This is a genomic window from Streptomyces sp. NPDC086549 (assembly GCF_044746205.1).
GTDB lineage: Bacteria > Actinomycetota > Actinomycetes > Streptomycetales > Streptomycetaceae > Streptomyces.
On the sequence record NZ_JBIVBS010000001.1, the window covers coordinates 901,408 to 959,078 of the forward strand.

The following is a 57,671-nucleotide window of genomic DNA, read 5'->3' on the forward strand; positions in this document are numbered from 1 at the left end:
CGGCAGCACGTTCTGGACCTTGCCCAGGTAGACGTTGCCGACGTACGAGGTCGACTGCTCCTTGTTGACGTAGTGCTCGACGAGCACGCCGTCCTCCAGGACGCCGATCTGCGTACGGTCGCCGTTCTGGCGGACGACCATCACGCGCTCGACGGCCTCGCGGCGGGCCAGGAACTCGGCCTCGGTGATGATCGGAACGCGGCGGCGCCCCTGCTCACGGCCTTCCCGGCGGCGCTGCTTCTTGGCCTCCAGACGGGTCGAGCCCTTGATGGACTGCACCTCGTCGGACGGCTCGGTGGGCTTGCGGGGCTCGCGGACCTTGACGACCGTGCGCTCCGGGTCGCCCTCGCCGGGCTCGGCGTCGGTGGAGGTGTCACCGGCGCGACGGCGACGACGGCGACGACGGCGGCTGCCTGCGGTACCGCCGGCCTCCTCGTCGTGGGCCTCCTCGGCGTCCTCTTCCTCCTGCTCGGCGGTGTCCTCGGTGTCCTGCTCGGCCTGCTCGGCGGCGAGTTCCTCGGACTCGGCGTCCGCGCCCTCGCCGTCGGCGGCCTCGCCACGGCGACGGCGACGGCCGCCACGGCGACGGCGACGACGCGCACCGCTCTCCTCGGCCTCCTCGCCCTCGGCGAAGTCCTCGACCGACTCCTCCGGCTCCTCGGCGTCTTCGGCCTGCTCAGCCTCCTCGGCCTCGGCCTCGGCGGGGGTCACGACGGCCTCGGCCTCCTCGCCGTAGCCGGCACCCCGGCGGCGGCGACGGCGGCGCGCTCCGGCCTGCTCCTCCGGGAACTCCTCGGACTCCACGGCCTCCACGGGCTCCTCGGCCCCTGCCGCCTCGGCGGCGGCTTCGGCGGCGGCCCGCTGCGGCGTCTGGAACATCGGCTCGGTGAACACGGGCGCCTGGAACACGGCCACGGCGGGGCGCGACGGACGCCGGGACTCGGCCTCCGGGGTCTCCTCGGCGGCGGGCTGGCCGGCCTGCGGCGCGGGCTCGGAGAACCCGGACGCGGCCTGCCGCACGACCCGGCGCCGGCTACGACGCGGGGCGCCCTCTTCGGCGGCCGCTTCGACAGCGGGAACCGTCACGGGCGCGGCGGCCTGGGCCTCGGCGGCGACGACCGCCGCGGGCTGGGCGGCCTCGGGCTGCTCGGCCTCCTCGGCAGCGGGCGCACCGGCGGGCGCGGACACACGGCGCGTGGCCCGGCGACGGACGCGACGCGACGCGGCCTCCTCGGTGGTGACCTCGGCGGGAGCCTCGGCGACTTCCGCGACAGGGGCGGTCTCCGCCGCTTCGACGGCCTCCACGGCCTCGGCGGACGCGGGCGCACCGGCGGGAGCGGACGCACGACGGGTCGCACGACGACGCGTACGAGCAACAGGCACGGCCTCTTCGACGACGGCAGGCGCCTCGACGACCTCGGCCTCGGCCTCGGCCTCGGCCTCGACAACCGGAACGACCGTCTCGGCCACCTCGGCAGACACCGGCGCACCGGCAGGCGCCGACGCACGACGCGTCGCACGACGACGCGTACGAGCAACAGGCGCGGCCTCCTCAACCACGGCAGGCGCCTCTAGAACCTCAGCCTCGGCCTCGGTCTCGGCCGCCTCCGCGGACGCGGGCGCACCGGCGGGAGCGGACGCACGACGCGCCGCACGACGACGCGTACGAGCAACAGGCGCGGCCTCTTCGACGACGGCAGGCGCCTCGACGGCCTCGGCCTCGGCCTCCGCGACGTCGGCAGTCTCCCCGGCCGGTATGGCCGGCACGGTGACCTCGGTCGTGGCCTCGGCCTCGGCGGGCGGGCCCGCCGGGCGGGACGCGGCACGACGCCGCCTCCGCGGCGGCAGGGTGTCGCTGGGGGTGTTCAGTTCGGAGCCCGTCAAGGACTCTGCGGATTCGGTCGGTTCGAGCATGCGGGCGTTTCTCCCGTCGGGCTCCCGGGCGCCGCGCCTGGTCCGGCGTCGATCGGGTCGATCGACCGCCGTTGACGTCCGCGGCCCGCGCGATGCGCGATGGCCGCCGTCCGGGGCGCGGGCGCCACACGGGAGCTTTCCGTGTCCTGTCTCGTCGGTTCCGTACGCCATGTCGCGTACGGCCTGGCGAAAGTCTTCTGGTCGGTGCGCTGCCCGACCCAGGTGGCTCCCGAGTACGAGGGCGGCGCTTCGACGCCCGTCCCTACGCGGAACCTTCCGGCACCGGCGCCGTCGCGGCGGCAGTCGCGGCGGCCGGGTGTGGCTCGGTCGCTGCTGCCTCGCGGTCGGGCGCGAGCGGGTCGGTCACCGTGCCGGTCTCTTCATCGAACAGCCCCTGCGCCAGCCTGGTCACCGCTGCGGGGACCGGCGGCGCCAGGTCGGCCACGGCGCGGAGACCGGACAGGACGTCGTCGGGTCGTACGGCAGGCGTCACGTGCCGAACAACCAGCCGCAGTATCGCACAGGGCTGGTCGGTCGGCCTATCAGCCTGCGAACTGTGCTTTTCCTCATTCCGCAGGCTCTCCAGGCTCACGACGGCGGAACGGGCGTCGAAAGTACGGACGCCGTTCTTGGTCGTGCGCTGCACTTCGACGGTCTCGGCCTTGGTGAAGGCCTCAACCGCGCGCTCGGCGTCGGCCGGGTCGACGCCGTCCAGCCGCAGCTCCCACACGGAAGCCGTCAGCCGGTCGGCGAGTCCCGACGTCCGCGCCTCGACCGCGTCGACGATGTCGAGCCCGGCGGGCATCGACTCGTCGAGGAGGACACGCAGCGTCTCCGGGTCGCGGACCGCGGCGAGCCCGATTTCCAGGTACTCCGCCTCACTGCCCGTGCCGGTGGGTGCGGCATTGGCGTACGACACCTTCGGATGCGGCGTGAACCCCGCCGAGTACGCCATAGGCACCTCGGCACGGCGCAGCGCACGCTCGAAGGCGCGCTGGAAGTCACGGTGGCTGGTGAACCGGAGGCGGCCGCGCTTGGTGTAGCGCAGTCGGATGCGCTGCACTGTGGGTGCGGGCGGCGGGCCTTCGGGCTGTCGCTTGCCCAGTGTCCTAGTCCTTCATGAGAGCGGTCGTACTGCTACCAAGAGTACGTGTCTCACGGCCCGTGGGTTCCCGCCGGGCCACCTCCTCCGGTCGCCGGGGTTCCCCGAACAGCATCCGCCGGACGTCGGCCCGTGCCTGCCGTACGGTCTCGCGCGCGGAGGCCAGGGCCTGCCGGGTGGCCTGCCCCACGGCACGCGCGGCCTCGGCCGCGGGCCGCAGCACGACGTCCCGGACGACGTGCCCGACCGGCGTGAGGACGGTCCGGTACACCCACCGCACCGGCTCCACGAACATCCACCGGAAGAGGGTCCCGAGGAACCGCCCGACGGCGAGCGAGACCCGCCCGGCGACCCGCCAGGCGTGCCCGAGCGCCTCCCCGATCTCCCGCGCCACGACGGCGAGGACCCGGCCGACGGGCACGAGCACCCAGCGCCACAGGGCGAGGGCGGGCAGGACGAGGAGGACGCGTGCCGTCCAGTACAGGACGGCGCCGATTCCGGTGACGACGGCGCTCACGAGCCATGCCAGCGCCCGTCCGACGGGTGCGAGGACCCACTCGTACAGCCACTTCGCGGGTACGACGAGCAGGTACCGCACCAGCCAGGCGACGGCGGTGTACGTGCCCGCCCCGACGGCGGCGAGCACGATCCCGATGCCTTTCAGCAGCCAGGCGATGCCGTGCCCGACCGGCGCGAGCACGCGCGCGTACAGCCACTCCAGACCGGCCCCGATCCCGCGCACGACCCAGGCGATGCCGTGCCCGACGGGGGTCAGCACGTACCGGTACAGCCAACCGAGCGGCACGACCACGAGCACGTGCCCGAGCCATCCGAGCGCCTTCGCGACGGGTACGACGAGGTACCGCCACAGCGCCACGAACGGCCATACGAGGACGGCCCGGCCGATCCACAGCAGCGCCCGCCCGAGCGGACGCAGCACGGTGCCGGTCAGAAACCGCCCCGCCACGACGAGCGCGTCCCACGCCATCCGCACGGGCACGACCAGCACGAACACGACGATCCGCAGCGGAATGCGGAGCGCGACGACCAGGCACCCCTCGGGTTCCTCACGCGGTCGTACAGCCCGGTTCTCGGGCGTCTTTTCGAACTCCATGCCCAGGTAGACGCGTCAACCCCCCTGTCCGGATCCAGCAGCGCTGCTTCACGGCCCACGGTGCCGTCCCGGGTGCGTCCCGCGGAGCGGACTCATACGGTGGGAGAGGTGGTCCGGGCCTTCCAGGGGGCGTCCGTTCGGCGTAGCGGGAGCAGCCATGACCCACCGGTTCAGCAAGAACGAGCAGTTCAACTACGAGATCCTGCTCGCCCTGGGCTCGGCGTGGCGGCGGGGCGCCGACGTCGGCGAGGTACTGGCCACCGCCTCCGCCGTGGCGGACGGCGACGGGGAGACCTGGTTCGCGGCCTGGACCGGACTGGCCCGCAGAGTCCGGGAACAGGCCGACAGGAGCGCGGCCGAGGAGCGTACGGTCAGCGCCCGGGACGCCTACCTGAGGGCGGCCGGGTACTACGGCACCGCCCTCGTGGCCGTCGACGCGCTCGCGGACGCCGAGGCGCGGCTGCGCGAGGTGTTCACGGCGCACCGCGACTGCTTCGACCGGTTCCTGCAGGCCTGTGACCCGCCCGCGGAGCGGGTCTCGATCCCGTACGAGACGGGGTGGCTGCCCGGGTACCTCGTCGGCCCGCCCGGCGATCTCGGACCGCTGCCCACGCTGATCGTCAACAACGGCAGCGACGGCCCGATCAGCAGCGCCTGGACGCTGCTCGGGGCCCCGGCGGTGGCCCGCGAGTACCGGGCTCTGCTCTTCGACGGGCCCGGCCAGCAGTCGATGCTGTTCGATCGCGGGGTGACCTTCCGGCCCGACTGGGAGCACGTCATCACCCCGATCGTGGACTTCCTCCTCGAACGCGGCGACGTCGACCCCCGGCGGATCGTGCTGGCCGGCGTCAGCCAGGCCGGCTACTGGGTTCCCCGCGCACTCGCGTTCGAGCACCGGATCGCCGCCGCGGTCGCCGACCCCGGCGTCGTCAGCGTCGCGGACGGCTGGTGGCACAACCTCGGCGGGGACCTGCGCGCCCTGTGGGAGTCCGGCGACCGCGCGGCCTTCGACCGCGTCATGACGGAGGCCCTGGACGGGGACCCGGAACTGGCCGCGATATGGCGCCGACGGGCCAAGCCGTACGGCATCGACTCGCCCTTCGACCTGCTCACCGAGGTCTCCGCGTACGACGTCACGCCGGTCGTCGGACGGATCACCACCCCGCTGCTGATCACCGACCCGGACGGCGAGCAGTTCTGGCCGGGGGCGTCGCAGCGCCTGTACGACGCGCTCCCCGGTCCGAAGCACCTGGTCCGCTTCACCGAGGAGGAGGGCGCGCACCTGCACTGCGAGCCGCTGGGCCGTGCCGTGTTCGAGCAGCGTGTGTTCGACTGGCTGGACGCCCGCCTCGCCTCGGTCCAGCACCCCTAGGGCCTGTTGTCAGCTCCCGAGGTGGCCGAGCACCGTGCGCACGGCCCGGGTCACGGCCTCGCGGGACTCGTCCGTCCGGTTGTAGATCTCGAAGCCGTGGACGCCGTGCGGCACGTCGATGATCTCCATCGGGGCCTTCGCCTCCTCCGCCGCGTTCACGAACCTCTCGACCGTGGCGGCTATCTGCGGCGTCTCCAGACCCGCGCGGGTGAGCACGAGGGGCGGCAGTGTCCCGCCGTCGGCCGGGAGCGCGCCGACCGGGCTGAACCGCTCGTCGACCGCACCCCAGCCCGGAAGCGGCGCCAGGACCGGGTAGTTGAGGGCGAGGCAGCGCAGCCACGCGGGCCGGGCGGCGAACCAGTCCGCGGCGAGCAGTCCCCCGCCGGAGAAGAACCACAGGGCGATCCGGTCCGGATCCACCCGGGGGTCGGCCCGCAGCAGTTCCACGGCCCCGGCCACGTCGTCCGCGGCCCGCGCGTACTCGGTGATGCCGTACAGGCGGTGCTCCACGACGGCACCCACCACCCCCAGGCTCGCCGCGTGACGGGCGTACCCGAGGAAGAACGGCGAGTCGCGCGGTCCGGGGTCGGCGTCGCGCGGCACCGGACCGCCGTGCACGAACAGCACGGCCGGCCTCGGCCCCGCCGCCCGCTGCGGCAGGTGCAGGTCCAGGCGCCCGTTCCGCACCCGCGGCAGCTCCGGTACGTCGAGCAGGAAGGGCTGCGCGGACGGCGGCTCGCACTCGGGCAGGGTCAGCCGTCGCCCCTCCCCCGCCGCCGCGCGGAGCAGCACCTCGGCCAGCTCCTCCGGGCGGGAGAGCATCGGCCAGTGGCCGGTGGCCAGTTCGAAGAAGCCCACGCGCGGATCGGCCAGCTTCCGGAACTGCGGCGGACCGTAGCGCACCAGCGCCTCGACCGTCTCGATGTTCGTCCCGCCCACCGTGCACAGGATTCCGCTGGTCGGCACGGCCTCCGCGGCGCCCGTCAGCCACAGCGGCCGCGTCAGCGTGCGCGGCGGCTGCGGGGCGGACAGGCTGCTCAGCAGCCGCAGCCGCTCCGCCGACAGCCCCTCCGTGCTGCCCCACCGCTGCCACTCCTCCGGCTGCGGCACCGGGACCGGCCCGGGGTCGCCGTCCGCGCGCAGCCGTTCGTGGACCGCCGGGTCGGGCACCAGGGCCAGCGCCGAGTCGCCGTCCTGCGGCAGCCCGGCGTCCAGGTACACGATGCGGGCGACCCGCTCCGGACGGCGGTCGGCCGCGCCCAGCACCGGGTGGATGGCGTAGTCGTGGCCGACCAGCACCACCTCGGGCGCGGCGAGGGAGTCGATCGTCCGGACCACGTCCTCGACATGCGTCTCCAGATCGGCCCCGGGCTCCCGGCTCAGCGACACGGGGTGCGCCTCGGCACCGGACTCCCGCAGCGGGCCGGCCACCTCGCTCCAGATCCGTCCGTCGGTGAACGGGCCGGAGACCAGGATGAACACGGACATCAGCACCTCCAGTGGGTGAGTTCGTCCCGGGTAACCTAGGAACTCCCCCTGAGGGAGGTTCAACTGTTGTCCGCAGACGGCACCCTGAGCATCGGTGAGCTCGCCGCACGGGCGAGGACCACGGTCAAGACCGTCCGCTTCTACTCCGACCAGGGCCTGCTGCCCGAAGCCGGCCGAAGCGGCGGCGGCCACCGCCGTTACGGACCCGAGGCGCTGACCCGGCTGCGCACGATCCGTTCGCTGCGCTCCCTCGGCGTCCCCGTTCCCGAGATCGGGCGCGTGCTCGACTCCGGGGACTCCCTGGAGGCCGTGGTGGCACGTCGGCTGGACGACCTCGGCACCGAACTCGCCGCCCTGCGCTGGCGGGAGGCCGCGCTGCGGGCCCTGCACGAGGGCACCCCGGATCGGCTGGCGGAACGCCTGGACCTGATAGGCGCGGTCAGCGTCCCGCCCAGCACGTCCGCGCTCGCGCACTACTGGCGCCGCCTGCTGCCGGTGCGACTCTCCGCCCGCCTGCGCTCCTCGGTCACCGAGGCGGCCGTGCCGCAGCCGCCCGCCGACCCGACCCCGGACCAGGTCCTCGTCTTCGCCCGCCTGCACGCGCTGGTGACGGACGCCACCGACCACTGCCTCGCGTCCCACCGGCCCGCCGTCCCCGAGCACCCGGACCTGCTCTACGACGGTCTGTACGAGGCCTACCAACTGGTGGAAGTCGCTGTGCGGGCCGGCCGCGCCCCCGGCCCGGGCGAGGCCCTGGACTGCTACGCGGCCGCCCACGCCCGCGCCTCGGGCACCCGGGACGACCCCGCCTTCCGCCGCGCCCTCACCGTCCGCCTGGCCGCGGCGGACCACCCGGTGATGGCCCGTTACTGGCAACTGGCAGGGGAGCTGACGCCCGAACTGACGCTCGGCGCGGCGGACCTCTGGCTGCGCGAGGCACTGAGCGCAAGCACGGCTGCGGGCTGAACCGCACGATCCTCGGCGCACATGGCTCAGCACATGGCTCAGCACATGGCTCAGTCCTCTCCCGGAGGGGAGAGGACTGAGAGGTTCGTCCACGCTCGTCGAGTCAGCGGCCGGTCCGCTTCACGGGCGTTCACGGGAGTTCACGGGCGTGGTGGGGCCCTCACGGCTCGGCACTCCGCCGAGCGTGCGCGCATGCCGTGGCCGGCAGCGGGACGAGACCTGGCCGACGAGTTCCCAGAAACACACCAGGGCGGTGATCGGCGGAAGTCCGACCATCACGACCGCCAGGAGGGAACGCGAGGACTGGCTGACGGACAACGCCACCGCCATGGCCGAGGCCGCCAGCAGGACGGACCAGGACCGCCGTGTGCTCCGGCGCTGAACGGTCGCCCGCAAGATGGACAGACCCGCCACGAACCACGGCCCGTAGACCATGAGCGGCCACCAACGCGCCAATTTCGCGGGCAGCACGGACGCGGCGATGCCGTGCAGCTGGCCGTAGGAGTAGGCGATGGACCATCCCAGCATGCATGCCGCGCACACCACGATCGCCGCGATCAGGATCGTGACGTAGGTGACCCGCTGGCCGCCGTCGAGGTAATGGGAATCCGCCCGGAGTCGCCGTCGGCTGTTCCTGCGGTGCTGTCGGCCCAGCGGGGCCTGCGCGGGTTCCCGGCCGGATGCGGTGGACAGCATCTGGGCCAGCTCTTCGTCCAGGTCCCAGCCGTTCGGCGTGATGTCCGGCCGCGCGGCGTTGTCCCAGGGCTGCGGCGTCGGGAAGGAAACCGTTTCGTAGGACGGCTGGCGCAGCGTGTCGTGGCCGTCCCTCAGGGCGTACTGAAGATCGTAGAAACCACTTTCATCATAATTCCTGTCCATTCTAAAACCCTCCCGCGCCGTCGTTCAGAACGTTCCGTCCAGAGCACGGGGTCCGGGCGACACGGGGACGGCACCGGGTCCGCAATACTGCTCCCGCATCACCTTCATATATTCACTTTCCAAATTCCTGATCTTGTCCAGAAAATCATCCAGTAGATCCGAGCAGTGACCAAGATCCCCATCACTGCCCGTCAGCGTGTGGCCCATGACATACGACGGCTGACCCATGGTTCCGCACCCCTCTCTCCCTGTCACGCTCACTTAACGAGCGCATCCGGCGGTCGGGTATCCGGCATTCGGGGAATCGCATCACCCGGAAGGGTCACCCTGGCCGTCGATGACAACATTTACGGGAGAAGGGTTTGAATTAAAGGGTATGAAGGGAAAGGAGCCTGGCATTACCAGTCTGCTTACCCTACTCTGATCAAGGTCGTGGTCCCGTACGGCCGTGGTCCCGTACGAGCCGCTCCGGACCGCCGTCGGCGAGGGTGCGCGAGCCCGGCCCGAACGGCCGGTGCTACGGGGGGCGCCACGGGCGGCGCCGCTCCGGCCGTGTCGGCGACGCCGTAACAAAACGGCTCTAACCAGCAATCACCGCGTCGTGGCGCCGGAAGTTCCAGGCACACTTTGGCTGTTGCTGTCCCGTCATCAAGAGGATGAATCACGCATGATCACGCTCACGAAGGAAGACGGCCCGGCGGATCTGGACGGAGTGACCCACCTGTCCATCGGGGTGTCCTGGGATCCCACCGCCGGCAGCAGCGGCGGTGTGATGGGTGCGCTCCGCCGCAAGACCGGCACCGACCTCGACCTGATCGCCGTCGCCATGCAGGGCAGGGACCCGGTGCGTCTGGCGGGGCTCGACTCCCTCGACCCCATGGGCAACGGGTCCCTGGTGCACAGCGGTGACAACCAGACCGGGCGCGGGGAAGGCGACGACGAGACCGTGACGGTCGAGTTCGCGCGGATACCGAACCAGATCACGACGATCGTGTTCATCGCCGCCGCCTTCAAGAAGGGGAGCTCCTTCCAGAAGGCCCGCAACATCAGCTTCAAGGTGTACGACGCCACCGGGGGCAGCTCCCAGCAGGTCGCCGACATCTGGCCGAGCCTGCTCACCCAGGACAACGGCTGCGCCGTGGCGAAGGCCGTACGCGTCGGCGACAGTTGGAAGCTCGAAGTGATCAACACGACGGGGAAGATCAAGCAGGGCGACGAACACGCCCTGATGCGCTTCGCCATCAGCAAGTAGCACCCGGCAGCCCACGTCGGTCACGGCAGGGCCCTGTGCGCACAGCCGGACGCACACAGGGCCCACCGGCCGGGACCACCCTGACGACCGGGTGCGGTGGCCGTTCACAGCGGGTCCCTCAAGTCGGCACCGGGGTCAAGACCGCTCCTGACTCGGGATCAGATACCGCTCTGCCGCCCGCTCACGTCGCGAGGAGCATGTAGGTGTTTTCGAGTTCGTCCTGCACGACGTGCGCCTCTCCGGCCACCGGTCGCATGAGCAGGTCCTTGCCGGGCGTGTCGACCTGGTATCGCCATCCCTGGGGGAGGTCCAGCCGCTCGCCGAGGCGGGCGAGGGAATCCATCGTCTGGCCGTCGTCCACGATGTGGGAGTAGGCCTGCATGACGTAGGTCCTGCCGTCCGGGGTGAGCAGGCTGTGCACGGGCCTGCCGGCCAGGTACCGGTACTCGGTGTCCCGCTCCACCACGACGTCGGCATAGGACTTCTTCCCGGTGCCGTGCGCCAGGTCGATTCCCGCGGGGATGCGCACCTTGGCGACCCGTCTGGCCTCGATGTCACCGAACCTGGCGGTCTCGCCGACGTCGAATGCGCGAAGCTCGTCGAACAGCCAGAAGCGGGGGCCGTTGAGATAGACCGCCGGCACCCCGAACTGCCGGGCCAGGGACTGGGCGTCCAGGGCTCTCCACTGCTCGACAGGGCAGTCGTTGAGGCCGATGGTGTTGTAGACGGCGGCTTCCAGACCGCCGTCCTCACCCGGGGAGATGAGGAGGATCTCTCCGTACCGGGCATCGCGCAGATCGCCGCGATGAGCGGCCGTCGGAGTCGTCCGGGACATCACTGGTCCTTTGTTGCGTTCTCGATTATTCTGGCATGCAGGCACAACTTCGCCTCTACGAGTATCGCCCGACAGCACCCGGAATCCCGGGCTCGCCGCGAAGTCACTTTTCGAATGCCGACCTTGGCCCGGCCGGGCTAATTCGCGCCCCCTCCTCATGCATTACCTCTCAAAGAGTCGCCTTTTCCTTGATTAGCGTGTCGGACAACGCCGGCATGATCGCCCTTGTTACTGTGCGCCTCGCGGAAATCATCACAAAAGATCGAATCGCGCCGGCTGGCGGTCGAGAGGAAACGGACCATGAACGACTTTTCCCGTCGCGGACTGCTCAAGGCGACGGCAGCCGCCGGCGCCGGCGCTGTCGTCGTCCCGGGCATTACGGCTGTAGAGGCCCCGGGCGCGAGTGCCGCGGTCGAAGGACCCGAGCACGGGAAATGCCCGCCGGCGGAGCTGACCGGCCGCATCGTCCGGCCCGACGATCCTGGGTACACGAAAGACCGCCTCGGCTGGGACCAGCTCTTCTCCCACTATCCGCTGGTCATCGTCTTCGCCCAGAACACCCAGGACGTGGTCAACGCCCTGACGTGGGCGCGGCAGAACGACGTCGCGGTGCGGGTGCGGAGCGGCCGCCACAGCCTTGAGGGCTGGTCGAACGTGGACAACGGCCTCGTGATCGACATCAGCGAGCTGAAGTCGGTCCACATCGACAGCAACGCTCGTATCGCGACAGTCGGCTCCGGGCTCAACCAGCAGGAAGCCGTGACCACGCTCGCCAAGCAGAACTTCGCGGTGACCACCGGAACGGAGGGCAGCGTAGGCCTGTCCGGTGCCACGCTCGGCGGCGGATTCGGCTTCCTCACCCGCTGGCTCGGCATGGCCTGCGACAGCCTGGTGGGGGCCGAGATCGTCGTCCCGTCGGGTGGCGAGTGCGCCAAGGCGATCCAGGCGGACCTGCGCAACAACTCGGACCTGCTCTGGGCGCTCCGTGGGGCAGGGAACGGCAACTTCGGGATCGTCACGTCACTGACCTACAAACTGGCTCCGCTGAAGAGCGTCGCTTATCTGCAGGCGACGTGGACGGGCATCGAGGACCTCGCTGCCATCTTCGAGGCGTATCAGCGTACGGCACCATTCCTCGACGACCGCCTCGGAACCCAGCTCGAGATCCACAGAAACCAAATCCTCCTGTTCGGGGTGCTCGCCGAAGGAACGCCGGAAGAGGCGAAGCAGTTGCTGGACCCGATCCTGTCGATCGACAGCCCCGACGTCATGACTCAGGTCGGTAACTGGGGCGACGTATACACGGACTTCCAGATTCCGAGCAAGCTCGAACCCGCGAACTGGAAGTTCTTCTCGCAGTTCACCAGAAAGCCGTTCCCAGGTGATGCGATCGGCCTGGTCCGCACGTTCATCGAGAAGGCCCCGACGGATGACAGCAACTTCTTCGTCCAGGCTTTCGGCGGGAACGTCAGGAAGAGCCCCCGTGGCGGCACTGCCTTCCCGCACCGCGACGCGCTCTTCTACTCCGAGCCGGGCGTCGGCTGGGGGACTCGTTCGGACCAGCCAGGCGTCTGCGACCCGCTCACCTCGCAGTGCCAGGCCTGGATCGCCGAGTTCAGCCAGGCGCTGCGGCCCTACGTGAACGGCGCCTACGTCAACGTGCCGAACATCGCGCAGCAGGACTGGGAAACCGCCTACTGGGCAGACAACTTCGACCGGCTCCGCAAGATCAAGGCGAAGTACGACCCCGACAACGTCTTCCAGTACGAGCAGAGCGTCCGGCCCGCGTCCCGCTGACCGAGCCGCTGAGCCCCCCTCCCGGGACCGGGAGGGGGGCTCAGTCGGTCGCGCGGTCGCGCACAAGCCTGCCCGCTCAGGCGAAGTGCCGGATGCGCGCGGCCGTCGCGGGCGCGTACGGCAGCCAGTCGTGCACCGATCCCGTCGTGACGAAGTCGGCGACCGCGCTCGCGAAGGCGCGCCCCAGAGCGCGCTGGGCGTCCGCGGGCCTGCCCAGCATCGGGCTGTCCGGGTACGCGTCGAAGGTGTTGAAGAGGAAAGGCAGTTCGCCGCAGTGGGTGGCGCCCAGGGAGTGCTCGTCCTCGGCCGGCTGGTAGTCGAACTGGTAGACGTAAGTCGTATTGCCGCCGGCCGCGTGGTGGTCGGCGATCTCCAGCGCGCCGTCGCGGAACAGCTCATCGGTCTGCACCGCGGTGAAGATCTGCGCCGGCGTCGCCTGCGGAAGCCGGGCGGCCTGCCGGTGGTAGACCTCGTGGGCCCGTCCGCCTATCTGGCCGGTCAGGACGTCCAGCGCGCCGGCGGTGGTGAGGTTCTGGATGCGCGGGTCGAAGGCGAAGAAGGCCGTCGCCTCGTCCCGGGTGGTGCCGATCAGCAGAGCCTTGCCCTCCAGGGCGCCGGCCGCGAGTGCCCGCTGCCAGGCCCGGGGAACACCAGGGCCGCCGAGCACCGGATACATCGGCGGGGCGGCGTTGCCCTGACGCGCGAGTCGCCCCGCGAGCCGGCCGTAGGCGGCCAGCAGCTGCTCAACGGGCAGTGCCCGCAGGGCCTTTGCGGCGTCGGCAGCACCGGGCACGCCGAGCAGCCGCAGGTACGCCTCGGCGTTCTCGGCCGCGTTCTGCGGGTCCTGCGGCCGCAGGCCGAAGGGGCCGCTTTCCAGCAGCACCCGGTCGACGAGTCCCGTTGTCCGCGGATCGAGGGCCAGCGACAGGGCCGAGTACGCTCCGGCCGACTGCCCGCCGACCGTCACGCTGCGCGGGTCGCCGCCGAACGAGGCGATGTTGTCCCGCACCCAGTGCAGCACGGCGGCCTGGTCCTGGGCGCCGAGGTTGGCGGCACCGATCTCCGGCAGGTACAGATAACCCAGCGGTCCCACCCGGTAGTTCGCGGTCACCACCACCATGTCGCCCAGTGCCGCCAGACGACCCCCGTCGTACCAGTCCCATCCGCCGGAGCCGCTGGTGAAGCCGCCCCCGTGCCACCAGACCAGGACCGGGCGGGGCGCCCCGCCATCGAGCGCCCGCAGCGGACTGAAGACGTTGACGGTCAGGCAACCGTCCTCGTTCCAGTCCGGCGTGCGGTGGCCCATCACCTGCTCCAGCCGGGAGGCCGCCTGCGGCACAGCCGGTCCGGCCTGCTCCGCCTCCCTCACCCCCAGCCATCCGGGGTGCGGCTGCGGCGGCGCGAAACGCAGTTCACCGACCGGCGACGCAGCGTAGGGGATTCCCCGGAAGGAGATCGCCTCACCCTCCGCGACCCCCCTGACCTTGCCCCGGTCCGTGTCCTCTGAATGAAACAGACAGCCGGATCGCGGCCGCGATGCTGGCCGCCCCGCGCGCCTCGTGGCGCACGGTCGGCCACGTCCTGGGCATCTCGGAGCGCACCGTGGTGCGCCGTGCCGCACCGCTGTTCCACGACGGAACGCTGCGTGCCACAGCCGTGCGCAACCCCGCGTGCTTCCCCGATCTGATTCCGCTGGCCCTGCGCATCCGGTGCCGGCCCAACCGGATCAGCGCCATCGCCGCCACCCTGGCCCGCCGCCCCGACACCGTCTGGGTGGACGTCCTCGGCGGCGGCGACGAAATCTGCACCATCCTGTTCCTGGACGGACCGGACGCACGCAACAACCTGCTGCTGCGCGACCTCCCCGCCACCCCCGCGGTCCAGTCGTGGACCTCTCACGTTCTCCTGCGGGTCTTCCCGGCCGCCTTCGACTGGAGCGGCGGCCTGCTCTCGGAAGCCGAGCTGACCGGCCTACGGCCCGGCATGCCTGCGGCCCCCACCCGCCCCGCCTTCCTCCCCGTCGACGACCAGTTGATCGCCGCGCTGGTCGAGGACGGGCGAGCCTCCTACACCGACCTCGCCCGCCGCGCCGACACCACCGCCCTCACCGCCCGCCGCCGGCTGGAGGCACTGGTGGGCGGTCAGGTCCTCCGACTCGCGACCGAAGTCGATCTCGCCCGGCTGGGCATCCGCGCCGAGGCACTCCTGTGGATCACCGTCGCACCCGGTGGGCTGGAGGAGACGGGCCGGCAGCTCAGCCGTCACCCACAGGTCCGTTTCACCTCGGCCACCACCGGCCCGGCCAACCTCCTCGTGGCCGTCGCGGCAGCCGACCTGAACGCGCTCTACCTCTTCCTGAGTGACACGATCGGCGCCCTCAAGCACATCTCCACCATCGAGGTCACCCCCATCCTGACCGGAGTCAAGCGGACCGGTCTGGTCCGTCCGGGCAGCCTCTGAGCCGGCCCGTCCCGGGGTCGGAACCGGGGTCGGAACCGGGGCCACGGGGAGACATGCCTGAGGTGCTGCGGAGCGCCGAGTCCCCCACTCTGGGGACAAGTCCCCCACTCCGGGGATAGGAAGGGGCAACGTCATGCCCAGTACCGGGAGGGTGCCGCCGGAGGGCCTGCTCCGTTCGCGGCGCGGGGACGCCGACGCGGCCCGCCGGCCCGGACGGGCACATCGGCTGGTCACCTCCGCCCGGTCCGCGCACACGCGGGCGGCGACCCGGTTTCCGGTGCTCACCCACCTCGTGGACCGCATGGTGTCGGTGAACATCTTCGACTCCGCCACGCGCCTGGCGGCGCAGTGCTTCCTGACCGCGGTCCCGCTGCTCTTCGTGATCGGGGCGTACGCTCCCCCTCCGGTACGGCACCAGCTCATCACTTCCGTACGTACCGTCTTCGGGGTCACCGGTGCCGCGAACGCCCAGCTCGTACACGCGCTCACTCCCACGACGGGCAGTCTGCGGCAGGCGACCGGCGTGGTGGGCGGACTGATGGTGCTGCTCTCGGCCACCGCGGTCAGCAGGGCGATGCAACGGCTGTGCAAACGGGCCTGGGAGATTCCCCGGGCAGGGACCAGAATCGCCCCCTGGCGCTGGCTGGCCTGGCTCGCACTGTGGCTGGGGGCACTGCTGGTGCAAGGCCCCATGCGCGACGGGTTCGGCGTCGGGGCCTGGCTGGGGATCCCGGTCACACTGCTGGGTCTGACGGGTCTGTGGTGGTGGACCCAGCACCTGCTGCTCGGTGGCCTGATCGGCTGGAAACCCCTGCTGCCCGGCGCGGCGATCACGGCTGTCGCCCTCACCGCGCTGACCGTGACCGCACGGTTGTACCTGCCGCGTGCGCTCAACCACGCCCTCGCCGAGTACGGCCCCCTCGGCTCGGTGTTCATCATGCTGTCGTGGCTGATCGTGGTCTGCGTCGCCGTCGCGATCAGCATCAGCGCGGGCGCCGTCGCGGCCCAGGAACCGCCGCTGGCCCACCGCCTCGGAAGCCCGCTCCCGGTCCGGGACCGGACCGGATGACGGTTACAGGTGCCGGAGTGCGGGCGATGTGAGCGCGGGATACGCTTTTGACGACAAGTTCAGGTTCTCCGGGCGGTTTTACGGACGCCAGTCGCCTTATTCGCGACTTGTTTCCCAAACTTGTTTGCGACTTGTTCGCAACTTGTTCGCGACGGTCAATTCTTTCTGTGGAGACCCGACGAGCGCGGTGCGCCCCCTCGCACTTCACAGGGGTGGGCAACGGCCGAATTCCGTCTCGCGAAGCCTGTCTCACGCTTTGCGCGCCGGAGCAGCGCCGGCTTCCGGGTCCGCAGCTTGCAGTCCCTGTGGAGGTCGGGATGAGAGTTGTCGTTGATCTTTCCCGATGTGAAGGGTATGCGCAGTGCGCGTTCCTGGCTCCGGACGCATTCCGGATGCACGGCGAGGAAGCCCTGATGTACGACCCGAAGCCCGACGACGCCCAGCGCGACCAGGTGCTGCGCGCCGCGGCGGCCTGCCCGGTCCAGGCGATCCTGGTCGACCAGTTGGAGGGACGGGGCGTACCGGCGGAGGCGTCGAAGTCATGACCAGTGCCGACACTTTGCGAGCGTTCAAGCGCGATGGCCGCATCGTGGTCGTAGGGGCGTCACTGGCGGGACTGCGGGCCGCGGAGGCTCTGCGCGGCGAGGGCTTCACCGGATCGTTGACCATGATCGGCGACGAGCTGGGCGAGCCCTACGACCGACCCCCCTTGTCCAAGCAGGTGCTGACCGGGTGGGTGTCCGCCGGGGACACCACGCTGCCACGACGCCGTGACATCAATGCGGAGTGGCTGCTGGGCGTGCCGGCCAGCGGGCTGGACCTCGCGACCAACCACGTCCGGCTCGCCGACGGACGCGAGGTTCCCTTCGACCGGGTGCTGATCTCCACCGGGGTACGGGCCCGGCCGTGGTTCGTGGAGAGCGAGGCGGCCCTGGACGGAGTGTTCGTCGTACGTACCCGCGAGCACGCCGAGAGCCTGCAACGAGCCCTCGCCGCCGGACCCTCCCGCGTACTGGTCATCGGTGCGGGATTCACCGGCTCCGAGATCGCCTCCATCTGCCGGGAGCGGGACATCCCGGTGACCGTCGCCGAACTCGCGCCGGCCCCACTGGTCGGAGCGCTCGGCGCCATGATCGGTGAGATCGCGGCGGACATGCAGCGCGCCCATGGTGTCGACCTGCGGTGTGGCGTCAAGGTCACCCGGCTGGAGGGCGACGCGCAGGGGCACTTCCGCCGTGCCCACTTCGACGACGGCAGCACGATCGACGCCGATGTGGCGGTGGTGGCACTCGGGGGCATCCGCAACACCGAGTGGCTGCGGGGCTCGGGACTGGCGGCGGGTGTCTGGGGAATCGCCTGCGACACGGGCTGCCGCGCCCTCACCCTCGACGGCCTGATCACCGACGACATCTTCGTCGCCGGGGACGTGGCGCGCTGCCCGAATCCGGTCTACGAGTACCGGCTCATCTCGCTGGAGCACTGGGCCAACGCCGTGGAGCAGGCAGAGGTCGCGGCGCACAACATGGTCAGCGGCCAGGCGGACCGCTGGCCGCACCTGTCCATCCCGGTGTTCTGGTCGATCCAGTTCGGCGCCAACATCAAGTCCGTCGGCGTGCCGACCTTCGCCGACGAGGTGGTCGTCACCCAAGGGTCGGTGTCCGACCGCCGTTTCGTCGCCGCGTACGGCTATCGGGGCCGCGTCACCGCGGCGGTGAGCTTCAACAACGCGAAGTGGCTGGACCACTACCGGAAGCTGATCGAGACGGCCGCGCCCTTCCCGCCGCCCTGCCCCACGCCCGACCAGCCAGTCGACATGAAACCGGTGCCCGTCGACTTCCCCGGCCCCACCCTGCTCGCGCGGGGCGCCACAGTGGTCGTCACCGGTCACGACCCTGGTGAGCGGCGGGTCACGGCCGCTCAGTACCACCGGTAGGAGGGAGAGCGAGATGACCACGACCGAGACGCCCGACACGCTGCGCCGGATCCTCGACTACTCCTCCCGGGCCGACCCGTACCCGCTCTACGCCGAACTGCGCGAGACGCCGGTGGCCCGGCAGGAGGACGGCAGCTACGTCATCAGTACCTACCGTGAGCTCACGGACATCCTGCACGACCCGCACCTGAGTTCCGACGTCCGCCATCTGTCGCGTCCGATGCCGCAGGTCGATGCGGAGACCACGCCGGCGTTCATCAACATGGACCCGCCCGAGCACGACCGTCTGCGGCGTATGGCGATGCGTCACTTCGGCCCCCCGCACACCCCGGGGCTGGTGACCGGCATAGAACCCGCTCTGACCGCCACCGTCAGCGGCCTGATCGACGACTTCGCGGGCAAGGAGCAGATCGACATCGTCGACGACTTCGCCTACCCGTTCCCCGTCACGGTGATCTGCCGCCTGCTCGGCGTGCCACGCGAGGACGAACCGAGGTTCCACCTCTGGGTGAACGACATCATCAACTCGATCGACTACGACCCCAGGACCGACCCGAAGGAAAAACTGGACAAGGGCGTACAGGCCCGCAAAGACCTGCGCCAGTACCTCGGCGGGCTGCTGGAGCAACGCCACGGCCGGCCGGGCGACGACCTGTTGACACGGCTGGCCAACGATGACGGGCCGGACGGACGGATGACCGACGCGGAAATCGTCAGCACCGCGAACCTGCTGCTGATCGCCGGCCACGAGACCACCGTCAACCTCATCACCAACGGCATACTGACGCTGCTGCGCCACCCGCAGATGCTGCAGCGACTGCGCGACGAACCGGACCTCGTCGTCCCGCTGGTCGAGGAACTGCTGCGCTACGAGCCGCCCGTGCACATCATTCCCTGGCGGGCGGCGTACAGCGACATCACCGTCGGCGACACCGTCATCCCCAAGGGCTCGCAGATCATGCTCATGCTGGCCTCGGGCAGCCGCGATCCGAACCGTTTCCGCGATCCCGACCGCTTCGACCCCGACCGGACCGACAACCAGCACCTCGGCTTCGGCAGCGGCATCCACCTGTGCTTCGGCGGCCCGCTGGCCCGACGGGAAGCCCAGATCGCGCTGACCGAGCTGGTACGCCGCCTCGACCGCCCCAGGCTGGTCGCCGACCCGCCACCGTACCGGCGAAGCCCCGTTCTTCGGGGTCCGATCCATCTGCACATCGAGCAGAGCGCCGCCTGACCACCCGTCCCGGTCCTGCCCCCCCCGGAGAGGTCAGGCGGCCGAGGGAAGCGCGGCCGACTGGAGCTGCGCGGTGCGGTGCAGGCCCCTGCGATCGTAGAGATGGGTCAGGCCCAGTCCCAGGAGCAGCGAGAACGCGAGCCCCGCGCCGGTCATCGTCCAGGCTCGGGCGAGTCCGGCGTCGAGTCGGCCGCCGAAGTAGAGGATCGACCGGACCCCGTCGAGGACCTGGCGGAACGGTTCGAACTCGGCGAGGAAGCGGTAGAAGGACGGCAGCGCCTGGAGCGGGATGGTGGCACCCGCCGACGGTATGGCGAGGCCGATCAGCACGAGCATCGAGACCAGCGGGCCGGGGGTGCCCAGGACCGCCAGCAGGGCCAGCGCCGTGCAGCCCATCGCCATCGTCACGCAGGCCCCGAAGATCCAGAGCAGCAGCAGGTGCGAGGCGTCGATGCCGATGATCCCGACGGCGGCGCCCATCGCCAGCGCCGAGGTGACCGCGGAGACTCCGGCCATGAGTGCGCAGCCGGCGAGGAAGTGGCGGGTGCGGCTCAGGTGCCGGACGGGCTCGGCACTGCGGAAGGGGCCGAGGTCCTTGGCGACGTAGCCGAGGGCGGTGTCGACCTGCAGGTGGATCACGTTGGCGCCGAGCATGCCGCCGAGCACCAGCACCAGGGTGTAGAAGAAGGAGGTCAGGCCGAAGCCGCCGTGGTCGCCCAGGTGGTACCCCTGGGCGACGACGGCCTTGACCGGGTCCGCGAGCAGCAGCCGCTCGGGGACGCTCGGTGCGGTGACGTGCTTCCCAGCCGCTTCGGCTCGGGCGGCCCGGTGGGCCAGTTGCTGCCCCAGCTTCTTGCCCAGGGCGACCGAGGCGTTGTGTGCGGCCTGACGGTTGACCTGCTCGGCCATGTTCGAGCCGAAGCTGCCGGCCGCGGGGTTGGTGAGGATCTCCAGCGTCGGCTGTGACGGGGAGGCGTTGCCATGGGCCGCGAGCCCCAGCACCGAGCCGGAGAAGTTCTTCGGGACGACCAGCGTCCCGAATGCCTTGCCCCGGCTCATGAGCCGCTCCGCCTCGGCACGGTCCACCTGCTTCCAGGTGACCTTGCCCTTGAGCTGCGGGGCGTGGGTGACCCGCTCGGTGATCTGCGCCCCCAGGTTCATCCGCTTGCCCGCGTGCACGGCCCCCCGGTCGGCGTTGACGACTCGCCCCACCCGCAGGCACTGGCTGCGGGTCTCCAGGAACTCAGTCGTCTCGGCGTCCCCTTCAGCAACGACGACCTGCTCCCCTACGCAAGGCTCGCCGCGTCCATCGCCCGCCTCGACCTGGAACAGCTCGACGGGATCGACACACCGGCACAGCTGGCCGAACGAGCGGCCATCGTGATCCTCCTGCTCGAACCGGTCCTGGCGCTGCTGCGTCGACTCGCCCAGGAGGGCGAACAGCGCCACCGGCGCGCACAGGCTCACCCGGCCTGATCCAACCTGTCCCAGCCCTGTCCCAGCCCTGTCCCGCGGTGGCCGACCGCACCGCGCGGCAGCCGGCAACAAGGCGAGTGATGACCCGGGCGCCGGTCAGCGAGGCAGGTCGAGGGTGACGGCGGTCCCGTGCCCGGTGTTCTCGGCATGCACGGTGCCGTCGTGGGCGGTTGCCACCGCGTGGACGAAGGCGAGCCCCAGTCCGGATCCCTCGCTCGTGCGGCTCGCTTCGGCACGGGCGAAGCGGTCGAACGCCCGGGGCAGGAACTCAGGCGGGAAGCCCGGCCCCTCGTCCGTGACGCACAGCCGCAGCCTGCCCTCATGGACGGCGACCGTGAGGCGGATCGTCCCTCGGCCGTGGCGCAGGGCGTTGTCGACGAGGTTGCCGAGGGCGGGCACGAGCCATCGGTCGTCGACGCCGACGGTTGCGTCCGCCACGTCGACGGTCAGGTCGCGTCCGGCCCGTTCGGCGGTGCGTGCATAGGGTGCGACGGCCGTGTCGACGAGGTCGGTAAGGCGTACAGGGGACCGGGTGATGTGGTCGGTGCTGCCGAGTTCTTCCAGGTCCAGCAGTGCGTTGGAGAGATCGATCAGGCGCTGGACCTCGGCGTCCACGCTGCGCAGTGTCTCGGTGAGCTCCTCGGCCGGGCGGGGGCGGTGCAGCGCGACGTCGACCTCGGCCCGCAGAAGGGACAGCGGGGTGCGCAGCTCATGGCTGGCGTCCGCGACGAACCGGCGCTCGCGGACGGCGGATGCCTCCAAGCGGTCGAGCATGCGGTTGAGGGTGTGGCCGAGGCGGGTGATCTCGTCGTCCCGGTCGGCGGGCACGTCCAGGCGCAGGTTCTGGGCGCCGTCGGCGAGGGTGGCAGCCGCGGTGCGGTAGCGCTCGACGGGGCGCAGGGCGGCGCGGGCGGTGCGGTAGCCGACGTACGAGGCGGCGATCAGGGTCAGTCCGGAGGCGAGGGCGAGCTGGGCGAGGAGTTCACGCAGGGCCTCGTCGCGATGCCCTCGACGAACGGCGGCAACGACGACGCGCGGTGCTCCGCCGACCGTGACGCGCTCGGCCTGGAGGCGCAGCGTGTCCGGGGTGATCGGCAGCAGGGAGCCGACATCACGTCGTACCGCGTGTCCCTGAGCGGCCGAGTCGAGTTCGGCGGAAGTGAGCAGAGCCTTGCGGCCCACGGCGTCTCTGGAACCGAGGACACGACCTCGCACGTCGAGGACCTGGTAGAGGCTGCCGCTGGGGCCCGATGGCAGCGCGGTGCCGGCGCGCAGAGCCCGGTCGAGGCTCTGCTGGTAGGCCGCCAGATCGTCGTGGAGCTGCCGGTCGAGGGCGGTCTGGACCCGCCAGTAGACCAGCCCGGCCGCCCCGGTCAGGACAAGGGACATGGTGACGGCGACGGCCAGGACGAGGCGGGTGACGACGGGCAGCCTTCCGAACCAGGCCCGCAGTCTGCCCGTACCCGCCAGGGTCACGGGGCGGTCTCCAGGCGGTAGCCGCGTCCGCGCAGTGTCGTGATCGTCGTACGGCCGAAGGCGCGGTCGACCTTGGCCCGCAGCTTGGAGACGTGCACGTCGATGGCATTGCTGCGCAGGTCGGTCTCGCCGTCCCAGACCTCGTCGAGCAGGTGCAGCCGGGTCACGACCCGGCCCGCGTTCTCCATCAGCACCCGCAGCACGTCGAACTCCCGCCGGGACAGGTCGAGCTCCGTGTCCGCCCGCCAGGCCCGCTGCTGCTCGGGGTCGAGGACGAGGTCGCCGACCTCGAGGCGGCCGGAGCAGTCGGGGCGGCGCCGGGATATCGCCCGCAGCCGGGCCAGCAGCTCCTCCATGGCGAACGGCTTGACCATGTAGTCGTCGGCGCCGGCGTCCAGCCCGGCCACCCGTTCGCTGATCGCACCGCGCGCGGTGAGCAGGATCACCGGGACGTCGATGCCCTCGCCGCGCAGAGTACGGCACACCTCGACCCCGTCCATGCACGGCAGCATCACGTCCAGGACGACCCCGTCCAGGCGGGGATCACGGGCGGCAGCCAGGCCGGAGGGGCCGTCGTAGCGGCCTTCGGCGGTGTGTCCGGACTCGGTGAGGTAGCGGACGACGAGGTTCGTGAGGCGGGTCTCGTCATCGACGACCAGGTAGTGCATGCCGGCCAGGCTAACCGCCCACGACCCCGGTTCCGGGCGCCCGGAAGGCTTCATGGTCTGTTCATGTGACATCCCTACCGTCCTTCACGTCGCGGCGCACCGCGGGCCGCGACCGGTCCGCCGTCCGATGTGCCGGGACGGAAAGGGACAGTCATGGACGCATCGGTGCTCGCCGCCAAGGGCATCGCCGGCCACATCGCACCCACGGACCTGATCACGCGCGGCGGCCTCGACGTCATCGCCCTGCTGATCCTGGTCGGCTGGCTCTACCGGCGCCGCCCCAGCGCACCGGCGATGCCGCTGGTCCTGGCCGCGCTGAACGTCGGCCTGTTCGCGGCGATGAGCGCGATCAGCGCCGGCAAGTTCCCGACCGGGGTCGGCTTCGGCCTGTTCGGCATCCTCTCCCTCGTCCGCCTGCGCAGCGCGGCGTTCACCCTGCGCGACGTCGCCTATACGTTCGTGGCCCTGGTCATAGCCCTGTGCACCGGACTTCCGCGGCGCGAGAGCTGGCTCGCCATCGCGTTGGACGCGGTCGTACTGGTAGCGGTCCTGCTGGTGGACGATCCCCGCGCTTACCAGCCGCCGACCCGCACGGTGAAACTGACCCTGGACCGCGTCTACGACGACCCCTCCCTGATCGCCCAGGACGTCGCGTTCCGCTTCGGTCAGGCTCCGCTGTCGGTGGTGATCGACGAGGTCGACTACGTCCGTGAGACCACCCGGGTCTCCGCCCGCTATCCCGCCGTACCCGGCGAGCCCGCCACCGCCCAGGACACCGAGCCGCGTGACCAGGTGACCGTCTCATGACGCCGGCTTCCGCCCTCGCGGCCGACCTCGGCCTGTCCGCACTGCGCGGCGCCACGCTCGCCGAGGTCGATGCGGCCGCGGCACTCCAGCACCGCACCGACCGCAAGTACCTGCTCCCCCTCGATCGCGCTCGCCTCCTCGTGGACCGGCTCGCCGACAGCCACCACGTCCTCGACCTGGCCGGCCGACGTACGACGAGCTACCTCAGCACCTACTTCGACACCGAGCGGCTCGGCGCCTGGCGAGCCCACGTCCAGCGACGCCGCCGGCGATGGAAGGTCCGCACTCGCCTGTACGCGGAGGACGGTCTGTGCCGCGTCGAGGTGAAGACGAAGGACGGCCGCGGCGCCACCGTCAAACACGCCCTCAAGGCCCCCACCCACACCTACGGCCGGCTGGACGGCTCCGCAGCCGAGTTCGTCGACGCCGTACTGCGGCAGGCGGACATCCCCGTCTCCACCGCCGCACTGACCCCCGCGGCTGAGGTCCGCTACGTCCGCGCGGCCCTCGCCGACCTGGACCACGGCAGCCGCGTCACGCTCGACGGCCTCCTCACCTGCCACCTGGGCGACCGCACCGCCTCCCTCGATCCCGGACACGTCCTCGTCGAGACAAAGGGAACTGCCCGACCGGCACCGGCCGACCGGCTGCTGCTGCGCCTCGGCGCCCGGTCCGTGTCCCTCAGCAAGTACGTCGTCGGCCAGGCCCTGCTCACCCCAGGACTGCCGGACAACGACGTGCGCCGCCTCGCCCGCAGCCACTTCACCACCGAAGCCACACCCGCACCGCTCACCGAAAGGATCCCTGCCGCATGAATCCCCTGCGCGGCATGAGATGGCCGTACGCCGTCATCGCGCTGCTCGCCGTGGCGGCCACCGCCTTCGGCCTGCTGCGACCGCACCTGGTTCCGACGGCCTCCTCGGGCAAGCAGAAGCTCTCGGCGACCGATCGCATCAAGCAGAACCCGCCCCCGCGCCTCTTCCCGGACGCCGACATCGCGCCGATCGGCGAGCAGGCCGCCACCCAGCGCAAGACGGCCGATGCCCTCTTCTCCCAGTGGAAGAAGGCACACGGCACCACCCGCGACGACAAGGCCTTCGCCGCCTGGGCCGCCCAGCAGATCCCCGCACCGCCCGCCGCCGCCGAGCGCGCCGCCGAACTCCACCAGGTCCAGCAACTCGCCAAGACCCGTACGGCCGCCGGGAAGAAGGCCGCCACCTGGCTGGAGCTCAACGGCAAGAAGGACATCTGGAAGCTCTACCTCCACGACCAGCGCGAACTCCTCCCCGCCCAGCAGGGCGTGGCGGAGAAGACCGAACTCAAGGCCGCCCTGAAACTGGCCAAGACCATCAGCGACCAGGTCGCCGCCCGCGACAAGCTGCCGGCCCCCTTCGTCCTGGACCCGACCCTCCGTCCGGAGAAGCACATCAAGCCCGGTGCCAAGGGCCCCTACTCCTACCCCTCCCGCCACGCCACCCGGGCCGCCGCTGCCGTCACCTTCCTCAGCGCCCTCTCGCCGCACCGGGCCGAGGACTACCGGTGGATGCAGGACGAAGTCCTCTACTCCCGCCTCTACATGGCAGGTCACGTCCGCAGCGACCTCACCGCCGGCACTCTCCTCGGTGACCTCGTCGGCGACTACGAGCTCACCGTCGGCGGCCACTGACTCCTGGCCGTCGGGCCGAGTGCCGAGGGTCTGGTCCGCCCTGGTTCCCGCCGACAACGGTCCTGTTCGAGTTCACCGGCCGCCGCTGGTTCCGATGTGGTACCTCGTCAGCGCGAACAGGATCAGGAGGTCGAGTGTCATCACGGAGATGGCCCACACCGGGTAGTACGGAACGAACATGAACTGGGTGATCAGGCTGATCCCTGCCGTCGCTGCGCCGGCCCCGCGGCCCCAGCTCTTGTCCGTCAGGACCCCGAGGCCGGCGACGACGAGTGCCACTCCGACGACGAGGTGAATGACGCCCCAGGAGGTCAGGTCGAACCGGTAGGCGTACTGGGACGAGGAGGCGAACAGGCTGTCCTGCGCGATGCCTGATACGCCCATCAGAATGCTGAGCGGTCCGCTGAGCATCATCATGGCCCCGGCGGCCAGGGATGCACTGCTGATCACTTTGCCGCTGTCGGGCCCCCCGTGCCCTCGCTGTGCCTTGCCAGGCATCGCTGTCATAGCCGTCGCCTTCCTGTACAGCGCGGTCACCGACGCACAATGGCTGTGCGAAGCCAGCCGCGTCTCCCTGACAGGATCACCGCAAACCTCCGGCGCCGCGACTGCAACCGGCCCCCGCCCGGCCCTGGACGACCACCAGGCCGAAACCTCGCCACACAGCTGGTGGCGGTCGGCTGCGGTCGCGTTTCGCTGAGCTGTGGTTGTCGGCTCCCGCGTACGGCGTGCGGCGTGCGGTCCGATCCGGTCCCCGACCGGAAGCGGGAGGCGCCCCCCTTTACCCCGAGGGCCGTTCACTCCAGGCCGCGTGAACTCGCTCGACCTCACCGAGGTACTGCGCCAGATGGAAGCGAACCTCCTCAACAGCCCCGCACTCGAAGTCCGGGTACGTCAGGCCGGACCAGATGACCGTCTCGCCTTGGAGCCGCACCCTGACAGTGAGCCCGCCCGGGTCCGACTCGGATTGACCGTGAGCCGCCACCCTCACATCGCGAGGCGTATCCGTCGGGTAGAGCGGTCCGCCCGGGCGGAGAAGTTCCCTCGGGTGCAGGCCGACCGCTCTGCTGTCGCTGCGCGTCACCAGGTCGAGTCCATCGACAAAGAGGTAGGTGTGCACGGCGGTGCACGCCGGCGGCCCAGGACACGTACTGATCAGCAATGCGCTCATCGCAGCACCGCTCCGGCGATCGGGCATCACGGCCCGAAGCTCGCCCGGGGCTCTACGCGGCATCGGCCTCATGTGACGTCATGGGCCGAGCATAGCGACAGCGCGGTCCCGGTATCGGACCCGCCGGAGCCTCGCTGCCCCTCGACAACCGCGTGGTGCAGCAGGCCGCTCAGCCGCCAGACGACGGCGATCGTCAGCGCGGCGGCTCCGATGTGCAGGCCGTCGCTGAGCATCACGTGCCGCAGCGCCTGGCGGGCCTTGCCCGCTGTTGCAGCCTGCTTGAGAGCCGAGTGGTCCAGCGTCGCCCAGTGGCCTGCGGCGAGAACGGTGAGCCACCAGACGGTGAGCAGGGGGTTACCGCGACGGCGCCACGGCGCGGGCTGGGCGGCGGCCCACAGGTCATTGATGAACATCTTCGGTATGAACAGCTGCACCAGGGGAATCGGCCAGCCGAAGAGCGCCCAGGCACGGTGGCGGCGCTGCCCCTCGGGCCAGACCGTGTCGGCGAGTGAGCGCATGCTGTCGAGCCAGAGGACGAACAGCAGCATGGTCGCGAGGAACGCCGCCTGCAACCACCCAGTCAGGTTCCCGAACCACATGTCGGCCCTGACCAACGCCTCACCGTCGTCGGACGGCTCCAGCGGTTGTGCCAGCAGAACCTGGTACTTGTGCCAGCCCGCCACCTCGGCGGCCACCGTCAGCGACGCGAAGCAGACGAGCATGCCGCACGTCCACCGGGCGAGCCCGCCCGGCAACGCCGTTTTGCCCCTCATGCCGTACCTCCTGAGGCCCGCTTGTGCGGACTTTCCGCAGGTCACAGCGGATCTTAGCCATTGGTACGACCGGAAGTCACGGCTCCGTTTCCCGAGATCGACGTCAGCTCGATTTTGCGATGGCTGTTGTTGCAGCCATGCGGCGTACTGCTTCGGTGATCAGTTCGGGTGTGGTGGCCAGGTTCAGTCGGACGTGTCCTGCACCGCCGGTTCCGAAGGAGGGCCCGGAGTTGAGGGCGACCTTGCCGTGTTCGAGGAAGACGGCCGCCGGGTCGTCGCCCAGTCCCAGGTCCCGGCAGTCCAGCCAGGCGAGGTAGGTGCCCTCGCCGGGTTCGTAGCGGACGCCGGGCAGGTGTTCGGCGAGGAGCTCGACGAGCAGTCTGCGGTTGGCGGCGAGGTCGTCCAGCAGGTCGTCGAGCCACGGTGTGCCGTCGCGCAGGGCCGCGGTGTGGGCGATGACGCCCAGGTGGCTCGGACCTTCCTGCACCCACGCGGGGATCCGGGCGAGGCCGTCGGCCGCGGTGGGGCCCGCGAGCGCGACGGCGGCCTTGAGACCGGCGAGGTTCCATGCCTTCGACGCCGACATCAGCGCCATGCCGTTCTCGGCACCCGGGACGCTCAGGTAGGGAACGAACACGGCCCCCGGCATCACGAGGGGAGCATGGATCTCGTCGGAGACGACGCGGACGCCGTGCCGGGCGGCCAGGGCGGCAACGGTGGTCAACTCGTCGGCGGTGTGCACGGTCCCGGTGGGGTTGTGCGGACTGCACAGCAGGAACACCGGTCGAGGACCGTGCTGGGCGGCGCGGACGAACGCCTCCTCCAGGGCTGCGAAGTCGATGCGCTGGCCATCGCCCAGCGGGGCTTCTTCGATGCGCCGGCCGGTGTGTTCCACGAAGTGGTAGAACGGCGCATAGACGGGGCAGTTGATCACCACGGCGTCGGCCGGAGTGGAGATCACGTCGAGGATCTCGACGATGCCGCGCATCACGTCCGGCATCATCGCCGTGCGCTCCACGCTGATGCCGTCCCAGTCCCACCGCTTACGGGCGAACTCCGCCAGCGCCTCGGCGTATGCGGTGCCGGCCGGGTACCCGGTGTCGCCGCGGGTGACCGCGTCCGTGATGGCCCGGGCCACCGGTTCCGCCAGCAGTACGTCCATCTCGGCCACGAACAGGGGCAGCACGTCGCGGGGATAGACGTGCCATTTCTCGCTCGTACGCAGCCGGAGCTGGTCGAGGGACAGCTGACGCAGGGGATTCGCTGCTTTGGGTATGCCGCCGTTCGCGCTGTTCATGCAGCAAAGGGTATGCGGCATTTTGTGCAAAGTGTTTGCCTTATGCCGCTCTGAGCGGCAGCAGATGCGAAAATTCGCCGCATGGACGAGATTGACCGCGAAATCCTTGCACAGCTCCAGCAGGACGGCAGGCAGACGATCACGGAGCTGGCCGAACGTGTACGGGTCAGCGTGTCCCGCTGCCAGCGCCGTCTGCGGGAGCTCGAACGCACCGGCGTGATCAGTGGCTACCACGCCGCCCTCAATGCCGCCGCCGTCGGGCTGGGCTTCGAGGTCCTGGTCTTCGTCCACCTGCGCCACGGCGACCGCGAGCAGCTCGCGGCATTCGACGAAGGACTCGCGGCCATCCCCGAGGTGATCCAGGCGGAGCGGCTGTTCGGCACCCCCGACTATCTGCTGCGTGTGGTGACCGAAGACCTCGATGCCTACCAGCGCCTCTTCGAGGACAAACTGGCCACGCTGCCCAACGTGAACCAGCTCATGTCGACGATCGTCATGAAGCGGGTGATCGCCGGCCGCCCCATGCCCATCTAGCGGCGTCGTTCGAGACCCAACGGGCCGCGAACGGCCATTGCGTTCATGGGCGGCTGACTCCTGATGGTCGACGCGTTGGTGCAGCTCTTATGACGTCGCGAGCCTCGCGTCAGGGGGCAAGGCTGCTTCGTCAGGGGGCAAGGCTGCTTACGGCATGACAGCGCTCACGGAGGAGCGCAAGCTGGGAGGAGTGCGGGGGTGACACCTGGCGATCGGTCAGGCGAGGCGAGCTGCACAAATGGCGTCTAGGCCCGCCGGAGGTCGCGTCGTTCCGGCCCAGAACGTCCGCCGAGTTCGTCGGGTGCTGAGAGACGAAAGGTCACTCATGCCGCATTCCATGCGCGCGCTCGTAGCCAGCGAGGTCGGCGAGCCGAACGATGTCCTGCGACTGGAATCCCGGCCTGTTCCCACGCCAGAAGCCGGCCAGGCGTTGATCCGTGTGAAGGCGACTCCGATTCACGCCAGCGATCTGCACGTATTGCGTGGCCGCTACGGCTTCTCCCCCGAATTCCCCACTGTCGGCGGGCACATGGAATGCGTGGGCCGCATTGAGGCCCTGGGTCCGGGTACGGAGGGACTGAAGATCGGCGAGCGTGTAGTGGCCGTTGCTGTCCCGGCCCTACCCGGGCCGCGTGTGGTCGGCACCTGGCAGGAATACCTTGTTGCCGATGCACACAGGCTTCTGCCGGTCCCCGACCGTCTGAGTGACTCCAGCGCCTGTCAACTCGCTGTCAACCCGTTGACCGCACTGCTCCTGGTGACTCACGAACTCGGCGTACAGCCGGGAGAATGGTTGTTGCAGACGGCGGCGGGCTCCACCGTCGGCCGGCTCGTCATTCAGCTGGCCAGGCATCTGGGGATTCGCACGATCAATGTGGTGCGGCGGCGCAATGCCGTTGAGGAGATCAAGGCGCTCGGTGGCGACGAGGTCATTTGCACTGAGGACGAGGACCTGTTGCAGCGTGTGGCTGAGATTGCGGGACCGGCCGGCGTGCGCAAAGCCATCGACTGTGTCGCGGGCCGCGTAGGCGCCCAGGTGTCCCAGGCATTGGCCCCGGGAGGAGAGGTCGTGGTCTACGGCGCGCTCTCCACCCATCGGCAGACCGACTCGGCGGCGCTGACGATTCCGCTACTGGCGCGCTCAATCATCTACGAGACCAAAGTGGTCCGTGGCTTCTGGCTGAACCGCTGGTTCGGCACCGCCTCATCCACGGACGCGATGCGCGCACTGTCCGAGGTTCGCAGCCTCGTCGCTGATGAGGTACTGAGCATTCCCCAAGGCCGGCCGTTCCCGCTCGAACGCTTCACTGAAGCCATCTCGTTCGCCGAAACACCCGCTCATGGCGCCAAACCGCTCCTCGTCTTCGAAGACGGCCGGGACAAAGGCGACGAGTAGGACGCGGTACTTGGATAGCGGCACCCTCGTGCACGCTTCCCCGCCCGGATGGGCAGAACCCACACCGGACCCTACGGTCCGCACAGGTTCGCTCAGCTGATCAGAGACGCTCAGGCGCCTGCGGCCGTGACGATGGCGTCGGTGGCGAAGCCGAGCAGGAGACCGAGGAGGATGCACCAGGTGGTGAGGGTCTTGAGGCCGGTCCTGCGGGCGACGGCCAGCAGCTCGATGACGACGTAGAGGATCGAGCCCGCGGCGAGGCCGAGGAAGGCGATCGACAGGGTGTCGTTGACCACGTGCTGGCCGACGAGGGTGCCGAGAAAGGTGGGGCCGCCGCCGATCAGGCCGAGCCGGAGCAGGGTGAGCCAGGACGGGCGTTCGCCCTCGGCGGCCAGCGGGGCGACGATGCCGAAGCCCTCGGTGGCGTTGTGCAGGCCGAAGCCGATGATCAGCAGGAGGGCCAGGGAGAGTTCGCCCTGGGCGGCGGAATTGCCGATGGCCAGGCCCTCGGCGAAGTTGTGCAGGCCGATGCCGGTGGCGATCATCAGCGCGAGCGAGCCCGCCTGGCTGCGGGGCTTCTGTGCCAGTTCGGCGGTGGCGGCGGCGCCGGGGCCCGTGGTCCGATCGGCGGCTTCGCGACGGCGGGCGATCCAGCCGTCGTAGTGGACAAGCCCGGCGAGTCCGATGGTCAGGCCTGCGACCAGGGTGAAGCCCCCGGACGCCACCGTTCCCCAGGTGTGCTTGCCGAGCGCCTCGTCGATGGGCTCCCAGGCGTGGGTCAGTACGTCCCAGACGAGGAAGATCAGGATGCCGATGGCAACGGCGTTCAGACCGGCCCTGAGCCGGGGCGTGGGGGTGCGGAGGCGACCGAGGGGGAGGCCGAGGTAGATGGTGAAGCCTGCGATGGCTCCGAGCAGGGCGATGCTGCTGCTGGACATGGGAACTCCGGTCTGACGTGCACAGGAAGCGCCCAGAACGTAAGGCAGGCAAGGCTTGCCTAACAAGCTGCGAAGCTCGGCTTGAGCGAAGCTTGGGAAAGTCATTACGTGTTCCTGTCCGTGGCGCGGATGCAATCCCATCGAGCGTCGCGTTCGTATCACTTCACGGAGGCGATACACCTCGGTGGCCAACGCCAACGTGGCCACCCTCGGCGACGCCGTGCGCCGCCGAGGGTTCGAGCTCATCCGACTGAGCAGCGGCCGGTGACGCGCGAGAAGGCGGCCGATGGTCTCGGTGCGAAGCGCAGGCCGAGCACGGCGGCCGAGGCCCCGGAGCCGGTCTGCGCCGTCAATCAGGCGCTCCGGGCCGACTGCCCGCCTCGACCGGACTTCTCCATCCACAAGAACAACTGGAGTCACCATGAACTCCGCCGCTGCCACCGACGCCACCCCGGGACTGGCGGCCTGCTGCGCCGTGGGCAATGCGGTGCTGCACGGTCTCCTTGTCCCCGATCACCTTGAGGAGAGGTTCTACATCGGCGTGCTGTTCGCCGTGGGCAGTGTCGTCATGTTGGCGGTGGCGGTGGGGCTGGTGACCTTGAAGCGCCCGATGGTCGCGTGGCTGACCGGGGTCATCGTCAGCCTCGGCATGATCGTCGGTTTTCTGCTGTCGCGCACCGTCGGCCTGCCGGGCGGCTACTACGAACCCGGCTGGGAGCCGCCGTACGGCCCCCTGTCCTTGATTGTCGAGGGGCTGTTCGTCCTCGCTTTTCTCGCCTGGATGGGAGAGAGGCCGATGCCCCAAGCCGTCCCGAAGCCGTCGGTGACAGCAGACAGCGCGCGAACCGCGCCGGGGCGTTAGAGCGTCCGAGGACAAATCCCCCCGCGGCAACGCACCTTGCGCGTAGCATGATGGCCCACGGAAGACCCACAGTGACGATGCGGTCACACATCGCCATGAGTGCAGGGCACGCCCACTTCGGCATGCGGCGGACGTCCTGCGGGTCGGATGACGTGGGGGGGCGTCATGGCGGATTCATCTGCTCAGCGGATTCGCGCGCGTGTACGTGTTTTCCGGTCGCGCGTGGAGCCGGTCGTCACGCGGTGCGTGCTGTTGGGCATCGTTGCGCTCGGCATCTTGGCGCAGTTCGTCAAACCGGTGGGTGACCTTCTCGAGGGAAGGATCTTTCTTGGCGGGTCACTGCTCAGTGGGGTCGCCTACATCCTGTACGGCGCCCTGAAAGACCTGGCGGACGTACCACCGAATGGCCGCAACGCACCGCCGGTCACCAATCCGCACTCCTTGGGCCCCTACATCGATGAAGCCTTCACCGCTCGCACGGTGAACATTCGCTTCATCGGCTATACGGGAGAGACCCTCTTCCTGCACCTGCAACGCCTTCTGCTGGATGTCCTCACCACCCCGGGGCGCACCCGTTCGGTCACGGTCCGGATCCTGGTTCCCGACCTGTCGGGACCCGTCGGGCTCCCCTGTACGCTCCACCAGGACGGCTCAACGTCCGACGATCCCGAATTTCGCGAATACCAAACCCGCAGAACCAGGGATTATTCCCATCACATGGCCGGGCTTGCGCTGCGACTACGGGAAGCCGGGATTGATGTCACCGTCGAGTTTCGAACCTATCCCGGAATTCCGGTCTTCAAGCTCTACATCTTCAACGAGGACATGGCTTTCGCCGGGTTCTATGACGTGGCCTGGACGTCAGGCTTCCCCATCCACGACCCGACCCGCACTCTACTGAACCCGAAAGGTCCGCTGACCAGCATTCACGGCTGGAACTCCAGAAACGGAAACGACGAGTCAAAGCGCTTCGTCAGGGACAGTGCGGAGTTCTTCGAAGGACTGTGGAAGATATCCGCCGAGCTTGTGTAGTCAGTCAATCAATCAGCCGGCCGCTTGCTCGCAGTGTCGGTGGTCAGCCCCACTGCGGCCCAGACGCTTTGAATACGGGTGTCCATCTGCGGGCATGGCCAGCAATACTCTCGACACCAGCGGGGCTACTCCACCTCGATGCCGTACTCCTGGACAGTCCCAGTCGCCGCTTGATCTCCGTCGGAAGGAACCAAGCACCAGCACCGTGGTTGTACGTTGCCGGACCACATCATGCCGCCGGTCAGCGCCGGCTCTTGATCTCGCCCAGCGTCTGTTCGACCGGGCCCGCCAAGACGTCGACCAGACCGTAGCGGTTCCGCACCTCGCGGTTTGTCTGTTCGGAGAATGTACGATCTTCCTCACCCACCGGCGCGATCACCGGCGCGACGTCTACACCATGTGACCCAAAGCGCCAATAGGTAGTGACGCGGCGCTTTTTTCTCGTATAAAAATCGATCGCATTGTTTTCTGTCACATCGGCCGTTTGGACGATGGTGTCGTTCTCTTTCTGCCCCGCCTTCACCCAATAGGGCAGATCGGCGCCCCGCCAGGAGTAACGAGGCCCTCCGAAACTCCCCATAACGAGCCGGTCTTTACGCGCCAAGCTCAGGGTGGCGTAGAACGTCAGCTTGTCGAAATGCGTGTCGATGGGAAGCTGAACAACGGTTCGCGTGAGCGACTCGTCCTCCGCCTCGACCCAGTGTCCGGCGGGAATCCACGGCTGCGCCGACACCAGCTTGCCGGGCTGGTAGACCTCCCTGCGGGTGAGCGGGTGCTTCTCCCGGTATCTGGCCCATTGCTCGGCACCCTCCCGCCACTTCGAGCGGGCCAGGTCCGTCGAGCTCACCGTCACGTCCTCTCCCATGGCATGGAACTCGGCGCCCAGCACATAGAAACTCACATCGCTGTGGTTCACGAGCTTGATGTCGACCGGCACGGAGAACGCCTTGCGGTCCGCATTGAGCACCGCCTTACCCACGTCCATCTGCACGAGAGGGGCGACCTCGCGCCGGTACGGCTGAAAGAGGTACTGGTAGCTGAAATTGGCGACCGCCACGATCGTGGAGACAATGAGTGCCGCAGCCACCCGCTTCGGAGTGGGGATCTCATCCAGTCTTCGCCACACCTGGATGACGGCCAATAGCGAACCCACGCCGAGCACAATGGACAGTACCTTGTAGCCGACTCTCTCGCCGTCACTCCATGTCTGAAACGCGAGCAAGGCGTTCGTCAACAACGCCACGCCGGTGCCGATCAGCGCGACCACTCCAAAGTTGGAAACCGGCCCTCGGATCCAACAGTCCACGACAGCGGCAACACCCACGACCATGATGAGGGCTGCCAGCACGAGAGCCGCTCCGGTGACGCAACCCGGGAAAGTCAGAGCACCCTTGAAGTCCTTGAAGCCGCACCAGCCCACCAGCAGCGCCGTCAGAAGCAGAAGCAGCACAACCCCTGCCATTTCCGCCCGCGAGCATTTGGATTTCGTCAGGCCCCGTCTCACCATCACATGCGAGCCGGCGCGGGACCCCGAGTTGGGCCCTAAGGAATTCGTCACATGATCACCTCCTGGCGATACACCGGAATCCGATCATTATGCTCCGACGTGATCCAAGCGGTCACTATCCGCATTCCGCCGGTCGGCCCACCCAGCCTGCGCGAAAGTTGTATCGAGCGGCCCCGTCCGACATTTCCGTTCAGTAGATATCGTGCTCGGAGACTCCGGACGTACCCCAGGGCGCCTGCGTTCTCATCTGCCGGGCTGGATTAGGTCGAGTGCGTGGTCGGGGTGCGGCTTGCGGTAGTCGGTGGCGTGGGCGGCGTTGGTCCAGCCGGTGGGGCGGGCCAGGGCGATCGCGAGGTTGCGGAGAATGGCCATCGCGCGAGGCGTGTTCCCGGTGCGGATCTTCGAGGCGTCCTTGGCAAGGGTGGTGTCCCGGACGTGGTGATGGGCCTCGACGTGCCAGTGCTCGCGCACGGCCCCGGCGAGCAGGGCGTCAGTCACGCAGAACAGGGGGGCTCAACTGGTCACTCAATCGCATGGAAGAGTGGATCTGGCCTCAGAGCCACTCCACCTCGAAGACAATCCCCGCAGCGCCTCCAGGCCCCGGCAACGGCGTCCGGGAGGACGCTGCCGGTACAGACGGGCGAGGGTCAGAAGCGCCGACCGCAACCAGCGCGGCGGCCACCTCGTCCCCGCTCACCCCCACCTGGGCCTCAATCACCCGATCGAGTGCCTCGCTCACCTCAGTGCGCGTGACCACTCGAAGCCGGCGTCGGACCGGCGTTCTTGACCGTCAGAGGCAGCAACTTCACGCCGGACGGGCCGATTTGAATATGAGTGTCCATCTGCGGGCACAGACCAACAGGACCACATCCACTGTGACCCGCGGCCGTTGTGGGCCGCGTGCTGGTGCCGAACCCCGCACGGAAGGCTGACCCGCCCCCGCGCCGGGTTCACACCCGTTTCAGGAGTTTTGGGCCACGACCCTGCCACCCGGGACGGCGTTCCTGCGCTCCTGCATGTGGGCATAGCACGTGAGACCGAGGAGGACCGCGAGGAGCACGGCGGACGAGCCCCCCGTGCCGAGGTCGAGACCGCCCTTGGCGATGGGCTTGGTCAGGAAGTCACCCGCGGTGGCACCGAGCGGACGGGTGAGCACGAATGCGATCCAGAACAGCAGGACGTTGGGAACGGCCGGTACCCGCATCAGGAGGAGGAGCACCGCCAGCAGTCCTGAGACCAGGAGTGCGCCACCCAGGTAGCCGAGCCCGGAACTGTCGGACAGAAAGTCCCCCATGGACGTGCCCAGCGTGTTGGAGACGAGAATCGCCGACCAGAAGAGGGCCTCACCGCGGAACGTCGTGATGTCCCGGATGACGAAGGTCATCCCGGTGAACTTCCAGACCGCGAAGATCACAACCAGGATCGAGGTCAGGATAGCGGCGCCGACCGGGTAACCCAGTCCCAGGCCCTGCGGTCCCCAGCCCAGCGAGGTGGCCCCGTTGGAGAGGTACTTTTCGCTGGCGTCTCGGTTCATGAAGTCGGACATCGTGGTGCCCGCCATGCTGGTGGACAGGATGACGGTCCAGTAGAAGAGAGGGTTGTACCGCTTGGAGTTGAGCTGGACGACGAGCGTGACCACGAAGACCAGGAACAGGGCGATCGTCGTCAGGAAGTAGCCCAGTTTGAGAGTCTGGGAGAAGAGGTCACCGGCCGTCTCGCCAAGGGTCGTCGCAGCGATCTTCATGATCCAGAAGGCCAGGGTGACCTCTGGCAGCTTCTTCATGACGTACTTGTCGGCGCTGGCGACATCCAGGTCGGTCATCACTTCCGGCTGTTCCATGCTCTCGGCTCCCCATCGCTCGGTACCGCGATGCCCCGCTTCCTCGGCCCGGAACATCGCGTGGAACAGGCGGCTCGGACTGTCATAGGCATGCCACGCCCTTGTTGTGCGGCGAGGCGGGTCCGCCTTTCCTCTGGTCCCCTCATACGGACAATGACGATGGCCCGTTCGACACGTACGTCGATGCAGAGACGGTCTTTGCCTTCGGTGTCCTGCAGGGCGGCCGGCCGGAAAAAATTGCGACACGGTGCCGGACTGACTCAGCCACTCACCGGAGAGTGACGCCGAACAGCCGGCCTGGAGTGCGCAAGCGAGGCGAGGTCCAGTCGAAGCGTCCACCTGACGACCGGCGAGTGGGTGATTGCGGAAGCGGCACAACGGGGCAGGGGCGTCCCAGAACGCCCCTGCCAGAGGACTCCTGCCACACAGGGCTCAACCAGCTACTTGTTCACCACGGTCAGAGGCAGGAGCTTCTTCTCTGTCGGCCCCATCTGAATCTGTGTGTCCATGGCTGGGCAGCTGGTCACCCACACTCACGCCCAGACCCTGGTCAAAGCCTTCAGACGGCGAGCGGGTACTGCCCGGTGCCGGTTGCGCGGACGCAACGGGCAAGGTCCCGGCCGGGCAAGAACACGCATGGGCACGGCACGTGAGTCGACGGGCGGGCCACCTCCACCAGGAACCGAAGAAGTGCAGGGCCGGGTCTCTGAACTGCGGCTGTGGACTTGATCAACGCTGCGACTGCGACCTGGCCGGGATCCACCGATGAGTTCCGCCGGCTGGGCCGGTCTACCAGGACGTACGCCATCGAGCCACCAACTGGAGACCCACCATGACGAATCCCGCACACCCCGGCCGCATGCTGTTCGTGAACATCCCCGTAGCGGACCTCGAGCTCAGCAAGGCGTTCTTCGCCAAGCTCGGGTTCAGCTTCAACCCGAAGTTCACCGACGAGACCGCCGCCTGCATGCTGGTCGGCGAGCACGCCTTCGTCATGCTGCTCAGCCGCGAGAAGTTCGCGGAGTTCGCGAAGCTGCCGATGGCCGATCCCACCACGCACACGCTGGCGCTGTACTGCTTCAGCGTGTCGTCCCGCGACGAGGTCGATACGGTCAGCGCCGCTGCGCTCGCGGCGGGCGGCTCCAAGGCAGATGACGCCGAGGACTACGGCTTCATGTACTCACGCAGCTTCTTCGACCTCGACGGCCACGGCTGGCAGGTCATGTGGATGGACCCGGCGGCGGCGGAGCAGGGTCCCGAGGCGTTCGCGGCCTCCACGCAGGACGCCGACACACCGGCCTGACCCACCGCGTTCCGCACATGCGCCGTCGCCCTGCGGCCGACCGCCCCAGCCACGACGGTTCCGACCTCATGCACTGTGTGCCTGCCTCTTGGAGAAAGTTGAGGTTCGGCTCCGTCGAGGGCCTCACAGCGCCAGATTCACGGGCTCGAACGCCACCACGCCGAGAGCCCCTCCCAGATGGGAAGGGGCTCAAAGGCCACACGGTCTCGCACAAGCCTGGAACGAGCCTTCAGATCCACTCCACCTCGGAGACGATGTGCAGGGCACTGCCAGGACCCGGCAGGGGCGTCCGAGAGGACGCCAGCGGCGCCGACGGGCGAGGGGCGAGGCGACGACCGCAGTCAGAGCCGCAGCCGCCTCCTCCTCGCTCGCCCCCGCCAGCGCCTCAAACACCCGATCGAGTGCCTCGCTCACCTCAGTGCGCGTGACCACTCGAAGCCGGCGTCGGACCAGCGTTCTTGACCGTCAGAGGCAGCAACTTCACGCCGGTCGGGCCGATTTGAATATGAGTGTCCATCTGCGGGCAGACACCGCAGTCGAAGCACGGAGTCCACCGGCAGTCCTCGACCTCGGTCTCGTCGAGGGAGTCCTGCCAGTCCTCCCAGAGCCAGTCCTTGTCCAGGCCCGAGTCCAGGTGGTCCCAGGGGAGGACCTCCTCGTAGGTGCGCTCGCGGGTGGTGTACCAGTCGACGTCCACGCCGAAGGGGGCCAGGGCCTTGTCGGCGCAGGCCATCCAGCGGTCGTAGGAGAAGTGCTCGCGCCAGCCGTCGAAGCGGCCGCCGTCGTCGTAGACCGCGCGGATGACCGCGCCGATGCGGCGGTCACCGCGCGAGAGCAGGCCCTCGACGATGCCGGGCTTGCCGTCGTGGTAGCGGAAGCCGATCGAGCGGCCGTACTTCTTGTCGCCGCGGATCTTGTCGCGGAGCTTCTCCAGGCGGGCGTCAGTCTCCTCGGCGGAGAGCTGGGGCGCCCACTGGAAGGGGGTGTGGGGCTTCGGGACGAAGCCGCCGATCGAGACCGTGCAGCGGATGTCGTTCGATCGGGAGACCTCGCGGCCCTTGGCGATGACCTTCGTCGCCATGTCGGCGATCTGGAGGACGTCGTCGTCGGTCTCCGTCGGCAGGCCGCACATGAAGTACAGCTTCACCTGGCGCCAGCCGTTGCCGTAGGCCGTGGAGACCGTACGGATGAGGTCCTCTTCCGAGACCATCTTGTTGATGACCTTGCGCATGCGCTCGGAGCCGCCCTCGGGGGCGAAGGTGAGGCCGGAGCGGCGGCCGTTGCGGGTCAGCTCGTTCGCCAGGTCGACGTTGAAGGCGTCCACGCGGGTGGAGGGGAGGGAAAGACCGATCTTGTCTTCCTCGTAGCGGTCCGCGAGGCCCTTGGCGATGTCGCCGATCTCCGAGTGGTCCGCGGAGGACAGGGACAGGAGGCCGACCTCCTCGAAGCCCGTCGCCTTCAGGCCCTTGTCGACCATCTCGCCGATGCCCGTGATGGAGCGCTCGCGCACCGGGCGGGTGATCATGCCCGCCTGGCAGAAGCGGCAGCCGCGGGTGCAGCCGCGGAAGATCTCCACCGACATGCGCTCGTGGACCGTCTCGGCCAGGGGGACGAGGGGCTGCTTGGGGTAGGGCCACTCGTCCAGGTCCATGACCGTGTGCTTGGACACGCGCCACGGGACACCCGACTTGTTGGGGACCACGCGGGCGATACGGCCGTCGGCGAGGTACTCGACGTCGTAGAACGCGGGGATGTAGACGCCACCGGTGCGCGCCAGGCGGAAGAGAACCTCCTCGCGGCCGCCGGGGCGGCCCTCCGCCTTCCACTCACGGATGATCTTCGTCATGTCGAGCACGGCCTGCTCGCCGTCACCGATGACCGCCGCGTCGATGAAGTCGGCGATCGGCTCGGGGTTGAAGGCCGCGTGGCCGCCCGCGAGGACGATCGGGTCGTCGACCGTGCGGTCCTTGGACTCCAGGGGGATGCCGGCCAGGTCCAGGGCCGTGAGCATGTTCGTGTAGCCCAGCTCCGTGGAGAAGGACAGGCCGAACACGTCGAAGGCCTTCACCGGGCGGTGGCTGTCCACCGTGAACTGGGGGACGCCGTGCTCCCGCATCAGCGCCTCCAGGTCCGGCCAGACGCTGTAGGTGCGCTCGGCGAGGACGCCCTCCTGCTCGTTCAGTACCTCGTAGAGGATCATGACGCCCTGGTTGGGCAGGCCGACCTCGTACGCGTCCGGGTACATGAGCGCCCAGCGGACGTCGCTGGACTCCCACGGCTTGACCGTGGAGTTGAGCTCTCCGCCGACGTACTGGATCGGCTTCTGCACATGCGGGAGCAGAGCTTCGAGCTGCGGGAAAACAGACTCGGCGGCCTCGGCGGATTCGGCAGGCATCTCAACGAACCTTCGTGAGCTGACAGGGGTGACCATCAAGCGTAACCCGCTCGCGGACCTCCCCCGGACGCCCTGGAGGCTCAGGACGCCCTGGACGCCCTGGACGCTCAGACGGACGTGCCGGACCTGATCTCCGCCCAGACTCCCGGCAGCTCGGCCTCGTCGGCCGCCGCCTGCTGTTCCTCGCGCCCGTACAGCAGCCCGTACGTGAAGGCGCTCTCTCCCGCCGCGTGTGCCACGGCGGACAGCTCGCGCAGGGTCTGGCGGGCCATGACGCTGTCCTGGTGGTCGCCGAGCAGGGTCTGCAGGGTCTTCATGTCCTTGGTCAGGGCGGCGGCCGGGTCACCGAGGGCGGGGGTGGCGGCCTCGGCCGCGTAGCGGGCCAGCTTGGCCTTCTTCCGGGCCTCGTGCAGGGCGAGGTCGCGGTCGTGTCCGGGCGGCTGGTTCATGCCCTGCTCGACCAGGTCGGCGACCGTCGCGAAGCCCTTCCGTACGGCCTTGGCGATCACCTTCTCCGGCTTGCCGGCGGCCGCCTCCAGCAGCGGCGGGTCGGCGACCAGGGCGTCCAGGGTGCCGAGCAGGGTCAGGTACCGCTGGGAGTCCAGGACGCCGATGAGACGGCTGCGCGCTCCGCCGTGGCTGGCGCTCGCCCAGAGGTGGAGCCGCTCGTGGACGGGGCCGGTGACCAGTTCGCCGGGCAGCGCGTCGAGGGCGGCCGTCAGGCGCTCGGTGAGCACCTCCCGGTCGCGGTCGAGACCCAGCTCGCCCGCCAGCCACTTCAGATCCGCGCCGATCGGGTCGGTGACGGTGCGGTCGAGGACCTTGCGGAAGGAGCGGAAGGTACTGCGCATCCGGCGGGTGGCGACCCGCATCCTGTGCACGGAGTCCTCGACGTCCCGTCGTACGGCCGGGTCGAGCTCGACGATCGCGTCCCGCTGGTCACGGACGTAGGCGAGGATGTGGTCACCGGCGCTGACCGGTGCCTTCGGCTTCTTCGGCCCGCCGCGGGCCTTCTTTCCGGAGGGTGCGGTCTCGGCCAGTGCCCTGGCCAGCTTCGACGGCGCCTTCGACGGTCGTACGCCCGCCTTGCGCAATCGTTTCTCCACCTTGTCGAGGAGGTCCGGGTCCACGCTCTCCGCGAGCTCGACCTCGATCTCGGTCCACTGGGCGGTGCCGCCGCCCTCGGTGAGCCGCTCGGCCCGTACCGCGTCGACGCTGGCCTCGGCGAGCAGCTTGCCCTCGGTGTCGACGAGGTGGCGCAGGTCGCGGGCGGAACGGAGCCGGACGACGGGGATCAGTTCGGCGTCGCGGACGCGGGAGCGCACCAGAGCGGCGAGCTCGTCCGGGAGGGCGTCGGAGAGCGGCGCCTGGATCTCGTCGCGGACGCCGGTGGAGACCGGGAACTTCAGGTGCCACCCGGCGTCGGTGCCGCCGGTGCGGCGGCGCAGGGTGACGGAGGAGGCGGCCAGGCGTTCGTCGGCCGTGTCGTAGTAGGTGGCGTCCAGCTCCACGACGCCCTTGTCCAGGACGTCCGCGACCCCGCCGACGCGGGTCAGGTCGGGCAGGCCACTGTCGTCGGATTCGTACTTGCGCTCGATCTCGCGTTTCGCATCCGCCATGCACCGAATCTAGTGGTCTGCGGGCCCGGATGGCAGTGCACCACCAACGTGAATGGCAGGAAAACTCCCGTGAACAGGAAAGCGAATCAGGAGGTTACGGGCTCCCGGAGGGCGGGGCCGCCGGGAAAGCGGCCGCCTTCCGCCGACCGGGGGTCCAGGAAGATCTCAGCGTGCTCGAACCGGTGGTACGGGATCGACGCCCCGGTAGCCGTCGGGGAGCACGGCCTCCCCTACGCCGACATCGGCCGCTGCACCCTGATCGACTGGAGCAGCCCCACCGCCACCCACACCGCGAACATCGACGAGCCTCCGTACGAGACGAACGGGAGCGGCAGGCCGGTGACCGGCATGATGCCGAGGGTCATGCCGATGTTCTCGAAGGCCTGGAAGGCGAACCAGGAGACGATTCCGGCGGCCACGATCGTGCCGTACAGCTCGGTCGTCTCACGGGCGATGCGGCAGGCGCGCCACAGGACGACGCCCAGGAGGAGGATTATCAGGCCGGCGCCGACGAAGCCCAGCTCCTCCCCCGCGACCGTGAAGACGAAGTCCGTCTGCTGTTCGGGGACGAACTGGCCGGTGGTCTGCGAGCCGTGGAAGAGACCCGCGCCGGTCAGGCCGCCGGAGCCGATCGCGATGCGGGCCTGGTTGGTGTTGTAGCCGACGCCCGCGGGGTCGAGGTCCGGGTTGGCGAAGGCCGCGAAGCGGTTGATCTGGTACTCGTCCAGGATGTGCAGCTGCCAGACGGCGATCGCTCCGAGCGCCCCCGTGCCGAGCAGGCCGAAGACCCAGCGGTTGGAGGCGCCGGAGGCGAGCAGCACGCCCAGGATGATGATCACCATGACCATGACCGAGCCGAGGTCGGGCATGAGCAGCACGATCAGGATCGGGACCGAGGCCAGGGCCAGGGCCTGGAGGACCGTGCGGTGGTCGGGGTACTTCTTGTCGCCGGCGTCGACCCGGGCCGCCAGTATCATCGCCATCCCCAGGATGATCGTGATCTTGACGAACTCCGAGGGCTGGAGCGAGAAACCGCCGCCGAGCACGATCCACGAGTGCGCGCCGTTGACCGTCGAGCCGAGCGGCGTGAGCACCAGCAGGATCCCGAACACCGAGAGGCCGTAGAGAATCGGCACGGCGGTGCGCAGGGTGCGGTGACCGAGCCAGACCGTGCCGATCATCAGGCCGAGCCCGATGCCGGTGTTCATGAGATGCCGGATCAGGAAGTAGTACTGGTCGCCCTGGTTGATCTCGGTGCGGTTGCGGGTCGCGGAGAACACCAGCAGCGAGCCGAGCAGGGACAGGGCGAGGGCCGCCAGCAGCATCGGCCAGTCCAGGCGGCGGGCCAGCGAGTCGCGGGCGAAGACGCGGGTCCAGCCCGCGCGCCCGGGGCCGTACCCGGAGACGGAGAAGCTGTTCACGCCGGTCATGTGAGCATCCTCCGGCTTCCCCTCCTACGAGGCCGCCTGCGGGTGTTGCGGTTGCCGGTCCCGGGCGAGGCCGTGGTCGCCGCGGGCTGCGACGCGTCCGGGGAGGGAGATCCCGACGGGGTGGCCTGGATGTCCTTGGCCGGGTCGTCCGAGACCTTCGGGGACTTGATGGTGCCGTCGGTGCGGACCTTCGGCAGGTTCTTCTCCGGCGTGGGCAGCAGCGCCTTCTTCTTGTCGATGGAGCCGTCCGACTGGACGCCGTACATCGCACTGTAGATGTTGCGCACGGCCTCACCGGAGGCGCCGGAACCCGTACCGGCCTGGGCGATGGTCATGATGACCGTGTAGTCCTTGGAGTAGGTGGCGAGCCAGGACGTGGTCTGCTTGCCGTAGACCTCGGCGGTACCGGTCTTGCCGTGCAGCGCGATCTTGTCCTGAGGCCAGCCGCCGAACTTCCACGCGGCGGTACCGCGGGTGATGACGCCCGCGAAGGCCTCGTTCATGCCCTTGAGGGTCGCCTGGGTGACCGGCAGCTTCCCGGCCTTCTTCGGCTTGATCTCGTGGACGGACTTGCCGTCGGCGCTGATGATCGCCTTGCCGATGGTCGGCTGGTACATGGTGCCGCCGTTGGCGACGGCGCCGTACATCACGGCCTCCTGGATCGGCGTGACGAGGGTGTCGCCCTGGCCGATGGAGTAGTTGATCTCGTCACCCTCGCGCATCTTGTTGCCTTCGAGGCAGTTCTCGTACGCGATCCTCTCGACGTACGAGCCGTTCTTCTTGCCGCTCTTGCACCAGGCGTCCTTGTTGGCCTTCCAGTAGTTCAGCTTCCACTGGCGGTCGGGGACGCGGCCGGTGACCTCGTTGGGCAGGTCGATGCCCGTCTCCTTGCCGAGGCCGAACTGGTGGGCGGTCTTGAAGAACCAGTCCTTGGGCTCGCCCTTCTTCGGGTTGATGCCGCCGTCCTTCTTCCACTCCCGGTCGGCGAGGCCGTAGAAGACGGTGTCGCAGGAGACTTCCAGGGCGCGGCCGAGCGAGATCGGGCCGAAGTTCTCCCCCTCGAAGTTCTTGAAGACCTGGCCGCCGACGGAGTACGAGCTGGTGCAGGGGTAGCCGCCGTCCCACACGTAGCCGGCCTGGACCGCGGCGGCCGTGGAGACCACCTTGAACGTCGAACCGGGCGCCGCCTGACCCTGTATGGCCCTGTTCAGCAGCGGGTAGTCGGAGTTCTTGCCGGTGAGTGCCTTGTAGTCCTTGGCCGAGATGCCGCCGACCCAGACGTTCGGGTCGTACGTCGGCGCGGACGCCAGCGCGACGATACGGCCGGTCTTGGCCTCCATCACGACGACGGCGCCGGAGTCGGCCTTGTAGTTCTCGCCGGTGTTCTTGTCGAACTGCTGGCGGGCGACCTTCATGGCGTGGTCCAGCTCGTACTCGGCGACCCGCTGGACACGGGAGTCGATGCTGGTGACCAGGTTGGAACCGGGCTCGGCGGCATCCGCCTCGGCCTTGCCGATGACACGGCCGAGGTTGTCGACCTCGTAGCGGGTGACGCCGGCCTTGCCGCGCAGTTCCTTGTCGTACTCGCGCTCAAGCCCGCTGCGGCCGACCTGGTCGGAGCGCAGGTAGGGCGATTCGCTGTCCTTGGCCTGCTGGATCTCGTCGTCGGTGACCGGGGAGAGGTAGCCGAGGACCTGGGCGGAGTTGGACTTGCCGGGGCCCGGGTAGCGGCGCACGGCCTCCGGCTCGGCGGTGATGCCGGGGAAGTCCTCGGAGCGCTCGCGGATCTGCAGGGCCTGCTTGGCGGTGGCCTCGTCGGTGATCGGGATCGGCTGGTACGGGGAGCCGTTCCAGCACGGCTGCGGGGTCTTGGCGTCGCACAGCCGGACCTTCTGCATGACCTCCTTGGGCTTCATGCCGAGGACCCCGGCGAGCTTCGTCAGGACGGCCTCGCCGTCGTCCTTCTGCTTCAGCAGGTCGGTACGGGAGGCGGAGACGACGAGACGGGTCTCGTTGTCGGCGATCGGGACACCGCGCGCGTCCAGGATCGAGCCGCGTACGGCGGGCTGGACGACCTGCTGGACGTGGTTGCCGGACGCCTCCTTCTGGTACTCCGCGCCCTCGCGGATCTGCAGGTACCACAGGCGGCCGCCGAGGGTGCCGAGCAGGGAGAGGACGAGGATCTGGATCACGACGAGCCGGATCTGGACGCGTGGGGTCCGTCCGGTCTCGGGAATGTTGGTCACTGCGGCTGCCTCCCCCTTTCAGTGCGTGTGCGACGTGTACGACGAGTGCGACGAGTGCGACGAGTGCGACGAGTGCGACATGTACGACTCATATACGACGAACCTGTGCGCCCGGCCGCCGGCCAACTGGCATGCGCTCACAGCCGCTTGACCCCCTTGATGCGGCCGACGCGGGCGGTGCGGGTGCGGGCCTTGGTCTTGAGGCTGCCGAGGCCGCCGCGCTGGCCGCCGATGCGCAGGCCGGTGCCGGAGGAGAGCCAGCCGGAGGAGATATCGGTGCCCTTGGCCGCGGAGTTGGTCTCCGCGAGGGGGTTGTTCTCGGCCTTGCGGGCCAGGGCCATGACCGCGGGGACGACGAACGGGGCGAGCAGCAGGTCGTACAGGGCGGCGGTGAACAGCAGGCTGGTCATGCCGACATGACGGGCGGCGGTGTCACCGACGAGGGCGCCGACACCGGCGTACAGCACCGTGGAGCCGATCGCGGCGGCGACCACGACGAGCATGGGGCCGGTGGCCGACTTGAGCCGGCCGTTCTCCGGCTTGATGAGTCCGGCGAAGTAGCCGATGACGCACAGCACCAGGGCGTAGCGGCCGGCCGCGTGGTCGGCGGGCGGGGCGAGGTCGGCGAGGAGTCCGGCGCCGAAGCCGATGAGGGCGCCGCCGACATGGCCGTACACCATGGCCAGGCCGAGGACGGTGAGCAGCAGTATGTCCGGGACGGCGCCCGGGAGATGCAGGCGGGCGAGGACGCTCACCTGGACCACCAGGGCGACGACGACCAGCGTGGTGGAGAGCAGGATCCGGTTGAAACGCATGGGGGATTCAGCTCCTACTGCTCTTGCTGCTGGTCGTTGGCGGTCGCGGAGGCGGACGGGGTGACCGTCACGGTCACCGTCGGGGTCGGGGTCGGCTTCGGCTTGGCCGGGAGCACCTCGTCGCGCGGGTCCTTCTTCGGGGCCTCGACGACGACGCCGACGATGTCGAGCTTGGTGAAGCCGACGAACGGCGTGACGTAGAGGGTGCGGGTCAGGCCGCCGCCGGAGGGGTCGACCCTGGAGACGATGCCGACCGGGACGCCCGGCACGAAGGGCTTGTCGGCCTGGGAGCCGAAGGTGACGAGCCGGTCGCCCTTCTTCACCTCCGCCTTGCCGTTGAGGAGTTCGACGCGCAGCGGGCGGTCGCCCTGGCCGGAGGCGAAGCCGAGTTCGTCGCTGCCCTCCATGCGGGTGCCGACCGTGAAGTCGGGGTCGTTGGCGAGCAGGACGGTGGAGGCGTCCGGGCCGACCGTGGTGACGCGGCCGACGAGACCGTCGCCGTTGAGGACGGTCATGTCGCGCTTGATGCCGTCGTTGGCGCCGACGTCGATGGTGATGGTCCAGGAGAAGCCCTGCGCCGCCCCTATGGCGATGACCTCGGCTCCCTTGATGCCGTACTGGCCCTCGCCGGCGACCTTCAGCATCTTGTCGAGCTGCTTGAGGCGGCTGCGGTTGCGGTCGTCGCTGCCGAGCTTCGCCTTGAGGGCCGCGTTCTCCTTCTCCAGCTTCGCCAGCCGGTCGTGCCGTTCGCCGGAGTTGCGGATGGCGGAGACGGCATTTCCTACGGGATCGACCGCCGACGACACCCCGTTCTCGATCGGACCGAAGACCGCGGCCGCGGCCTGCCGGGCGCCGTCGACAGGGGAGTTCTGGCCGCCGCGGATATCCACCGTGATCAGCGCGAACGCGATGGCGATCAGCAGCACCAGGAGCAGCCGGCTCTCTTTCGTGTCCCTCACGTGCGGCGGCCGTGCCCTTCCTCATTGGAATGAAGTTTGTGGGAGGTTATGCCTCTATATCAACGATCCGCCGCACGAGAGGAGATCATCTCGTACGGCGGAATCGAAGAGTTACATCATCTGCGCGGCTGGGCGTCCAGGACCTGCTGCAGTGCCTCGAACTCCTCGACGCACTTGCCGGAGCCGAGCGCGACGCTGTCCAGCGGGTCCTCGGCGATGTGGATCGGCATGCCGGTCTCGCGGCGCAGCCGCTCGTCGAGCCCGCGCAGCAGGGCGCCGCCGCCGGTCAGAACGATTCCTCGGTCCATGATGTCGCCGGACAGCTCCGGCGGGCACTTGTCGAGCGTCGTCTTCACGGCGTCGACGATCGCGTTGACGGGCTCCTCGATCGCCTTGCGCACCTCGGCGGCGGAGATGACGACGGTCTTGGGCAGCCCGGAGACGAGATCCCGGCCGCGGATTTCGGTGTGCTCGTCAGCGTCGAGATCGTACGCCGAACCGATCGTGATCTTGATCTGCTCGGCCGTCCGCTCACCGAGGAGGAGGCTGTACTCCTTCTTGATGTGCTGGATGATCGCGTTGTCCAGCTCGTCGCCCGCGACGCGGATGGACTGGGCGGTGACGATGCCGCCGAGCGAGATGACCGCGACCTCCGTGGTGCCGCCGCCGATGTCCACCACCATGTTGCCGGTGGCCTCGTGGACCGGCAGGCCGGAACCGATGGCGGCGGCCATGGGCTCCTCGATGATGTGCACCTGGCGCGCACCGGCCTGGGACGACGCCTCGATGACGGCGCGGCGCTCGACTCCGGTGATGCCGGAGGGCACGCAGACGACGACGCGCGGCCTGGCCAGATACCGCCGCTTGTGGATCTTCAGGATGAAGTAGCGGAGCATCCGCTCGGTGATCTCGAAATCGGCGATGACACCGTCCTTCAGCGGACGCACGGCGACGATGTTGCCCGGGGTCCGCCCGATCATCTTCTTCGCTTCCGCGCCGACCGCCAGGATGCCACCGGTGTTGGTGTTGATCGCGACAACGGACGGCTCGTTGAGTACGATCCCGCGACCCCTGACGTACACCAGCGTGTTGGCGGTCCCGAGGTCGACAGCCATGTCACGGCCGATGAACGACATTGAGTTCCCCATCAGGATTCGTCTGGCCTTCCCACGAGCTTTTGAGGGCTTTTCAGGTCGGCGAGGTGGGTGCTGTGACGTGAAGGCTTCCATCGTAGACGCGCCTGCACGAACACTGCGCGAGGGTCTTCGCCATTGTCAGCATGCGCTGTGCCGCCTCGCTTCTGGAGACGACCCAACGGGGGCACTCGTTCCCCCGATCGCCACGCATATGCCAAAGGATGGCCGAAAACGTACGGCCACCGCAGGTCAGGCAGCCGGGTCGAGGTGACGGACTCTCAGAAAAATTCCCGAAAATATTTACGCGCACCCCCGCCGTGGACGGCTCCGCGCACGGCTCCGCCGGGAACACCGGGACGGACGGGAGCGACCCAACGGCCGGCACCGCCGGGGCTTCGGCGCCTTTCCGATCGGGGCAGCCCATCCGTCCATGGGCCATGGCGACTAGGCAGACGCCCGAACCGACCGCCTCAACCACCAGGCGGACGAGGCCACACCTGACGACAGGGTCGAACTTCACGTGCGGGCCGCCCCCGCGCGCCTCGGCGACCGGCGGACCCGGCCAGACCCGGCCAGACCCGGAAACCATCGGGGCTGCAGTGCAGCACCGGCCCTCTCCTTCGGGAACGGGCGAGCTCTGCCGGACGGTCGCCACCGAGGGGGCCGGGAAGGGCCGACAGACGGCGTCCACCGACCAGCTCCGACCGCCAACTCCGCCGCCGAACCCTCGGGTCCCTCCCGCCGACCGACGAGACCACGCCTGACCGCAGGATCGGATTTCAGGTACGGGTCCGTCCTGCGAGGCGGTCGCCCCCGGCGGGACAAGAAGAAGCCGACGGACGACGTCCACCGACCGTCAGGACCGCCAAACCCACCAGGCAGCCACCCCCTCGCCACCGAACCCCCGCGCCCGGCACGCCCCGCCGAGACCAGAAGCCATCGGAACCGTAGAGCAGCACCGGCCCTCTCCGACCCCGCGGACCCCGCCGCCCCACAGACCTCCCCCGCGCCCCCGCGACCGGCACGCCCGGCCGGGGCGGAAGCCGTCGGGGGGTTAGGGCGGCACCGGTATTTTCCGGTCCCTCGGGACCCGGTCGGCAGACCGGCCCGGTCGGCGGACCAAGGTGGGATCCGCTCAGCCCCCGGAACGGTTACGCGCGGCCAGGGAAGAAGATCTTGACCTCGCGCTCCGCCGACTCCTCGGAGTCGGAGGCGTGGATCAGGTTCTCGCGGACGATGACGCCGTAGTCGCCGCGGATGGAACCGGGGGCCGCGGCGATCGGGTCGGTGGGGCCGGCCAGAGCGCGCAGGCCCTCGATGACGCGCTCGCCCTCGACGATCAGGGCCACCACCGGGCCGGAGGCCATGAACTCCACCAGCGGCTCGTAGAAGGGCTTGCCCTTGTGCTCGCCGTAGTGCTGCTCCAGGGTCTCCTGGTCCAGCGTGCGCAGCTCCAGCGCGGTGATCTGCCAGCCGGCCTTCCGCTCGATACGGCTGATGATCTCGCCGGTCAGGCCGCGACGGACGGCGTCGGGCTTGAGCAGGACGAGGGTGCGCTGGGTCACGGGGAGGCTCCTTCTTACTGACGTGTGCGGTGCAACGAGGTTACAGGGCGTGTCCGGCCGCCCGTTACGCAGCGTCAGGTGTAGTGGAGGCGTCGGCCTGGGCCGCGAAGCGGGCCTTCGCCTCGTCGATCTTCCGTCCGTAGTGCACCGAGGCCCACCACAGCGCCGCGAACACCGCGCCCATGAAGTACATCGTGGGGACGAAGACGCCGGAGGCGATCAGCGCGATCTGAAGCGCCCAGCCGAGGGCCACTCCCCCGGGACGCGTCACCACGCCGCACAGCGCCACGCACAGGAACATGGCGATGCCGCTGACCGTCCACACGGTCGACGTCGACAGGTCAGGGTCCTTCATCGCCACCAGGCCGGCGAAGCCGATGACGAAGAACTCGCCGATCAGGGTCGAGGAGCAGAGCGTACGCATGAAAATCCTCCTCAGCCCTTGCCCAGCAGCAGGCGGGCCTCGCCCACCGTGATGACCGAGCCGGTGACCAGTACACCGCCGCCCGCGAACTCGCCCTCCTCCTCGGCCAGCGTGATCGCGGCCTCCAGGGCGTCGGGCAGCCGCGGCTCGACCTGGACCCGCTCCTCGCCGAACACCTCGACGGCGATCGCGGCCAGCTCGTCGGCGTCCATCGCCCGGTGGCTGGAGTTCTGCGTGACGACGATCTCCGCGAAGATCGGCTCGAAGGCCTCCAGGAGCCCGCGCACGTTCTTGTCGCCGCTCGCGCCCACCACACCGATCAGACGGCTGAAGTCGAAGGCCTCGCCGATCGCCTCGGCCGTGGCCCGCGCGCCCGCCGGGTTGTGCGCGGCGTCCAGGACGATCGTGGGCGAGCGGCGCACGACCTCCAGGCGGCCCGGCGAGGAGACCGCCGCGAAGGCCTTGCGGACCGTGTCGATGTCCAGCGGCTGCGCGCGCTGCGCGCCGACGCCGAAGAACGCCTCCACCGCGGCGAGGGCCACGGCCGCGTTGTGCGCCTGGTAGGCGCCGTGCAGGGGGAGGTACACCTCGGGGTACTCGCCGCCCAGGCCGCGCAGGGTGAGGAGCTGGCCGCCGACGGCGACCTGGCGCTCGATCACGCCGAACTCCAGGCCCTCTCGGGCCACCGTCGCGTCGACCTCGACCGCCTTCTTCAGCAGCACCTGCGCCGCGTCCACCGGCTGCTGGGCCAGGATGACCGTCGCGTCCTGCTTGATGATCCCGGCCTTCTCCGTGGCGATCTCGCCGGGGGTCTCACCGAGCCGGTCCGTGTGGTCCAGGTCGATGGGGGTGACCACGGCGACGTCGGCGTCGATCACGTTCGTCGCGTCCCAGCTGCCGCCCATCCCGACCTCGACGACGGCGACGTCGATGGGCGCGTCCGCGAACGCGGCGTACGCCATGCCGGTGAGCACCTCGAAGAAGGAGAGCCGGAACTCCTGCTGGGCGTCGACCATCTCGATGTACGGCTTGATGTCCTGGTACGTCTCGATGAAGCGCTCGGCGGAGATCGGGGCGCCGTCCAGGCTGATGCGCTCGGTGACCGACTGGACGTGCGGGGACGTGTAGCGGCCGGTGCGCAGGTCGAAGGCGCCGAGGAGGGCTTCGATCATGCGGGCCGTGGACGTCTTGCCGTTCGTGCCGGTGATGTGGATCGAGGGGTACGACCGCTGCGGCTCCCCCAGCACGTCCATCAGCGCGGCGATGCGGCTGACGGACGGCTCCAGCTTGGTCTCGCCCCAGCGGGTGGCCAGCTCGGTCTCGACCTCGCGCAGGGCCTTGTCGACCTCGGGGTCCTCGGGCCTCGCGGGTACGTCTGCCTGTGGCGCGCCGCCTTGGGTGCGCAAGGTGCGGCTGCCGGCCTCGATGACCGCGAGGTCGGGGTCGCGGTCGGTCTCCTCGGCGATGATCTCTTCGAAGGCGTCGAGGGGGTCGGGCGTGTCACTGGTGCCGGGCGCTTCGCTCACAAGGCCAGTCTACGGAGCCGGGGTGACAAAGGGTGCGGTGGCCTGGCAGATCGTGCGCCCGAGGGGGCGGAGTGGCTCCTGTTGTCAGGGGGACGCGGTCGCCCGTGGTCGATCCCGCCCACGCGGCTGAGCCGCGCATTCACGCGGCCCCGCGCCCCCGAGACCGGCGAAGGCCCCCGGAACCTCGCAGCTCCGGGGGCCTCAGTGCCGTACGGGCCCTTACGCCTGGGGGAGGCGGTCCAGCTGGGCCTGGATACGGGCGATGTCCTCGTCCGCCTTGGCCAGCCGCGTGCGGATCTTCTCGACCACCTGGTCGGGGGCTTTCGCGAGGAACGCCTCGTTGCCGAGCTTGGCCGTGGCCTGCGCCTTCTCCTTCTCGGCGGCGGCCAGGTCCTTCGCGAGGCGCTTGCGCTCCGCCGCCACGTCGATCGTGCCGGAGAGGTCGAGGGCGACCTCGGCGCCGGCGACCGGCAGGGTCGCCGTCGCGGTGAAGCCCTCGCCCTCCGGCTGGAGGCGCAGGAGCTGCCGGATGGCGGCCTCGTGCGGGGCCAGCGCCGTGCCGTCGAGGGTGAGGCGGGCCGGGACGCGCTGGCCGGGCTGCAGACCCTGGTCGGCGCGGAAGCGGCGGACCTCGGTGATGACAGACTGGAGGGACTCGATCTCCAGCTCGGCCGTCTTGTCACGGAAGCCACTGTCGGCCGGCCACTCGGCGATGACGACCGACTCGCCGCCCGTGAGGGTGGTCCACAGGGTCTCGGTGACGAACGGGACGACCGGGTGCAGCAGCTTGAGGGTGACGTCCAGGACCTCGCCCAGGACGCGCTTGGAGACCTCGGCCGCCTCACCGCCCGCCTGGAACGTCGTCTTGGACAGCTCGACGTACCAGTCGAAGACCTCGTCCCACGCGAAGTGGAAGAGGGCGTCGGACAGCTTCGCGAACTGGAAGTCGTCGTAGAACGCGTCGACTTCGGCGACGACCGAGTTGAGGCGGGACAGGATCCAGCGGTCGGTCGCCGACATCTTCGCCGGGTCCGGCAGCGGGCCGTCCACCGTCGCGCCGTTCATCAGCGCGAAGCGGGTGGCGTTCCAGATCTTGTTGGCGAAGTTGCGGGAGCCCTGGACCCAGTCCTCGCCGATCGGGACGTCGACGCCGGGGTTGGCGCCGCGCGCGAGGGTGAACCGGAGCGCGTCGGAGCCGTACTTGTCCATCCAGTCCAGCGGGTTGACCGCGTTGCCGAAGGACTTCGACATCTTCTTGCCGAACTGGTCGCGGACCATGCCGTGCAGGGCGATGGTGTGGAACGGCGGGGTGCCGTCCATCGCGTACAGGCCGAACATCATCATCCGGGCGACCCAGAAGAAGAGGATGTCGTAGCCGGTGACCAGGACGGAGTTCGGGTAGAACTTCGCGAGCGACTCGGTCTGTTCGGGCCAGCCCAGCGTCGAGAAGGGCCACAGTCCCGACGAGAACCAGGTGTCGAGGACGTCCGTGTCCTGACGCCAGCCCTCACCGCTCGGAGGCTCCTCGTCCGGGCCGACACAGACGACTTCGCCGTCAGGGCCGTACCAGACCGGAATCCGGTGACCCCACCACAACTGCCGTGAGATGCACCAGTCGTGGAGGTTGTCGACCCAGTCGAAGTAGCGCTTCTCCATCTCCTGGGGGTGGATCTTGACCTTGCCGTCACGGACCGCGTCGCCGGCGGCCTTCGCGAGCGGGCCGACCTTGACCCACCACTGCATGGACAGGCGCGGCTCGATGGTGGTCTTGCAGCGCGAGCAGTGGCCGACGGAGTGGACGTACGGCCGCTTCTCGGCGACGATCCGGCCCTCGGCGCGCAGGGCGGCCACGATGGCGGAGCGGGCCTCGAAGCGGTCCAGGCCCTGGAAGGGGCCGTGGACGGTGATGACGGCGTGCTCGTCCATCACGGTGATGGCGGGCAGGTTGTGGCGCTGGCCGATCTCGAAGTCGTTCGGGTCGTGGGCCGGGGTCACCTTGACGGCGCCGGTGCCGAACTCGGGGTCGACGTGCTCGTCCGCGACGACGGGGATGGAGCGGTCGGTCAGCGGCAGCCTGATGAGCTTGCCGACCAGGTGCTTGTAGCGCTCGTCCTCGGGGTGGACCGCGACGGCGGTGTCGCCGAGCATGGTCTCGGCACGGGTCGTGGCGACGACGATGGTGTCGTCCCCCTCGCCGTACTTCATGGAGACCAGTTCGCCGTCGTCGTCCTGGTACTCGACCTCGATGTCCGAGATCGCGGTGAGACAGCGCGGACACCAGTTGATGATGCGCTCGGCGCGGTAGATCAGCTCGTCGTCGTAGAGCCGCTTGAAGATGGTCTGAACGGCCTGGGACAGGCCCTCGTCCATGGTGAAGCGCTCACGCGACCAGGCGACGCCGTCGCCGAGGCGCCGCATCTGGCCGGAAATCTGCCCGCCGGACTCGGCCTTCCACTGCCAGACCCGCTCGACGAACGCCTCACGGCCCAGGTCGTGGCGGGACTTGCCCTCCTTGCCCAGCTCCCGCTCGACGACGTTCTGCGTGGCGATGCCGGCGTGGTCCATGCCGGGCTGCCACAGCGTCTCGTGACCCTGCATCCGCTTGCGGCGGGTGAGGGCGTCGATGAGCGTGTGCTCGAAGGCGTGCCCGAGGTGCAGGCTGCCGGTGACGTTCGGCGGCGGGATGACGACGGTGTACGCGGGCTTGTCGCTCTTCGCGTCCGCCTCGAAGTAACCCCGCTCTACCCAGCGCTCGTACAGCGGCCCCTCTACATCGGCCGGCGCGTACTGGGTCGGCAGTTCGGGGTCGGGCGCTGGTGGCTGCTGCTGAGCGTTGTCGGTCACCCGGTCAGTTTAGAGGTGTCACGACCCAGTCCCGAAACGCGATTCTTCTGTAACGGTGCGCCCCCCGATGCAGTGGGCTTCCTGTGCCTGCGCCAGGATGTCAGGAACACATAAGCTCTGGAGGGGAACCCAGAAATGAGTCACAACCAGCCGGGCCCGTACGGCGGGCAGCCTCAGCAGCCTGGACCGTACGGCCAGCCGGGTCCCTACGGCCAGCCGCCGCAGGCCCCCCAGCCCGGCTACGGCTACCCCCAGCAGGCCCCTCCCGCCCAGCCCGGCTACGGCTACCCCCAGCAGGGCGTCCCCCCGCAGCAGAACCCGTACGGCCAGCCCACGGCTCCCTACGGCCAGCCCGGGTACGCCGTCCCCGAGCCGCCGGCTCCGGGCGGCGGCAAGAAGAAGACGGGCCTGATCATCGGCGCGGTGGCCGTGGTGGCGGCTGTCGGGGTGGGCGTGTTCTTCGTGGTCGGGAAGGGAAGCGCGAGCGGCGGCTCCGACGTCCCCGACGACGGTGCGCACAAGCTGACCACCCCGGCGGTGGTGCTCGGTGAGTACAAGAAGAGCGACGACGCCGGTGGTCCGATGTCGGACGGCGACCTGAAGGACGCCGAGTCGTGGGGGGTGAAGGACGCCAAGGACGTCAGCGCCGGCTACAAGGTGGAGAACAAGGACAACCCCCTCGCCACGAAGATGATCACCTTCGGCGGCGTCTACGGCACCATCGACGACCCGGAGAAGGCCGTCGACGGTTTCTTCGCCTACTCGAAGAAGGACGCCAAGAAGGACGACGTCACCTTCGAGGGCAGCCCGAAGGTGTACACGCCCAGCTCGCTGGACGGTGCGGTCCTCAAGTGCCAGACCGCCAGCGCCAAGAACACCGAGAGCGGCTCGTCGGGCATCGCGAAGACCATCAAGTTCACGTTCTGCGTCTGGGGTGACCACAGCACGCTCGGCATGGTGATGCCCATGCAGTACTCGGACGTCCTCGCCGGGAAGTCCACCGACCCGGCGGATGCGGCCGAGATGACGGCGAAGCTCCGCAAGGAAGTACGCGTCAAGGCCTGACACCTCGGCCCCGAACGAAGAGGGGCCCCGGCCGGTTCGCCCGGCCGGGGCCCCTTTCGTCGTGCGCGGTGGTGCGGCTACGCGGTCTTCTGCTCGCCCTGCCCGCGTCCCCGAGCTTCCCGCGGGATCAGGGTCGGGTTCACGTTCGAGTGGACGACGTCCGCCGTGATGACGACTCGGGCCACGTCCTTGCGGGACGGGACCTCGTACATCACCGACATGAGGACCTCCTCCATGATGGCGCGGAGGCCTCGGGCGCCGGTCTGGCGGAGGATGGCCTGGTCGGCGATGGCCTCCAGGGCCTCGCGCTCGAAGTCCAGCTCCACGCCGTCGAGTTCGAAGAGGCGCTGGTACTGCTTGACCAGGGCGTTGCGGGGTTCCACCAGGATCTGCAGGAGGGCCTCGCGGTCCAGGTTGTGGACCGACGTGATCACCGGGAGACGGCCGATGAACTCGGGGATCATGCCGAACTTGACCAGGTCCTCCGGCATGACGTCCTCGAAGACGTCCTTGGCTTCGAGTTCACGCTTGGAGCGGATCGTCGCGCCGAAGCCGATGCCCTTGGCGCCGGCCCGGGCTTCGATGATCTTGTCCAGGCCCGCGAACGCGCCGCCCACGATGAACAGGACGTTCGTCGTGTCGATCTGGATGAACTCCTGGTGCGGGTGCTTGCGGCCGCCCTGCGGCGGGACCGAGGCCGTGGTGCCTTCGAGGATCTTGAGCAGGGCCTGCTGTACGCCCTCGCCCGACACGTCGCGGGTGATGGAAGGGTTTTCACTCTTCCGCGCGACCTTGTCGATCTCGTCGATGTAGATGATCCCCGTCTCGGCCTTCTTGACGTCGTAGTCCGCGGCCTGGATGAGCTTCAACAGGATGTTCTCTACGTCCTCGCCCACATAGCCGGCCTCCGTGAGAGCCGTCGCGTCCGCGATGGCGAACGGAACGTTCAGCATGCGCGCCAGCGTCTGTGCGAGGAGTGTCTTGCCGGAGCCCGTGGGGCCCAGCAGGAGGATGTTGGACTTCGCCAACTCGATGGCGTCGTCGCGGCCTTGGGCGCCGCCGTTCTCCCCCGCCTGAACCCGCTTGTAGTGGTTGTACACCGCGACTGAGAGAGCTTTCTTGGCGGCCTCTTGGCCGACTACATAGCCCTCCAGGAACTCGTAGATCTCGCGGGGCTTGGGGAGTTCCTCCCAGCGCACCTCGCTCGTCTCCGCGAGTTCCTCCTCGATGATCTCGTTGCAGAGATCGATGCACTCGTCGCAGATGTACACACCGGGCCCTGCGATGAGCTTCTTGACCTGCTTCTGGCTCTTGCCGCAGAACGAGCACTTGAGCAGATCGCCGCCGTCACCGATGCGTGCCACGGTGTGCTTCCCCTTCGCCTGGGAGACGCCTGGACGCTAGAGTCCAGCGGCTCCTGGTGCTGCCTTATGTCCGACGGTACCTTGCCGGGCCCCCCGTTCGGGCCCCCCTTGGCACGGTTCAC

The 57,671-nt window shown here is 69.3% G+C and carries 48 protein-coding genes (1 of these 48 running past the window's edge); 19 read left to right on the forward strand and 29 right to left on the reverse strand.

Annotated elements, in window-relative coordinates:
* From ACIPSA_RS04120 to ACIPSA_RS04130, 3 genes are all read right to left on the reverse strand, one after another.
* Positions 1-1,914: the 5' portion of a ribonuclease E/G gene (locus tag ACIPSA_RS04120; protein WP_402628486.1), read on the reverse strand. The gene continues 2,145 nt to the left of window position 1, outside the view; 1,914 of the gene's 4,059 nt are visible here — the first part of the coding sequence; the start codon lies at positions 1,912-1,914; its stop codon lies beyond the left edge, outside the window.
* 262 nt (positions 1,915-2,176) lie between these two features.
* Positions 2,177-2,977 (reverse strand): TIGR03936 family radical SAM-associated protein, encoded by an 801-nt coding sequence (locus ACIPSA_RS04125; protein WP_402628488.1) that lies wholly within the window; start codon positions 2,975-2,977, stop codon positions 2,177-2,179.
* Between the two features lie 46 nt (positions 2,978-3,023).
* Positions 3,024-4,130: a hypothetical protein gene (locus ACIPSA_RS04130; protein ID WP_402628490.1), complete on the reverse strand. Its 1,107-nt coding sequence runs from the start codon at positions 4,128-4,130 to the stop codon at positions 3,024-3,026.
* Positions 4,131-4,287: 157 nt separating this feature from the next.
* On the opposite strand from ACIPSA_RS04130, the gene ACIPSA_RS04135 reads away from it, so the two are divergent.
* Positions 4,288-5,502 carry an alpha/beta hydrolase family protein gene (locus tag ACIPSA_RS04135; protein WP_402628492.1) on the forward strand — a complete coding sequence of 405 codons (1,215 nt, stop codon included), beginning with the start codon at positions 4,288-4,290 and terminating at the stop codon, positions 5,500-5,502.
* 9 nt (positions 5,503-5,511) lie between these two features.
* On the opposite strand, the gene ACIPSA_RS04140 is transcribed toward ACIPSA_RS04135, so the two are convergent.
* Entirely contained in the window at positions 5,512-6,990 is a 1,479-nt protein-coding gene (locus ACIPSA_RS04140) for an alpha/beta hydrolase (RefSeq protein WP_402628494.1), read from the reverse strand.
* 66 nt (positions 6,991-7,056) lie between these two features.
* Here ACIPSA_RS04140 and ACIPSA_RS04145 point away from each other — a divergent pair, with 66 nt between their 5' ends.
* Positions 7,057-7,956, forward strand: coding sequence for a MerR family transcriptional regulator (locus ACIPSA_RS04145; protein WP_402628496.1), 900 nt, complete (start codon positions 7,057-7,059; stop codon positions 7,954-7,956).
* A 120-nt stretch (positions 7,957-8,076) separates the two neighbouring features.
* Here the strand turns inward: ACIPSA_RS04145 and ACIPSA_RS04150 are convergent, their stop codons facing one another.
* A complete protein-coding gene (locus tag ACIPSA_RS04150; RefSeq protein ID WP_402628498.1) occupies positions 8,077-8,835 on the reverse strand; it encodes a DUF2637 domain-containing protein in 759 nt (252 codons plus the stop codon).
* Between the two features lie 667 nt (positions 8,836-9,502).
* Here ACIPSA_RS04150 and ACIPSA_RS04155 point away from each other — a divergent pair.
* The gene (locus ACIPSA_RS04155) at positions 9,503-10,087 is read left to right on the forward strand and encodes a TerD family protein (protein ID WP_402628499.1); all 585 of its coding nucleotides are present in this window, start codon (positions 9,503-9,505) and stop codon (positions 10,085-10,087) included.
* A 181-nt stretch (positions 10,088-10,268) separates the two neighbouring features.
* Here ACIPSA_RS04155 and ACIPSA_RS04160 read toward each other — a convergent pair whose 3' ends face one another.
* A complete protein-coding gene (locus tag ACIPSA_RS04160) occupies positions 10,269-10,922 on the reverse strand; it encodes a hypothetical protein (protein ID WP_402628501.1) in 654 nt (217 codons plus the stop codon).
* A 300-nt stretch (positions 10,923-11,222) separates the two neighbouring features.
* Here ACIPSA_RS04160 and ACIPSA_RS04165 point away from each other — a divergent pair, with 300 nt between their 5' ends.
* Positions 11,223-12,719, forward strand: a complete 1,497-nt coding sequence (locus ACIPSA_RS04165) for an FAD-binding oxidoreductase (RefSeq protein WP_402628503.1) — start codon at positions 11,223-11,225, stop codon at positions 12,717-12,719.
* Between the two features lie 76 nt (positions 12,720-12,795).
* Here ACIPSA_RS04165 and ACIPSA_RS04170 read toward each other — a convergent pair whose 3' ends face one another.
* The gene (locus tag ACIPSA_RS04170) at positions 12,796-14,235 is read right to left on the reverse strand and encodes a carboxylesterase/lipase family protein (protein ID WP_402629474.1); all 1,440 of its coding nucleotides are present in this window, start codon (positions 14,233-14,235) and stop codon (positions 12,796-12,798) included.
* Positions 14,236-14,255: 20 nt separating this feature from the next.
* Between ACIPSA_RS04170 and ACIPSA_RS04175 the strand changes: the two genes are divergently transcribed.
* The 5 genes from ACIPSA_RS04175 to ACIPSA_RS04195 all read left to right on the forward strand — a co-directional run bounded on the left by ACIPSA_RS04175 (position 14,256) and on the right by ACIPSA_RS04195 (position 19,415).
* Complete coding sequence (locus ACIPSA_RS04175; RefSeq protein ID WP_402628504.1) at positions 14,256-15,179, forward strand: Lrp/AsnC ligand binding domain-containing protein; 924 nt, start codon at positions 14,256-14,258, stop codon at positions 15,177-15,179.
* A 133-nt stretch (positions 15,180-15,312) separates the two neighbouring features.
* The gene (locus tag ACIPSA_RS04180) at positions 15,313-16,248 is read left to right on the forward strand and encodes a hypothetical protein (protein WP_402628506.1); all 936 of its coding nucleotides are present in this window, start codon (positions 15,313-15,315) and stop codon (positions 16,246-16,248) included.
* Positions 16,249-16,565: 317 nt separating this feature from the next.
* Entirely contained in the window at positions 16,566-16,793 is a 228-nt protein-coding gene (locus tag ACIPSA_RS04185) for a ferredoxin (protein ID WP_402628508.1), read from the forward strand.
* Positions 16,790-18,181 (forward strand): NAD(P)/FAD-dependent oxidoreductase, encoded by a 1,392-nt coding sequence (locus ACIPSA_RS04190; protein WP_402628509.1) that lies wholly within the window; start codon positions 16,790-16,792, stop codon positions 18,179-18,181. Before ACIPSA_RS04185 ends, ACIPSA_RS04190 begins: the two co-directional genes overlap by 4 nt.
* 13 nt (positions 18,182-18,194) lie before the next feature.
* A complete protein-coding gene (locus ACIPSA_RS04195; RefSeq protein ID WP_402628511.1) occupies positions 18,195-19,415 on the forward strand; it encodes a cytochrome P450 in 1,221 nt (406 codons plus the stop codon).
* 33 nt (positions 19,416-19,448) lie between these two features.
* Here the strand turns inward: ACIPSA_RS04195 and ACIPSA_RS04200 are convergent, their stop codons facing one another.
* Positions 19,449-20,594 (reverse strand): DUF3533 domain-containing protein, encoded by a 1,146-nt coding sequence (locus tag ACIPSA_RS04200; protein ID WP_402628513.1) that lies wholly within the window; start codon positions 20,592-20,594, stop codon positions 19,449-19,451.
* Here ACIPSA_RS04200 and ACIPSA_RS04205 point away from each other — a divergent pair.
* Positions 20,589-20,891, forward strand: coding sequence for a hypothetical protein (locus ACIPSA_RS04205; RefSeq protein WP_402628514.1), 303 nt, complete (start codon positions 20,589-20,591; stop codon positions 20,889-20,891). The two genes, ACIPSA_RS04200 and ACIPSA_RS04205, sit on opposite strands and share 6 nt — an antisense overlap.
* A 96-nt stretch (positions 20,892-20,987) precedes the next feature.
* Here the strand turns inward: ACIPSA_RS04205 and ACIPSA_RS04210 are convergent, their stop codons facing one another.
* Both ACIPSA_RS04210 and ACIPSA_RS04215 read right to left on the reverse strand, forming a co-directional pair.
* Entirely contained in the window at positions 20,988-22,367 is a 1,380-nt protein-coding gene (locus tag ACIPSA_RS04210; RefSeq protein WP_402628515.1) for an ATP-binding protein, read from the reverse strand.
* Entirely contained in the window at positions 22,364-23,035 is a 672-nt protein-coding gene (locus ACIPSA_RS04215) for a response regulator transcription factor (RefSeq protein ID WP_402628517.1), read from the reverse strand. The genes ACIPSA_RS04210 and ACIPSA_RS04215 overlap by 4 nt, the downstream gene beginning before the upstream one ends.
* 153 nt (positions 23,036-23,188) lie before the next feature.
* On the opposite strand from ACIPSA_RS04215, the gene ACIPSA_RS04220 reads away from it, so the two are divergent.
* From ACIPSA_RS04220 to ACIPSA_RS04230, 3 genes are read left to right on the forward strand one after another with little or no spacing between them, the layout of a single operon-like run.
* Positions 23,189-23,842, forward strand: a complete 654-nt coding sequence (locus ACIPSA_RS04220) for a DUF4956 domain-containing protein (RefSeq protein ID WP_402628519.1) — start codon at positions 23,189-23,191, stop codon at positions 23,840-23,842.
* Positions 23,839-24,657, forward strand: coding sequence for a VTC domain-containing protein (locus ACIPSA_RS04225; protein WP_402628520.1), 819 nt, complete (start codon positions 23,839-23,841; stop codon positions 24,655-24,657). The genes ACIPSA_RS04220 and ACIPSA_RS04225 overlap by 4 nt, the downstream gene beginning before the upstream one ends.
* Positions 24,654-25,508: a phosphatase PAP2 family protein gene (locus ACIPSA_RS04230; protein ID WP_402628522.1), complete on the forward strand. Its 855-nt coding sequence runs from the start codon at positions 24,654-24,656 to the stop codon at positions 25,506-25,508. Before ACIPSA_RS04225 ends, ACIPSA_RS04230 begins: the two co-directional genes overlap by 4 nt.
* Before the next feature lie 72 nt (positions 25,509-25,580).
* Here the strand turns inward: ACIPSA_RS04230 and ACIPSA_RS04235 are convergent, their stop codons facing one another.
* From ACIPSA_RS04235 to ACIPSA_RS04245, 3 genes are all read right to left on the reverse strand, one after another.
* Positions 25,581-25,958, reverse strand: a complete 378-nt coding sequence (locus ACIPSA_RS04235) for a hypothetical protein (protein WP_402628524.1) — start codon at positions 25,956-25,958, stop codon at positions 25,581-25,583.
* 789 nt (positions 25,959-26,747) lie between these two features.
* Entirely contained in the window at positions 26,748-27,452 is a 705-nt protein-coding gene (locus ACIPSA_RS04240; protein ID WP_402628525.1) for a DUF4328 domain-containing protein, read from the reverse strand.
* A 103-nt stretch (positions 27,453-27,555) separates the two neighbouring features.
* Positions 27,556-28,749, reverse strand: a complete 1,194-nt coding sequence (locus tag ACIPSA_RS04245; RefSeq protein ID WP_402628527.1) for a MalY/PatB family protein — start codon at positions 28,747-28,749, stop codon at positions 27,556-27,558.
* Positions 28,750-28,830: 81 nt separating this feature from the next.
* Between ACIPSA_RS04245 and ACIPSA_RS04250 the strand changes: the two genes are divergently transcribed.
* Positions 28,831-29,283, forward strand: coding sequence for an Lrp/AsnC family transcriptional regulator (locus ACIPSA_RS04250; RefSeq protein ID WP_402628528.1), 453 nt, complete (start codon positions 28,831-28,833; stop codon positions 29,281-29,283).
* Positions 29,284-29,620: 337 nt separating this feature from the next.
* Positions 29,621-30,679 carry a zinc-dependent alcohol dehydrogenase family protein gene (locus tag ACIPSA_RS04255; protein WP_402628530.1) on the forward strand — a complete coding sequence of 353 codons (1,059 nt, stop codon included), beginning with the start codon at positions 29,621-29,623 and terminating at the stop codon, positions 30,677-30,679.
* A 110-nt stretch (positions 30,680-30,789) separates the two neighbouring features.
* Here ACIPSA_RS04255 and ACIPSA_RS04260 read toward each other — a convergent pair whose 3' ends face one another.
* The gene (locus ACIPSA_RS04260) at positions 30,790-31,617 is read right to left on the reverse strand and encodes a ZIP family metal transporter (RefSeq protein WP_402628532.1); all 828 of its coding nucleotides are present in this window, start codon (positions 31,615-31,617) and stop codon (positions 30,790-30,792) included.
* 421 nt (positions 31,618-32,038) lie between these two features.
* On the opposite strand from ACIPSA_RS04260, the gene ACIPSA_RS04265 reads away from it, so the two are divergent.
* Both ACIPSA_RS04265 and ACIPSA_RS04270 read left to right on the forward strand, forming a co-directional pair.
* Positions 32,039-32,479 carry a hypothetical protein gene (locus tag ACIPSA_RS04265; RefSeq protein ID WP_402628534.1) on the forward strand — a complete coding sequence of 147 codons (441 nt, stop codon included), beginning with the start codon at positions 32,039-32,041 and terminating at the stop codon, positions 32,477-32,479.
* A gap of 165 nt (positions 32,480-32,644) precedes the next feature.
* A complete protein-coding gene (locus ACIPSA_RS04270) occupies positions 32,645-33,511 on the forward strand; it encodes a hypothetical protein (RefSeq protein ID WP_402628536.1) in 867 nt (288 codons plus the stop codon).
* A 241-nt stretch (positions 33,512-33,752) separates the two neighbouring features.
* Here ACIPSA_RS04270 and ACIPSA_RS04275 read toward each other — a convergent pair whose 3' ends face one another.
* The 3 genes from ACIPSA_RS04275 to ACIPSA_RS04285 form a co-directional block, all read right to left on the reverse strand.
* Positions 33,753-35,069 (reverse strand): hypothetical protein, encoded by a 1,317-nt coding sequence (locus ACIPSA_RS04275; RefSeq protein ID WP_402628538.1) that lies wholly within the window; start codon positions 35,067-35,069, stop codon positions 33,753-33,755.
* A gap of 192 nt (positions 35,070-35,261) precedes the next feature.
* On the reverse strand, positions 35,262-35,516 hold the full coding sequence (locus tag ACIPSA_RS04280) for a hypothetical protein (RefSeq protein ID WP_402628540.1): 255 nt from the start codon (positions 35,514-35,516) through the stop codon (positions 35,262-35,264).
* A gap of 463 nt (positions 35,517-35,979) precedes the next feature.
* Complete coding sequence (locus tag ACIPSA_RS04285) at positions 35,980-36,858, reverse strand: hypothetical protein (RefSeq protein WP_402628542.1); 879 nt, start codon at positions 36,856-36,858, stop codon at positions 35,980-35,982.
* Positions 36,859-37,690: 832 nt separating this feature from the next.
* Here ACIPSA_RS04285 and ACIPSA_RS04290 point away from each other — a divergent pair.
* A complete protein-coding gene (locus tag ACIPSA_RS04290) occupies positions 37,691-38,161 on the forward strand; it encodes a VOC family protein (protein ID WP_402628544.1) in 471 nt (156 codons plus the stop codon).
* A gap of 415 nt (positions 38,162-38,576) precedes the next feature.
* Here ACIPSA_RS04290 and ACIPSA_RS04295 read toward each other — a convergent pair whose 3' ends face one another.
* The 11 genes from ACIPSA_RS04295 to ACIPSA_RS04345 all read right to left on the reverse strand — a co-directional run bounded on the left by ACIPSA_RS04295 (position 38,577) and on the right by ACIPSA_RS04345 (position 55,120).
* On the reverse strand, positions 38,577-40,556 hold the full coding sequence (locus ACIPSA_RS04295) for a TIGR03960 family B12-binding radical SAM protein (RefSeq protein ID WP_402628545.1): 1,980 nt from the start codon (positions 40,554-40,556) through the stop codon (positions 38,577-38,579).
* A 107-nt stretch (positions 40,557-40,663) separates the two neighbouring features.
* On the reverse strand, positions 40,664-42,175 hold the full coding sequence (locus ACIPSA_RS04300; RefSeq protein WP_402628547.1) for a CHAD domain-containing protein: 1,512 nt from the start codon (positions 42,173-42,175) through the stop codon (positions 40,664-40,666).
* A 230-nt stretch (positions 42,176-42,405) separates the two neighbouring features.
* On the reverse strand, positions 42,406-43,605 hold the full coding sequence (gene rodA / locus ACIPSA_RS04305) for a rod shape-determining protein RodA (RefSeq protein ID WP_402628549.1): 1,200 nt from the start codon (positions 43,603-43,605) through the stop codon (positions 42,406-42,408).
* On the reverse strand, positions 43,602-45,851 hold the full coding sequence (gene mrdA, locus ACIPSA_RS04310; protein ID WP_402628551.1) for a penicillin-binding protein 2: 2,250 nt from the start codon (positions 45,849-45,851) through the stop codon (positions 43,602-43,604). Before mrdA ends, rodA begins: the two co-directional genes overlap by 4 nt.
* 137 nt (positions 45,852-45,988) lie before the next feature.
* Complete coding sequence (mreD, locus tag ACIPSA_RS04315) at positions 45,989-46,666, reverse strand: rod shape-determining protein MreD (protein ID WP_402628553.1); 678 nt, start codon at positions 46,664-46,666, stop codon at positions 45,989-45,991.
* 14 nt (positions 46,667-46,680) lie between these two features.
* On the reverse strand, positions 46,681-47,625 hold the full coding sequence (gene mreC, locus ACIPSA_RS04320) for a rod shape-determining protein MreC (RefSeq protein WP_402628555.1): 945 nt from the start codon (positions 47,623-47,625) through the stop codon (positions 46,681-46,683).
* 116 nt (positions 47,626-47,741) lie between these two features.
* On the reverse strand, positions 47,742-48,761 hold the full coding sequence (locus ACIPSA_RS04325) for a rod shape-determining protein (protein ID WP_004931372.1): 1,020 nt from the start codon (positions 48,759-48,761) through the stop codon (positions 47,742-47,744).
* 1,151 nt (positions 48,762-49,912) lie between these two features.
* Positions 49,913-50,326, reverse strand: a complete 414-nt coding sequence (gene ndk / locus ACIPSA_RS04330) for a nucleoside-diphosphate kinase (protein WP_030943193.1) — start codon at positions 50,324-50,326, stop codon at positions 49,913-49,915.
* Between the two features lie 64 nt (positions 50,327-50,390).
* Entirely contained in the window at positions 50,391-50,750 is a 360-nt protein-coding gene (locus ACIPSA_RS04335) for a DUF4233 domain-containing protein (RefSeq protein WP_402628556.1), read from the reverse strand.
* An 11-nt stretch (positions 50,751-50,761) separates the two neighbouring features.
* Positions 50,762-52,276, reverse strand: a complete 1,515-nt coding sequence (locus ACIPSA_RS04340) for a bifunctional folylpolyglutamate synthase/dihydrofolate synthase (protein ID WP_402628558.1) — start codon at positions 52,274-52,276, stop codon at positions 50,762-50,764.
* Between the two features lie 219 nt (positions 52,277-52,495).
* Positions 52,496-55,120, reverse strand: coding sequence for a valine--tRNA ligase (locus tag ACIPSA_RS04345; protein WP_402628560.1), 2,625 nt, complete (start codon positions 55,118-55,120; stop codon positions 52,496-52,498).
* Positions 55,121-55,255: 135 nt separating this feature from the next.
* Between ACIPSA_RS04345 and ACIPSA_RS04350 the strand changes: the two genes are divergently transcribed.
* Entirely contained in the window at positions 55,256-56,185 is a 930-nt protein-coding gene (locus ACIPSA_RS04350; RefSeq protein ID WP_402628562.1) for a hypothetical protein, read from the forward strand.
* A gap of 77 nt (positions 56,186-56,262) precedes the next feature.
* Here ACIPSA_RS04350 and clpX read toward each other — a convergent pair whose 3' ends face one another.
* A complete protein-coding gene (gene clpX / locus ACIPSA_RS04355) occupies positions 56,263-57,549 on the reverse strand; it encodes an ATP-dependent Clp protease ATP-binding subunit ClpX (protein ID WP_402628564.1) in 1,287 nt (428 codons plus the stop codon).
* Positions 57,550-57,671: the final 122 nt, after the last annotated feature.

Excerpts from the sequence above, each read along its gene's own strand:
- ACIPSA_RS04155 (WP_402628499.1), top strand. The coding sequence starts at position 9,503 with ATGATCACGCTCACGAAGGAAGACGGCCCGGCGGATCTGGACGGAGTG.
- ACIPSA_RS04185 (WP_402628508.1), top strand. The coding sequence starts at position 16,566 with ATGAGAGTTGTCGTTGATCTTTCCCGATGTGAAGGGTATGCGCAGTGC.
- ACIPSA_RS04270 (WP_402628536.1), top strand. The coding sequence starts at position 32,645 with ATGGCGGATTCATCTGCTCAGCGGATTCGCGCGCGTGTACGTGTTTTC.
- ACIPSA_RS04175 (WP_402628504.1), top strand. The coding sequence starts at position 14,256 with ATGCTGGCCGCCCCGCGCGCCTCGTGGCGCACGGTCGGCCACGTCCTG.
- rodA (WP_402628549.1), bottom strand. The coding sequence starts at position 43,605 with ATGACCGGCGTGAACAGCTTCTCCGTCTCCGGGTACGGCCCCGGGCGC.
- mreD (WP_402628553.1), bottom strand. The coding sequence starts at position 46,666 with ATGCGTTTCAACCGGATCCTGCTCTCCACCACGCTGGTCGTCGTCGCC.
- ACIPSA_RS04250 (WP_402628528.1), top strand. The coding sequence starts at position 28,831 with ATGGACGAGATTGACCGCGAAATCCTTGCACAGCTCCAGCAGGACGGC.
- ACIPSA_RS04180 (WP_402628506.1), top strand. The coding sequence starts at position 15,313 with ATGCCCAGTACCGGGAGGGTGCCGCCGGAGGGCCTGCTCCGTTCGCGG.
- ACIPSA_RS04165 (WP_402628503.1), top strand. The coding sequence starts at position 11,223 with ATGAACGACTTTTCCCGTCGCGGACTGCTCAAGGCGACGGCAGCCGCC.
- ACIPSA_RS04195 (WP_402628511.1), top strand. The coding sequence starts at position 18,195 with ATGACCACGACCGAGACGCCCGACACGCTGCGCCGGATCCTCGACTAC.
- ACIPSA_RS04215 (WP_402628517.1), bottom strand. The coding sequence starts at position 23,035 with ATGCACTACCTGGTCGTCGATGACGAGACCCGCCTCACGAACCTCGTC.
- ACIPSA_RS04265 (WP_402628534.1), top strand. The coding sequence starts at position 32,039 with ATGAACTCCGCCGCTGCCACCGACGCCACCCCGGGACTGGCGGCCTGC.
- ACIPSA_RS04135 (WP_402628492.1), top strand. The coding sequence starts at position 4,288 with ATGACCCACCGGTTCAGCAAGAACGAGCAGTTCAACTACGAGATCCTG.
- ACIPSA_RS04150 (WP_402628498.1), bottom strand. The coding sequence starts at position 8,835 with ATGGACAGGAATTATGATGAAAGTGGTTTCTACGATCTTCAGTACGCC.
- ACIPSA_RS04285 (WP_402628542.1), bottom strand. The coding sequence starts at position 36,858 with ATGGAACAGCCGGAAGTGATGACCGACCTGGATGTCGCCAGCGCCGAC.
- ACIPSA_RS04245 (WP_402628527.1), bottom strand. The coding sequence starts at position 28,749 with ATGAACAGCGCGAACGGCGGCATACCCAAAGCAGCGAATCCCCTGCGT.
- ACIPSA_RS04130 (WP_402628490.1), bottom strand. The coding sequence starts at position 4,130 with ATGGAGTTCGAAAAGACGCCCGAGAACCGGGCTGTACGACCGCGTGAG.
- ACIPSA_RS04325 (WP_004931372.1), bottom strand. The coding sequence starts at position 48,761 with ATGTCGTTCATCGGCCGTGACATGGCTGTCGACCTCGGGACCGCCAAC.
- ACIPSA_RS04190 (WP_402628509.1), top strand. The coding sequence starts at position 16,790 with ATGACCAGTGCCGACACTTTGCGAGCGTTCAAGCGCGATGGCCGCATC.
- ACIPSA_RS04255 (WP_402628530.1), top strand. The coding sequence starts at position 29,621 with ATGCGCGCGCTCGTAGCCAGCGAGGTCGGCGAGCCGAACGATGTCCTG.
- ACIPSA_RS04220 (WP_402628519.1), top strand. The coding sequence starts at position 23,189 with ATGGACGCATCGGTGCTCGCCGCCAAGGGCATCGCCGGCCACATCGCA.
- ACIPSA_RS04260 (WP_402628532.1), bottom strand. The coding sequence starts at position 31,617 with ATGTCCAGCAGCAGCATCGCCCTGCTCGGAGCCATCGCAGGCTTCACC.
- ACIPSA_RS04350 (WP_402628562.1), top strand. The coding sequence starts at position 55,256 with ATGAGTCACAACCAGCCGGGCCCGTACGGCGGGCAGCCTCAGCAGCCT.
- ACIPSA_RS04160 (WP_402628501.1), bottom strand. The coding sequence starts at position 10,922 with ATGTCCCGGACGACTCCGACGGCCGCTCATCGCGGCGATCTGCGCGAT.
- ACIPSA_RS04140 (WP_402628494.1), bottom strand. The coding sequence starts at position 6,990 with ATGTCCGTGTTCATCCTGGTCTCCGGCCCGTTCACCGACGGACGGATC.
- ACIPSA_RS04290 (WP_402628544.1), top strand. The coding sequence starts at position 37,691 with ATGACGAATCCCGCACACCCCGGCCGCATGCTGTTCGTGAACATCCCC.
- ACIPSA_RS04230 (WP_402628522.1), top strand. The coding sequence starts at position 24,654 with ATGAATCCCCTGCGCGGCATGAGATGGCCGTACGCCGTCATCGCGCTG.
- ACIPSA_RS04335 (WP_402628556.1), bottom strand. The coding sequence starts at position 50,750 with ATGCGTACGCTCTGCTCCTCGACCCTGATCGGCGAGTTCTTCGTCATC.
- ACIPSA_RS04300 (WP_402628547.1), bottom strand. The coding sequence starts at position 42,175 with ATGGCGGATGCGAAACGCGAGATCGAGCGCAAGTACGAATCCGACGAC.
- ACIPSA_RS04240 (WP_402628525.1), bottom strand. The coding sequence starts at position 27,452 with ATGAGGGGCAAAACGGCGTTGCCGGGCGGGCTCGCCCGGTGGACGTGC.
- ACIPSA_RS04295 (WP_402628545.1), bottom strand. The coding sequence starts at position 40,556 with ATGCCTGCCGAATCCGCCGAGGCCGCCGAGTCTGTTTTCCCGCAGCTC.
- ACIPSA_RS04225 (WP_402628520.1), top strand. The coding sequence starts at position 23,839 with ATGACGCCGGCTTCCGCCCTCGCGGCCGACCTCGGCCTGTCCGCACTG.